The sequence below is a fragment of the Variovorax sp. JS1663 genome (assembly GCF_002157355.1).
Classification (GTDB): Bacteria; Pseudomonadota; Gammaproteobacteria; order Burkholderiales; family Burkholderiaceae_C; genus Variovorax.
Genome location: NZ_LYMK01000018.1, coordinates 1 through 54,250 on the forward strand (window position 1 = coordinate 1; position 54,250 = coordinate 54,250).

Here is a 54,250-nt window from a genome sequence, read left to right on the forward strand (position 1 = left end):
GGCCAGCGCTGCGTGCCCCCACCCCAACCCTCCCCCTCTGGGGGAGGGTTGGGGTGGGGGCACGCAGCGCTGGCCACTGCCCCATCGTTCCACTTGTACCCCTGCTCAGGCATGTCGGACAGCAGCATCTCCACCACCATCCGCTGGCTCTTCAGCGCGCGCTCGCTGGTCGCCTGGACCTCCATGCCGGCCGTCACGCTGCGGCAGCAACTCGGCGCCAGGGTGCGCTCGCCGTTGATCTCTACCACGCAGGAGCGGCAGTTGCCGTCGGGCCGCAGGCCATCCTTGTAGCAAAGCCGGGGGATCTCGACACCGTGCCGCTCGGCGGCCCGCAGGATGCTCTCGCCCTCGAAGGCCTGGACCGCGCGCCCGTCGAGCGTGAACTCGACCGTCTGCGGCACCAGTTCGGCGAGCTTGGCCGGCGCGTTCATTGGATCTCCTCGGGAAAGTACTTCTGGATGCAACGGATCGGATTGGGCGCGGCCTGCCCCAGCCCGCAGATCGAGGCGTCGCCCATGACCTGCGCCAGGTCTTCCAGCGTGGCCTGGTCCCACACCGGCGCCTCCATCAGCGCCGCCGCCTTGGCCGTGCCCACGCGGCAGGGCGTGCACTGGCCGCAGCTCTCGTGCTCGAAGAAGCGCATCACGTTGCGCGCGGCGTCGCGTGCGCGGTCATGCCGGCTCAGCACCATCACCGCGGCCGAGCCGATGAAGCAGCCGTGGGGCTGCAGAGTGTCGAAGTCCAGCGGGATGTCGCCCATGCGCGCCGGGAGGATGCCGCCCGAGGCGCCGCCGGGGAGGTAGGCGTAGAGCTCGTGCCCTTCCAGCATGCCGCCGCAGTATTCGTCGATCAGCTCCCGCACCGTGATGCCGGCCGGCGCGAGCTTGACGCCCGGTTTCTTCACTCGCCCGCTCACGCTGAAGCTGCGCAGGCCCTTGCGGCCGTGCCGGCCGAAGCCGCTGAACCACTGCGGGCCGCGCAGGACGATGTCGCGCACCCAGTAGAGCGTCTCGAAGTTGTGCTCCAGCGTGGGCCGGCCGAACAGGCCGACCTGGGCGATGTAGGGCGGACGCATGCGCGGCTCGCCGCGCTTGCCCTCGATGCTCTCGATCATCGCGGACTCCTCGCCGCAGATGTAGGCACCGGCGCCGCGCCGCAGCTCGATGCGCGGCAGCGCGCAGGGCGGATCGGCCTTCAGCTTCGCGAGCTCGGCTTCGAGCAGCGCGCGGCAGTCGTGGTATTCGTCCCGCAGGTAGATGTAGCAGGCCTCGGTGCCGACCACCTGGGCCGCGATCAGCAGGCCCTCGAGGAAGCGGTGCGGATCGCGCTCGAGGTAGGTGCGGTCCTTGAAGGTGCCGGGCTCGCCCTCGTCGATGTTCACCGCCATCAGGCGCGGGGCCGGCTGCTCACGCACGATGCGCCACTTGCGCCCGGCCGGGAAGCCCGCGCCGCCGAGGCCGCGCAGGCCGGAGTCCTCCATCGCGCGGATCACCTCGTCGGCATCGTGCTCGCCGTTGACCACGGCGGCCGCGAGCGCATAGCCGCCGTTGGCGCGGTAGGTGGCGTAGTCGGTGTACGGGGGCAGGACCTCGATGGCCTCAGGCGACGGGGAGACGCTGCGTTCGGCCAGGGCCGCCGGATCGAAGTCCGCGATGACGCGCACCGGCGCTTCGGCCTCCAGCGCCTGCATCACCTTGTCCGCATCGGCCAGCGGCACGGCACGCTGGTGCACAGCGACCGCCGGCGCCTGCTCGCAGCGGCCGATGCAGGGGGCGGCGATCACGCGCACGTCCTCGCGGCCCGCCACACCCAGCAGCGCCGGCAGCCGGGCCAGCAGGTTCTGCGCGCCGGCCAGCTCGCAGGCCAGGCCATCGCACACGCGCACCGTGAGGCCGGGCGCCTGCGCGTCGCCGCGCAGGATCTCGAAGTGGTGGTAGAAGGTCGCGACCTCGTAGACCTCGGCCATCGGGATGTTCGTCAGGGAGGCCAGGGCGACCAGGTGGCGCTCGTGCAAGCCACGGTACGCGTCATTGAGCTTGTGCAGGTGCTCGATCAGCAGGTCGCGCGGCCAGCCCTCTTCAGGCCGCGGGCCGAGGAGCACGCCCACCTCCTGCAACGCCAGCGCCTCCGGCTGGCGACCCTTGAGCTTGCTTTTGCGGCGGATGCGCTCACGCAGTTGGTCGGGAGTGGCGAGCGGGATCGCCTCGATGTTCGGAGAATTCATTGCCTGGGCCGTGGGGACGGACTGGGTGTACTTGCCGGACTGTGGCGCGCTTGGCCACTTTCGGCAAATTGAATCAGGATATCGAGCGATTCAAAAAAGAAATGAGGCGGCCCACACGGCTGCCGGTCAGGGGCGCAGCGCCCCGCTGTGCGCCGCGACTTCCTGCTGCCATTCGGGGCTCTGGATCAGCGCCAGCGCTGCCTCCAGCGCCCGCGAGGGCCGCACCGCCGTCTGCGTCATGAAGCCGATCGGCGTGCGCACTTCCGGCGCCACCAGCGGCAGCGCCTCCAGCTGGCCATGGCTGCGGATCGCATCGACCATGGCGCCGGGGAGCACGGCGCACACGCTCCCGGCGCCCACGCTGAGGGCCAGGGTCAGCACCGAATTGGTCTCGATCGCGGGTGTCACCGTCACGCCCGCCGTCGTGAAGGCCTGGTCGATGATGGAGCGGTTGTGCATCTCCGGCGTCAGCAGGCACAGCGGCAGCCGGCCCGCCTCGGCCCAGCCGATCGGCTCGCCGATCCGAAGCGCCTGGGCCTGCGCGCAGCGGCGCACCAGGAAGTAGTGCTCGATGCTCTGCGGCCAGGCGGTGAGCTTGACCTCGCGCACGTGCATGCGCTCGGTGTAGCCGAGCGCGATGTCCAGCGAGAGGCTCTCCAGCCCGGTCTCGAGCTCGAGCGAGCTCATCGACAGCACGCTCGGCGAGATGCCCGGATGAAGCGCCTGCAGCCGCCCGGCGAAGCGCGTGAGGATCGGGATCGCGGTGGGCACGGCCGCCATGCGCAGGTGGCCGCGCGGGCGGTCGGCCTCGCTCTTGAGCAGTTGCTGCAGCACCTCGTTCTCGTGCAGCATGCGGTGCGCCGCGGCCAGCACCGCCTCGCCCTCGTGCGTAAGACCGGCGTAGGCGCGGCCGCGCTTGGCGATCACCACGCCGAACTCTTCTTCCAGCGCGCGCAGCGCATTGGAAAGGGCCGGCTGCGTGATGTGGCAGGCCTGCGCGGCGCGGCCGAAATGGCGGTGCTCGCTCAACGCGACGAGGTAGCGCATCGAGGCGAGCAGGTTCATCGGATCAGGTGTTCTTGCTGACGGTGATGGTGGGGAACCTGGCGGAGAAATCCTTCGCCTTCTCGGCGATGCCCACGGCCACGCGGCGCGCGACCGCCTTGTAGATGCCGGCGACCTCGCCGTCGGGATCGGCCACCACCGTCGGCTTGCCGCTGTCGGCCTGCAGCCGGATGTTGATGTCCAGCGGCAGCGCGCCGAGGTATTCCATGTCGTACTGCGCCGCCATCTTCTTGCCGCCTTCGGCGCCGAAGATGTGCTCCACGTGGCCGCAGTTGGAGCACACGTGCACCGCCATGTTCTCGACGATGCCGAGGATGGGCACGCCCACCTTCTCGAACATCTTGATGCCCTTCCTGGCGTCGAGCAGCGCGATGTCCTGCGGCGTGGTCACGATCACCGCGCCGGTCATCGGCACGCGCTGCGAGAGCGTGAGCTGGATGTCGCCGGTGCCGGGCGGCATGTCGACGATCAGGTAGTCCAGGTCCTTCCAGTTGGTCTGGCGCAGCAGCTGCTCCAGCGCCTGGGTGGCCATGGGGCCGCGCCAGATCATGGCCTCGTCCTGGTCGACCAGGAAGCCGATGGACATCACCTGCACGCCGTGGTTCTCCAGCGGCTCCATGGTCTTGCCGTCCTCGCTCTCGGGACGGCGCGAGATGCCCAGCATCATCGGCTGGCTGGGGCCGTAGATGTCGGCGTCCAGCAGGCCCACCCGGGCGCCCTCGGCGGCCAGCGCGAGCGCGAGGTTGGCGGCGGTGGTGCTCTTGCCCACGCCGCCCTTGCCGGAAGCCACGGCGATGATGTTCTTGACGTTGGGCATCAGCTGCACGCCGCGCTGCACGGCATGGCTGATGACCTTGGTCGTGATGTTGGCCGAGACGTTGTCGACGCCCGGCACGGTCTTCGCGGCCGCCACCAGCGCCTTGCGCAGCGCCGGGGCCTGGCTCTTCGCGGGATAGCCGAGCTCGATGTCGAAGGACACCTCGCCTTCATGGATCTGCAGGTTCTTCAGCGCCTTGGTGCTGACGAAGTCTTTGCCGGTGTTCGGGTCGAGGACGGTCTTGAGCGCTTCGGTGAGCGCCTGGGGATTGGCTGGCATGTGGGGTGCTCCTGATGGCGGGTAGTCTAGTGCGGTGCGGAAGCCGGGCCCGCAAGCTGCGGCTTGACCCCACGCGGACCTCAGCGCCGCCGTCCGTTGCCCAGGCGCTGGCCGAAGAACCAGGGCCTGAGCTTGGTTGCCACGATGCCGCGCGCGTCCGGATGCCGGGGGTTCACGAGGATGTTGAACTCCTCGGGAACGATCACCGACGGGACCAGCAGCAGCGCCGAGCCGAGGCCGGAGAGCCACTTCTGGCCCGCATCCACCGAGACCCCGCCTTCGGGGATGGCGCTCCAGCCCACGGGCAGCGCCTGCGGCGGCCGCTCCTCGCGCGCGGCCCAGACCTTGTCGGGCACGTCGACGGCCACCAGAAAGCGGTTCAGGGGAAAACCGGCCAGGTCGAGGTGCACGACTGCTTCCAGGCACGCGAGCGCTGCCGAGCTGGCGCAATAGACCACGGGGGTTCCCATGAGTTCGCCGGGCCGCCGTCCTCCGAGCGCACCCGCCGGGCGGGCCAGCCACCGGGCCACCCATTCGGCGGCCTTGAACCCCGTGGGGTCGCCGGATTCCTCGATGATGGCTTGCGCCTGCCCCACCAGCCTGGCCATGCCCAGCACGCGCGAGCCCGGCTCTAGAGAACCTTGAACCCGTGGGTCCCGTCCCGCCCCAGTTGAGCGATCAGCCCGAATTCCCAATCCAGGTAGGCCTGCATCGCCTCGGCCGGGGCATCGGTGCCTTCGTACGGCCGGCGGTAGCGACCCGTGGCCGGCGTGGCGGGCTGCGCGGCCAGCGTGGCACCGCGCTCGCTGTACGCCAACGCCGGCTGCGGGGCGAGCACGTAGACCTCCCAGCCCATCTGCGCCAGCCAGGAAGCCGTCATCGGCGCGCGAACGCCATCGTCGTCCGCCAGCACGATGCGGGCGCCACGCACCGGCACGCTGTGATCGGTCTCCTGCACCAGCTGGCCGCCGGGCACGTTCGCGAAGCGGGGCAGGTGGCCGGCTTCGTATTCCTCGGGCGTGCGCACGTCGAAGCGGTAGACGGTGCGGCCCGGCGCTTCGAGCGCATCGATCGCCTCGGCTTCGATCCAGCGCACGCCGGCGCGGCGCGCCACCGCCTCGGCCGCCGTGCGGGCCTCCGCGCGATGCGCTTCGCCCACCTCGGGCGCACGGCGCGAGGCGCCATGGTCCAGCACCTGCCCGGCCAACTTCCAGCCGATGGTCCCGTTGCGCAGCGCCGCCACCGGGTTCGGAATGCCGGCGTTCACCAGCGACTGGGTGCCGATGATGCTGCGCGTGCGGCCGGCACAGTTGACGATGACGCGCGTGGCCGGATCGGGCGCCAGCTCGCGCACCCGCAGCGCCAGCTCGGCCCCGGGCACACTGGTCGCGCCGGGGATGCTCATGGTTTGGTATTCGTCGAAGCGGCGCGCGTCCAGCACGACCACGTCGGCCTTCGAGTCGATCAGCGCCTTCACTTCCTCGGCCGGCAGGGACGGCGTGTGGCGCTCGTGCTCGACCAGCTCGCCGAAGGCCTTGCTCGGCACGTTGACGTCGCGGAACAGCTCGCCGCCGGCCTGGCGCCATCCCTCCAGCCCGCCGTCGAGCAGGTGCACGCGCGTGTAGCCCAGCGTCGCGAGGCGTTCAGTCGCGAGCGGCGCCAGGTCGGCGCCCTCGTGTTCGCCGTAGACCACGATCAGCGTGTCGCGCCGAGGGATCCGCCGCCAGGCGTCGAGTTCGATGCGCGCCAGCGGCAGGTTGGCGGCCCACAGCGGATGGGCCTGGGCAAAGGGGTGTTCCTCGCGCACATCGACGAGGGCGATCTCGTCGCCCGCGAGCAAGTGGGCGCGGACATCGGCAAAGGAGAGCTTGGCGGTCATGAAGGGCGCAGTTCGGCGGATCGGTCCCAGAGATCGGGCAGTTGCGTATTCGAATAGCCGGACACGAAAGGCTTGCGCCCGCCGCCCGGCGGATAAGTATGACGCCGCACCGCGCCGATGTTGGCGCCGTAGACGTGGATGCTGATGGAGACGCGGTCGTCGTAGGCGTTGCGCACGCGGTGCACGTCGCCGATGGCGGGCGACACCGCCTCCACCTCGCCCGGGGCAAGCCACAGGGCCTCGCCTTCGGGATGCAGGGCGCCGTCGCGCTCGCGGTAAGCCTGGCTGTATTCGGCGCCGCGCAGCATGCCGATCAGGCCCCACACGGTGTGGTCATGCACCGGCGTCGCCTGGGCCGGTCCCCAGACGAAGCTGACGACCGAAAAGCGCTCGGTCGAATCGGCATGCAGCAGGAACTGCTGGTAGCGCTCGGGATGCGGCTGCGCATACGCGTCGGGCAGCCAGCCGTCGCGCGCCACAAGCCGGCGCAACAGCGCGCCGCCCTCCGACAGGATGCGCGGCTCGTCGGGACGGGTGTCGAGCAAATGGCCGAAATCGACCACGAACTCGCGCAGCGGCGCCCACCCGCTCACGCGGCAGCCCTCCACGCCTGCGCGTCGGTGATCGCGCGCACATCCACCCGCACCGGCAGGATGCCGTCACGCGCCGAGCGATCGGCCACGGTTTGCAGCGCGGCGATGTCGGCCTCGTTGACCGGCCGCCCCGCCACCGCGGCGCGGCCGGTGATGGTGCGCGCCGTCTCCAGCGGCAGCCGCGTGAGCTCGGCATAGACCTTGGCGTAGGCCTCGGCATTGGCCTGGGCCCATTCGCCGGCACGGCCCAGGCGCTGCAGGAAATCGGCGATCGCCGCGCGCTTGCCGGCATCGGCCAGCGCCGGCTCGCTGGCGGTGATGAAGGCGAGCGCGGTGTTGATGCCGCGGCCGTCGCGCAGGATGCGTGCGCCCTGCTGCAGCGCGATGGCGTAGTAGGGGTCGAAGATGGCCCAGGCATCGATCTGGCGCGAGGCGAAGGCCGCCGCGGCATCGGTGGGCAGCACGAAGCGGACGTTGACCTCCTCGCGCTTCAGGCCGGCCTCTTCGAGCGCGCCATAGAGCTGGTACTGGGAGATGCTGCCGCGCGCCGAGGACACGACCATGCTCTGACCGCGCAGGTCTGCCACGCGGCGCAGCGGCGAATCGGGCTGCACCACGATCCCCAGCGACTCGGGCTTGCCGACGCGGGTGGCGACGATCTTCAGCGGCGTCTTGCCGACCGCGGCGGCCAGCACCGGCAGGTCGCCGGCGATCGCGGTGTCCACCGCCGCGCTGCGCTGCGCCTCGAAGAGCGGCGCCGCGCCCTGGAAATTGGCCCAGCGGCAGGCGAAGGGCGCACCCTCGAGGGCGCGCGAAGCCTCGAACAGCGCGCGCAGGCCGCCAGCCTGGTCGCCGAGCACCAGCGAGGTGTTCGGCGGCACCCGGCCCTGCGCCGGCGCGAGTCCGCTCATGAAGCCTCCAAGCGCCAGGGCCGCGCCCTGTTTCAGGCACAGACGGCGCCCGTTCATGCCGAACGCCCCAGCGCAGCCTTGCCCGCGGCCACCAGGATCGCATCGTTCTGCGGCGTGTGGATGCGGCTGCACAGCACGTCGCGGTAATGCCGCTCCAGCGGGTTCTGCCGCGCGAGGCCATGGTTGCCGGTGAGCTGCAGCGCCAGCTCGACCGCGCGGATCGCGTTCGAGGTCACGCTGTACTTCAGCAGGCCGCTGTCGCTCGCGGCCGGCGCGTGGCCCGCGTCGACCTGGGCGGCCGCATCGTCGAGCAGCACGCGATTGCCGCGCAGCAGCGCCTCGATCTCGCCCAGATGCTCCTGCACGCGCGGCAGGGCCGCGAGCGAACTGCCCAGCGAGCTCGGCGCGCGCCGGTTCAGGAAGCCCAGCAGCCAGTCGCGTGCGGCCCGCGCCACCGCGTCGTAGAGCGTGCCCAGCAGCACCACCGTCCAGGCCTGCTGGGTGGCATGGGCATCGATGTCGGTCTGGCTGCCGGCATCGGGCGCCCAGTCGGCCGGCGCGCGCAGGTCCACCGCATGGTCCAGCGGGATCGCGACGTCCTCGAACAGCACCTCGTGGCTGCCCGAGGCGCGCAGCCCCAGGTGGTCCCAGCTCGCCACCACGCGGATGCCGGCCGCGCTGCGCGGCACGAGGAAGAAGCCCGTGCGGGGAACGGCCTCATCGGTGCGGGCCCATACGGCCAGCCACGTCAGCCCCTCGATGCCGGTGGTGTAGACCTTGTGGCCGTCGATCTTCCACTGCTGGCCCTCGCGCCGCGCGACCGTGGCCGGCAGGCCGCCGCGCGCGGGCGAGCCCAGCGCGGGCTCCACGCGCAAGGCGTTGATGAGGGCGCCCTCGCGCACCGCGTCGCGCAGCACGCGATCGCGCAGCGGCACCGGCCAGCGGCAGTCGATGCGGCCGATCGCATGCTGCTGCAGCCAGCTCATGGTGAGGATCAGCGCGGTGGCAGGCTCGCCCCAGGCCACCGCTGCGAGCACGCGCCGCGCAGCCGCCAGCGAGGCGCCGCCGCCGCCATGCGAGCGCGGTGCGACCAGGCCGATCAGCCCCTGTGCCTGCAACTCGATGAAGTTCTCTCGCGGAAAGGCGCCGCTCCTGTCATGGTCGGCGGCGCCCTGGGCGAAGAGATGCGCGAGGCGCGCCAGGAGCGCGGCATCGGAAGCGGGGTCGGCCGGCAGGCGGCGCAGGGCGTGCGAACTCATGGGCCGGCACCTTACGACCCGCCACGCACGCGCGGAAGGACGGATCCCGCATATCCAAACTCGCATTCCTGCGTTCGCAAGCGCCGCGCCGCGCATTACGGTCGGACCCTCTCCTCATTTCCCCATTGCAGGAAAGCCATCCATGAGCGACAGCGACATCGAATTCATCGGCATGATCCAGGGCCAGAAGGTCTCGGAGATCCATCCCGCACGCGGCCCGGCGATCGACCGCGACTACGTGCGCGCCTTCGCGCAGGCGCACGAGGCCGCCGGCTTCGACCGCGTGCTGGTGCCGCACCACTCGGTCAGCCCCGACGCCACGCTGACCGTGGCCTACGCGGCCTCGGTCACCGAGCACATCCACTTCATGCTGGCGCACCGCCCGGGCTTCGTCGCACCGACGCTGGCGGCGCGCCAGTTCGCCTCGCTCGACCAGTTCAGCGGCGGGCGCCTGGGCGTGCACTACATCTCCGGCGGGTCGGACGACGAGCAGAAGCGCGACGGCGACTGGCTGGACCACGACCAGCGCTATGCGCGCACCGACGAATACCTGGAGGTGCTGCGCAAGGTCTGGACCCACGACAAGCCTTTTGACCACGAGGGCCCGCACTACCGCTTCCAGGGCGCCTTCTCGGAGGTCAAGCCGCTGCAGACGCAGAACGGGCGGCCGCACGTGCCGGTGTATTTCGGCGGCGCCTCCGAGGCGGCGATCCCGGTGGCCGGCAAGCATGCCGATGTCTACGCGCTGTGGGGCGAATCGCTGGAGCAGGCGCGCGAGCTCACCGGCCGCGTGCGCGCCGAGGCGGCGAAGCACGGGCGCAGCGTCCGCTTCTCGGTCTCGTTCCGCCCCATCCTGGCCGACACCGAGGAGAAGGCCTGGGCACGCGCCGACGCCATCCTGGCCGAGACCAGGCGCCTGCGCGTGGTGCAGGGCTACAGCCGCGGCGGCCCGCTGCAGAGCGAAGGCGCGCGGCGCCTGCTGGCCGCCGCAGAGAAAGGCACGCGCCTCGACAAGCGCCTGTGGACCGCGATCGCGCAGGAGACCGGCGGGCGCTCCAACAGCACCGCGCTGGTCGGCACGCCCGAGCAGGTGGCCGATGCGCTGCTGGACTACCACGCGCTGGGCGTGACCACCTTCCTGATCCGCGGCTTCGATCCCCTCGAGGACGCGATCGACTATGGCCGCGAGCTGATCCCGCGCACGCGCGAACTCGTTGCGCAGCAAGTCGCCGCGCAACGCAAGAAGGCCGCCTGACCGCATCGATGCACCCCCATGCCAGGAAGAAACACCGCATGAGTGCCGTTCTCGACCTCGATCGGCCGCACAGCCGGCTGCCGCTGAATCCGCAACCGAAGCAGAAGTTCTGGATCGACCCGCCCGCGCCGCGCACCAGCATCGGGGCGGAGCGCCGCCATCGCCAGGAGCGCCTGGCCGGCGCCTTCCGCCTGTTCGCACGCTTCGGCTTCGCGCAGGGCCTGGCAGGCCACATCACGGCGCGCGACCCGGAGCTGACCGACCATTTCTGGGTCAACCCGCTGGGCGTGCACTTCTCGCGCATCAAGGTCTCGGACCTGCTGCTGGTCAATGCCCGGGGCGAGACCGTGGTCGGCGACCGGCCGCTCAACAAGGCGGCCTTCGCCATCCACGCCGCAATCCACGAGCACAACCCGAGGATCATCGCCGCGGCGCACACGCACTCGACCTACGGCAAGGCCTGGTCCACGCTGGGCCGCCCGCTCGATGCGCTGACCCAGGACGCCTGCGTGTTCCACGAAGACCACGCCCTCTTCGATGACTTCACCGGCATGGTGGTGGACGAGAGCGAGGGCCTGCGCATCGCCCGTTCGCTCGGCGACCGCAAGGGCGCAATCCTCAAGAATCACGGCATCCTGACCGCCGGCCCCACGGTCGAAGCCGCGGCCTGGTGGTACATCGCGCTCGACAACGCCTGCCACACGCAGTTGCTGGCCGAGGCGGCCGGCAAGCCGCGGCCGATCGACGCAGCGACCGCGCGCCATACCCACGGCCAGATCGGCGGACCCGAGGGCGCGCTGCATGCCTTCGAGAGCCTGTACGAAGGCTTGGTGGAGGCCGAGCCCGAACTGCTTCTTTAACTCGCGACGTCCACCATGAACCCATCCTCTTCTTCGCGCCGCCGCGTGCTGCGCGCCGGCAGCGCCGCGGCCGTGGTCGCTGCCGGCGGCCTGCTCGCCTCGCGCGCCTGGTCGCAGCCGCGCAAGCTCAGCTTCGCCTGGAACGCGACCGCCTTCTGCCTCTCGCCCGTCGTGGTGGCGCAGGAACGCGGCTTCTTCGAGCGCAACGGCCTGCAGGTCGATCTGGTCAACTACACCGGCTCCACCGACCAGTTGCTGGAATCGCTCGCCACCGCCAAGGCGGATGCGGCGGTGGGCATGATTCACCGCTGGCTCAAGCCGCTGGAGTCGGGCTTCGACGTCAAGATCGTCGGCAGCTCGCATGGCGGCTGCGTGCGCCTCGTGGGCGTCAAGGAAGCGGGCGTCACCGACCTGCAGAAGCTCAACGGCAAGACCATCGGCGTCTCCGACATCGCGAGCCCGGGCAAGAACTTCTTTTCGATCCTGCTCAAGAAGAATGGCATCGACGCCGATCGCGACGTGGCCTGGCGCCAGTACCCGGCCGACCTGCTGGACATCGCAGTCAACAAGGGCGAGATCCAGGCGATCGCCGACGGCGACCCCACGCTCTACCTGATCGAGAAGCGCAACAAGGGGCGCTACCAGGAACTCGCCACCAACCTTTCCGGCGAGTACAAGGACAAGGTCTGCTGCATCGTCGGCGCCCGCGGCGAGCTGGTACGCAAGGAGAAGCCGGTCGTCGCGGCGCTGGTGCGCGCCATCGTCCAGGCCTCGGACTTCGTGGCCGAGAACCCGAACGAATCGGCCAAGCTGTTTGCCAAGTACTCGCCCAAGGTGGCGGTCGAGGACCTGCAGGCGCTGCTGGGAACGCTGACGCACGGACATCACCCTGTGGGCAGGAACCTGCGCGACGAGGTGGAGTTCTACGCGCGCGATTTCCGCTCCGTCGGCGTGCTCAAGCAGAACACCGACCCGGCGCGGCTGGCGAACCACGTGTCGGTGGATGTGCTCTCATGACGACCGCCGCTGAACAGGCCCTGGCCGCGCCGCTCGGCCAGGCGGCGGCTTCGCCATCCCAGGTGCCCGGCAATGCCTGGCGCACCGGTATCGCTGCCTCGGGCGCCTGGTTGGTGCTGGGCGCGATCACGCTGGCCTGGCCCAACCGGGAGATCGGCTTCAGCGACTGGAACTTCACCACCGAATTCGGCGGCGCGGCGATCGTGGCGGCCCTGCTCCTGCTCGCGATCGCGCTGCTCGGCGCCCGCGCCGGGCGCATCGGCCGGGGCCTGCGCACGGCCGGCCAGTGGCTGGTCGCAGCACCGTTGCTGCTCGCGCTGTGGGAGGTGGCCACAGCCAAGCTGGGCCTGTTGCCGCCGCCCTTCTTTGCGCCGCCGCAGAGCCTGATCGACGTGGTGCACGAGGACTGGCAGCGGCTCGGCCTGTCGACCGCGCATTCGGCGCGCCTGCTGGCGCACGGCTTCGTGCTCGGTGCGCTGGCCGGTTTCGCGACCGGCGTGTGGATCGGCTGGTCGCGGGTCGCGGGCTACTGGGTCCATCCGCTGCTGCGCTTCCTGGGCCCGGTGCCGGCCTCGGCGCTGCTGCCGCTGGCCTTCTTCTTCGCGCCCTCGAGCTATGCGGCAGCGGTGTTCCTGATCGGACTGGCGACCTTCTTTCCGGTGGCGGTGCTGAGCTGGTCGGGCGTGGCTTCGGTCAACAAGAACTACTACGACGTTGCACGCACGCTGGGCGCGCCCGAATGGTTCCTGGTCCTGCGCGTGGCGGTGCCGGCGGCGCTCCCGCAGGTTTTCGTCGGGCTCTTCATGGGGCTCGGCGCTTCTTTTTCCGTGCTGGTCACGGCCGAAATGATGGGCGTGAAGGCCGGCCTGGGCTGGTACCTGCAATGGGCCCAGGGCTGGGCTGCCTACGCCAACATGTACGCCGCCTTGCTGGTGATGGCCGGGCTGTGCTCGGGGCTGATCACGCTGCTGTTCACGGTGCGCGACCGCGCGCTGTCGTGGCAGAAGGGGACGCTCAAGTGGTAAGCACGGCAACGACGGCGGCGGCCGGCGCGCACATCGAGGTGTGCAACGTCGGCCACTGGTTCCGCCAGCCCACCGGCGTGCTCCAGGTACTCGACGGCATCGACCTGCGCGTGCAGCCGGGCGAGTTCGTCGCGCTGCTGGGGCCCAGCGGCTGCGGCAAGTCGACGCTGCTGCGGCTGGTGGCAGGCCTGGAGCCGGCCACCACCGGCAGCATCACGCAGGACGGCGAGCGCATCGCGCGGCCCGATCCCTCGCGCATCGTCGTGTTCCAGGACCCCACCCTCTACCCATGGCGCAACGTGTGGGACAACGTGGCGCTCGGCCTGCAGGCGCGCGGCCTGCTGAAGTCACAGCGCTCGCGCGTGGACGATGCGCTCCGATTGGTGGGCCTGGCCGAGTTCGCGAAGAACTTTCCGCACCAGCTCTCCGGCGGCATGGCACAGCGCGTGGCGCTGGCGCGCGCCCTGGTCAACGATCCGCGGCTGCTGGTGCTCGACGAGCCGCTGGGCAAACTCGATTCGCTCACGCGCATCGCGATGCAGAGCGAACTGGTCAACCTCTGGCAGCGCGCGGGCTTCTCGGCGCTGCTGGTCACGCACGACGTCGAGGAAGCGCTCTTCCTCGCCCAGCGCGTGATCGTGCTGAGCGACCGGCCGGCGCGCATCAAGGCGCAGATCACGGTCGACCTGCCCTATCCGCGGCACCGGGGCGACCCGCGCCTGGCCGCGCTGCGGCACGAGGCGCTGCGGCATCTGGGGCTCGATGAGAGCTGGTGAGCTTGCTCCCCGACACACCGTGGCTGAACGCATTGATCGGCTTGCTGCAGGCGGCGCAACTGGGCCTGTTGCGGCTGCTGGCCTGGCTGGGCCTGGCGGCGACGAGCCATGGCCAGCCTGCCTGGCCCTGGGCGCTGCGCCTGTCGGGCGAGAACCTGCTGATCGACCTGGGCCAGGCGCGGCGTGCGGCGCTCACGCTGGGCGTGCTGTGCGCCGCGCTGATCGTGCTGCTGCTGGCACTGCTCTGGCGCCGCCGCCGGCTGCTGTTGATTGCCTGCGTGCCGCTGCTGCTTGCACTGGCACCCTGGCCCGATGCGCAGGTGCTGCTGGTGCCGGCGCATCCCACCAGCTTCCACCACTCGCCCAGCGGCTTCACCGCGGCCTCGATTGCGCGAGGCCAGGCACTTTATGCGTCGCATTGCGTCAGCTGCCATGGCGCCGACGGGCGCGGCCGGGGACCGCTCGCGGCTGCGCAGGCGGTGTGGCCGCCGAGCTTCGGTGGCCCCCTGCTGTGGAATCGCGCCGACGGCGATCTGCTGTGGCGCGTGCTCCATGGCATGCAGAACCGCCGCGGCATGCCCACCATGCCGGCCTTCCGCGACCGGCTGGACGAACGGGACGCCTGGGCCTTGATCGATTTCATGAAGGCCCTGGGCGCAGGCCAGAGCCTGCTGGCCACGGGCCTGTGGGCACGGCCCATCGGGCTGCCCGATGTGACCGTGCGCTGCGAGGACCGGCCCCCGCGCGGGCTTGCCAGCTGGCGCGGTCAACGGCTGCGCATCGTCGCGGCCGGCGCGACGGCGGCGCCGCTCGAGGACCCGCGCTTGGTCACGGTGCGACTGCGGCCGCCCGGCGAAACGCCGGGCTCGCCGCCGGCCGGGTGCACCGCCGATGCCGAAGCCTGGCAAGCCTTCGCCCTGATCGCCGGCACCGAGCAATTGGCCGGCGTGCAATTGCTGGCCGATCGCGAAGGCTGGCTGCGCGCACGCAACGCGCCAGGCCAGGCCGGCTGGTCCGAGGAGGACTTGCTGTGCCGCGCCGAGGCATCGCCCGGCAAGCCGGCGGCGGCGGTCGACGGGCTGAGCGCGCTGATCGCCCGGATGGACGCGGAGCCGGTGCGCTTCGTCAAGGGCGGCTTCGTGCACTGAGCCCAGCTTTCTTTCCACACATCCCAGGGACTTTTCCATGACCTCTTCATCCCGACGCGTCTTCGTCACCCGCACACTCGCCGGCGCCGCCAGCCTGGCGCTGCCGGCCGTCGCGCTGCATGCGCAATCGCGCCCCCTGCTCAAGGCCGGCGACCAGAAGGGCGGCCTGCGCGCGCTGCTCGAGGCAGCGGGCGGACTCGAAGGCCTGGGCTACGACATTCAGTGGTCCGAGTTCCCGGCTGCCGCGCCGCTGGCCGAGGCGCTCAACGCGCAGGCGGTGGACTCGGGCCCCATCGGCGACGCACCGCTGATCTTCGCGCTGGCCGCCGGCACGCGCGTCAAGGCCATTGGCGCCAACCGTTCCGACTCCTACGGCACCGCGGTGCTGGTGCGGCCCGACTCGACACTGAAGAGCGCGGCCGACCTGAAGGGCAGGAGCGTGGCCACCAACCGCGGCTCGATCGGCCACTACATCACGCTCAAGGCGATCACCGCGGCCGGCCTCCAGCCCGAGGACGTGAATCTGCGCTTCCTGGCACCGGCGGATGCCAAGCTCGCGCTGACGCAGGGCTCGGTCGATGCCTGGGCCACGTGGGAGCCCTACACCGCGCTGGCCGAGACCAGCGGCCACGCCCGCGTGCTGGCCAGCGGGCGCGGGCTGCTGCCCGGGCTGAGCTATCTCGCGGCCACCGATGCGGCCATCGCCGCCAAGCGGCCGGTGCTGCAGGACTTCCTGCAGCGGGTCGTGCGGGCGCAGCGCTGGTCCTACCGCAACGTCGACGCCTTCTCGGCCACGCTGGCACGCATCATCGGCATCCCGGCCGATGCCGCGAAGCTGCAGTTCGAGCGGCGGCAGCAGAAGTGGGTGGCGATCGATCACAAGGTGGTCGCCGACCAGCAGGGCACCGCGGACTTCTACCGGCAGGTCGGGCTCATCAAGCAGCCGCTGGACGTGCGCGCGACCTTCGACCTGGGCTTCTCCGCACAAGGCTGAACGGAGCGGCAAAGATGACTTGATTATTTGGAATCAACAATTCGGTCGTTCCGTCATCTGTCGCTGCTGGGGACAATGGCCTGCCACGCCCCTTGCGGGCGCCGTCTCCCGTTGCAGCATATGAATTTCCAACAACTGCGCTCGGTGCGCGAAGCCGTGCGCTGCGGCTTCAACCTCACCGAGGTTGCCCACACCCTTCACACCTCCCAGCCCGGCGTGAGCCGGCAGATCCGCGAGCTCGAGGAAGAGCTGGGCATCGAACTCTTCGTGCGCGCCGGCAAGCGCCTTACCGGCCTGACCGAGCCCGGCGGCCACGTGCTGCCGATCATCGAGCGCATGCTGCAGGAGAGCAGCAACCTGCGGCACGCCGGCCAGGAATTCGTGGCGCGGCAGACCGGCCGCCTGTCGGTGGCCGCCACGCACACGCAGGCGCGCTATGCGCTGCCGGTGGCGGTGCAGGAGTTCCGCGGCCGCTTCCCCAACGTCAGCCTGCACCTGCACCAGGGCTCGCCCAAGCAGGTCGCGCAGATGCTGCTGGACGGCGAGGCCGACGTCGGCATCGCCACCGAAGCGCTCGGCGACTATGCGCAGCTCGTCGCCCTGCCCTGCTACCGCTGGACGCATTCGGTCGTCGTGCCGCCGGGGCATGCCCTGCTCGACGGCCCGCTCTCGCTGGAGGCGCTGGCGGAGCATCCGCTGATCACCTACGACAACGGCTTCACCGGCCGCACCCGCATCGACCGCGCCTTCGAGGACCAGGGCCTCGCGCCCCAGATCGTGCTGACCGCGATGGACGCCGACGTGATCAAGACCTACGTGCAGCTGGGCATGGGCGTGGGCGTGGTGGCCGGTATCGCCTTCGAGGCCGAGCGCGACACGCACCTGCGCGCTCTGGACGCCGGGCCGCTCTTCGGCATCAACCAGACCCGGCTGGCAGTGCGCCGCGGCAGCTACCTGCGCGGCTATGTGCATGCCTTCATCGAGTCCTTCGCGCCGTCGCTGACGCGCGAGGTGGTGGAGGAGGCACTGGCGTCCGACGCGGTGGTGCGCGACGAGGCCTGAGCCTCTTCAGCCGGCGCCTTCGATGCCCAGCTCGCTGCAGATGCGCGCCGTCAGCGCCTTGAGGGCCGCGACCTCGGACTCGAGCCGGGCCACGTTGAGCTTCAGCGCAGCCACCTCGCCAAGCGAAGCCTCGGCCGGTGCTGCGCTCGGCGTACCGGCTGCCTCGAACACCTGCTCCACGGGCGCTCCGGACAGCAGGTGCATCCAGCGGCTTTCGCGCGCGCCCGGCAGGCGCGCGAGCTTCACCACCAGCGCACCGGCCGGCCGCTCGGCCAGCTCGTCGAGGAAGGCCTCGACCGAGGAGATGTCGGCGAAGTTGTGCATGCGCTCGCTGGCGATGCGCAGCTCGCCGGCGGTCTGCGGTCCGCGCAGCATGAGCACGGTCAGCAGGATGGTCGACTGCGAGGGCACTCGCAGCACCCGCTCGACGTTGTGCTCGTAGCGCGCGACGCGGCTCCCGCTCGATTCCATGACCAGGCTGTAGCCCTTGAGGCTGTCGAGGGCGGCCTGCACCTCGGCGTCGGACAGCTCCATCAGGGGATTGCGGCTGGTCTTCTGGTTGCAGCCGGCCACCAGCGCGTTGAGGCTGAGCGGATAGCTGTCGGGCACGGTGCGCTGCTTCTCGGCCAGGACGCCGAGCACGCGGGTTTCGACGGCGGAGAGGGTGGGCACGGTAGGCGTCATGGCGGCAGGCTCGCGGAAGGGCGTCAAAGTGTAAAGGCCGGGCGCCGCCTAAAATGCCCCTCCCGCCGCTCGCATGGGCCGCGGCTCCCGCAGCTCCCCCAGAAAGCGCCTTCTCGATGCCTCAGCGCAAGCTCTTCGTCACCACCGCCCTGCCGTACGCCAACGGCAAGTTCCACATCGGCCACATCATGGAGTACATCCAGGCCGACATCTGGGTGCGGTTCCAGCGAATGCAGGACGCCGAGGTGAACTTCGTCTGCGCGGACGACGCGCACGGCGCGGCCATCACCATCGCGGCAGACAAGGCCGGCGTGACGCCGCAGCAGTTCGTGGCCGACATCGCCGCGGGCCGCAAGCCGTACCTGGACGGCTTTCACATCGCCTTCGACAACTGGCACTCCACGGACGCGCCGGAAAACCACGAGCTGGCGCGCCAGATCTACCTCGACCTCAAGAAGGCGGGCCTGATCGAGACGCGCCCGGTCGAGCAGTTCTACGACCCCGAGAAGGGCATGTTCCTGGCCGACCGCTTCATCAAGGGCGAGTGCCCCAACTGCCATGCCAGGGACCAGTACGGGGACAACTGCGAGGTGTGCGGCGCCGTGTATGCGCCCACCGAGCTGATCGCCCCCTACTCGGCGCTGTCCGGCGCCAGGCCCGAGCTGCGCAGCTCCGACCACTTCTTCTTCAAGCTGTCCGATCCGCGCTGCGAGGCCTTCCTCAAGGAATGGACCACCACCCCCGGGCACGTGCAGCCCGAGGTGCAGAACAAGATCCGCGAGTGGCTGGTCAAGAAGGAAGACGGCACCGGCGGCCTGGGCGACTGGGACATCAGCCGCGACGCGCCCTACTTCGGCATCGAGATCCCTGACGCGCCGGGCAAGTACTTCTACGTCTGGCTCGATGCGCCGGTCGGCTACCTCGCGTCGCTGAAAAACCTCCTGGACAAGACCTGCGTGGAGGCCGCCGGCGCCGGCATCTCCTACACCGAGTACATGGCCCAGCCGGACCTGGAGCAGGTGCACTTCATCGGCAAGGACATCATCACCTTCCACACGCTGTTCTGGCCGGCCATGCTGCACTTCTCGGGCCGCAAGGCACCCGACGCCATCTACGTGCACGGCCACCTCACGGTGAACAACGAGAAGATGAGCAAGAGCCGCGGCACCGGCATCGACCCGCTCCGGTTCCTCGACCTCGGCCTGAATCCAGAGCACCTGCGCTACTACCTGGCGGCCAAGCTCAACGGACGCAACGAGGACATCGACTTCAATCCCGAGGACTTCGTCGCCCGCGTCAACAGCGACCTGGTGGGCAAGTACATCAACATCGCCAGCCGCGCGGCGGGCTTCATCACCAAGCGCTTCGGCGGCAAGCTGGGCACGCCCAGCGCCGACGGTGCCGCGCTGCTGGCCAGCCTGCGGGCGGGGGCGCAGGGCATCGCGCCGCTCTACGACAGCCGCGACTTCGCGCGCGCGCTGCGCGACGTCATGCAGCTGGCCGACAAGGTCAACGAGTACGTCGACCAGAACAAGCCGTGGGAACTCGCCAGGCAGCCCGACCAGCTCGAGCGGCTGCACGACGTGTGCACCACCTGCATCGAGGCTTTCCGCCTGCTCACGCTCTACCTCAAGCCGGTGCTTCCGGCGCTGGCGGTGCAGGTCGAGGCCTTCCTCGGCTGCGAGGCGCTGCAGTGGGGCGAGGCCGATCGCCTGCTGGGCGCCGGCCACGCCATTGCCGACTACAAGCACCTCATGCAGCGCGCGGACCCCAAGCTGCTCGACCAGCTCTTCGAGCCCACGGTCCAGGCCGCCGAGGAGGAGGCCGACGCGGTGCCCGCGCCGGGCGGCGAGCCGCTGGCCGACACCATCGGCATCGAGGACTTCGCCAAGGTCGACCTGCGCATCGCGAAGATCGTGGCCTGCGAGAAGGTCGATGGATCGACCAAGCTGCTGCGCCTCACACTGGACGCGGGCGAGGGCAGGACGCGCAACGTGTTCTCCGGCATCGCCAGCGCCTATCAACCCGAGCAGCTGGTCGGCAAGCTCACCGTGCTGGTGGCCAACCTGGCACCGCGCAAGATGAAGTTCGGCGTCTCCGAGGGCATGGTGCTGGCCGCCAGCCATGCGGACGAGAAGGCACAGCCGGGCATTCACGTGCTCGAGCCCTGGCCTGGCGCGACGCCGGGGATGCGGGTACGCTGACGCGCTCACCGAGGATCTGCCCATGAAACGCATCGCCCTGCTGGCCCTCGCCGCGCTCCTGCTGTCCGGCTGCGCCGTCGTCACGGTGGCCAGCACGGCCGTGAGCGTGACCGCCGGCGCGGTGGGCCTGGCGGCCGATGCGGCCATCGGCACCGCGCGCATCACCGGCAAGGCGGTGGGCGCAGCGGCCGACGCGGTGCTGCCCAGCGACGAATAGCGCCAGCTGCCCGACAGGCGAGGCCACAATGGCGGCATGAGCTCGCCTTTGCCGATCGCCCGCTTCCGCCCCCGACTCGTCGACGCGCTGGCAGGCTACGACAGGCAACGTTTTCTCAAGGACCTCGGCGCCGGCGCCACGGTGGGCATCGTGGCGCTGCCGCTGGCGATGGCTTTTGCGATCGCATCCGGCCTCAAGCCCGAGGCCGGCATCTGGACCGCGATCATCGCCGGCTTCCTGATCGCGGCCCTGGGCGGGTCGGCCGTGCAGATCGGCGGGCCGGCCGGCGCCTTCATCGTGATCGTCTACGGCATCGTCGAGCGCTACGGTGTGGCCAACCTCCTGATCGCCACGGCCTGCGCCGGCCTGCTGCTGTTCCTGATGGGGCTGTTCCGGCTGGGCACGCTGGTGCGCTACGTGCCGGTGTCGATCGTGATCGGCTTCACCAACGGCATCGCGGTGCTGATCCTCATCTCGCAGATCAAGGACTGGCTCGGCCTCGCCATCCCGAAGATGCCGGCCGACATGTTCTCGCAGCTGCACACGCTGGTCACCAGCCTGGACAGCTTCAACCCCTACGCCTTCGGACTCGGCCTGGCCTGCCTGCTGGGGCTGTTCGCCTGGCCCACGCTGCTGCACGACAAGACCCGCTTCGGCTACGCGGTGCGGCTGGTGCTGGGCCGCGTGACCGAGTTGCGCGCCGTGCGTGCCGGCTCACGCGTGCCGGGGCCGATCGTCGCGCTGGTCACGCTCACGCTGGTGTCCTGGGGCTTCGGCCTGCCGGTCGAGACCATCGGGACGCGGTTCGGCGGCATCCCTGACGGCCTGCCGGCCTTCGCGCTGCCGGACTTCTCGTGGGAGACCGTCAAACAGCTGGTGACGCCCACCCTCACCATCGCACTGCTGGGCGCGATCGAGTCGCTGCTGTGCGCTCGGGTGGCCGACCAGGTCAGCGGCCTGCCGCGCCACGACCCGAACCAGGAGCTGATGGCACAGGGCGTGGCCAACCTGGTCACGCCCTTCTTCGGCGGCATGCCGGCCACCGGCACCATCGCGCGCACGGTGACCAACGTGCGCGCAGGCGCTAACTCGCCCGTCGCCGGCATCGTGCACGCGTTGATGCTGATGCTGGTCGTGCTGGCGGCGGCGCCCCTCGCGCAGCACGTGCCGCTGGCGGTGCTGGCCGGCATCCTGGTCTTCGTGGCCTTGAACATGGGCGAGTGGCGCGAGTTCTCGCCCTACATGCTGCGCCGTTTCAGCCGGCACTACCGGCTGCTGATGCTGGGCACCTTCTTCCTCACGGTGGTGTTCGACCTCACGGTCGCGGTGCAGGCCGGCATCGTGCTGGCCTGCGCCCTCTTCGTGCGGCGCATGAGCCAGCTCTTCAGCGTCGAGATGGTGTCGCTGGAGCCGCCGCAGCTCACCTTCAGGCTCTACGGCGCCCTCTTCTTCGGCGCTGCCGCCAAGCTGGACCCGACGGTGCAGGCGATCGAGCGCGCGCCGCGCGGCATGGTGGTGGTGCTGGACGCCATGCACCTGATCTCGCTCGACGCCACCGGCCTGGACGCGCTGCGCCAGGTACACAAGGCGGTGCTGGCGCGTGGCGGGCAGCTGCGCATCGAGTCGCTGCAGCCGCAGCCGATGGAGGCGATCGTGCGCTCGGGCTTCGCGGACGAGATCGCGGCCGGTCGGCCGGCGGAGGCGGCCTAGGGTGCCTCGGTGCTGCGATCGGGCGAGGAACCCGCGCTCACCACGCGCTGGTCGTCATTGAGGGTGGCGACGAACACCATCGGCGCATTGGGCGGCTGCATCCAGCGCCACTCCCACGCAGTCTCGTTCTTCAGCGGATAGGGCGTGCGCCGCGCCGGCTTGCCCAGCAGCTTGCGCAGGTCTTCCATGGCCATCCCTGGCTGGACTCTGGCGAAGTTCTCGGGTGTGAGAACCTGGCGCAGCGCGGCCATCTTCCCGTCGGGGCCGATGGTGATCATGTAGTTCTTCTGGCCTTGCGGCTGGCGGTTGTATTCGAAGACCCGGCCGGCCGGCGAGTCCCAGATGTTCTCCGGCTCACCGAAGCGCGCGCGCACGTCGGCTTCGGTCGCGACGCCTTCCTCCAGTTCGCTGATGCGCTTCGGATCGCAGGCCGCGAGGCTAAGAACGATGGCCAGCAAGGCCATGCCAGGGACACCGCGGAACCGGCTTTGCCGGGCCGCTGGTGTCGCCCTCGGTGAGGGGGTTGGCGGAGCGACACGAAGTGCGCGAAGCCTGGGGGAGAGCCACATCACTGCGCGAAGCAGTACATCAGGCCGCCGCCGCCGGTGGTCTTCAGCGCATCCAGGCTGCATCCCCTGGTGGCATGGGAGGAATTCCACGACTTCGCCGGCGCGCTCTCGTCGAGCCCGGTCCGGTCATGGTGCCCCACGATGGCCGAGCCCTCGCCGCTCTTGGTCCAGTTGCCGCAGGTGTTGTCCTTGCCGTCGCTGATGGCGCGGCCGTCGGGCGTGGAGCCGGTCAGGATGTCGTGCAGGTTCACCGCGTCACCGCGGCCGCTGATGATCTCGCCCTTCTCGGTCAGCGCGGTCTGCTTGGTGAGCTTGTTGTTGGGGCCGTGCAGGTCGTCCACGCTGCTGGCGACCTGATCGCCCTTGGCATTGACCCAGGGGCCCTTGCCGATGCGGTCGCGCGCATTCACCGCCGGGCTGCCGGCCATGGCGCTGTTGCTGAGGTAGGCGCGCCAGGTCTTGCCGCCGGCGCCGACCTTGGAAGCAAGGCTCTGGCAATAGCCGTCGGCACCCGCGAGGCCGCCGAAATCCGCCCCCTTGCCCGGATTGGCGCTGGTCAGGAAGAAGCTCATCCTGCCCTGCGACGAGCCGGTCATGCTGCCGCAGGCGGCCAGGGCAGCAACGGCTGCGGCGGCCGAGACGAGGTACAACGAATAGCGACGCATGGGCAGGTCCTTTTGTGGTTGGGGGTCCCACGCTAGCGCGGGGTGCCGCCCTCAACAAGGAGGAATTCACGGGTACCAGGATGCGGGATCCCGCCCCGGTAAAATTCGGCACCGCCAAAGGTTCACACCATGTCTCTCTTCGCCCGCGACCATTACACCTCCGAGATCACGAACTTCATCGAAGAGATGAAGCAGAAGAAGCCGACGCTCGAAGCCGAGCAGCGCGCCGGCCGCGGGCTGCTGTGGGACAAGCACCTCGACCGCGGCGCACAGGACGAATACCGCCAGGCCCGGGTGCAGCAGCAGGCCTACGTCTACCAGACCAAAGTGAAATAAGTGCCGATCCGGCCCGTCACGACCCATCGGGATGCGGGCCCGGCCGCCGAGGCCGGTGTCGCCGACCCCGGGATCGTCGTGGACGAGGACGCGCCGCCGATCGGTCCGATGCCCGAGGTGGTCGACCAGGTCGCGCTGGCCCGACTCTATGGCGAACCGCTGTTCGCGCTGCCCAACGACCTGTACATCCCGCCCGAGGCGCTGCAGGTCTTCCTGGAGGCTTTCGAGGGGCCGCTCGACCTGCTGCTCTACCTGATCCGCAAGCAGAACTTCAACATCCTCGACATCCCGATGGCGGGATTGACGCGCCAGTACCTCGCCTACGTCGATCAGGTGCGCCAGACCAATCTCGAGCTCGCGGCCGAGTACCTGCTCATGGCCGCGATGCTGATCGAGATCAAGTCGCGCATGCTGCTGCCGCCCAAGAAGACGGCCGACGGCGAGGAGGTCGAGGATCCACGCGCGGAGCTGGTGCGGCGCCTGCTCGAATACGAGCAGGCCAAGCTGCAGGCCGCGGCCATCAGCAACCTGCCGCAGGCCGGGCGCGATTTCTGGCGATCGCAGGTCTACATCGAGCAGTCGCTCAAGCCGCGCTTCCCGGACGTGAACGTGGTCGACCTGCGCGAGGCCTGGGCCGACATCCTCAAGCGCGCCAAGCTCGTGCAGCATCACAAGATCTCGCGCGAGGAGCTCAGCGTGCGCGAGCACATGAGCATCGTGCTGCGCCATTTGCAGGGCCGTCAGTTCGTCGAGTTCGAGAAGCTCTTCGATACCAGCCGCGGCGCGCCGGTGATGGTGGTCACCTTCATCGCCATGCTGGAGCTGGCGAAGGAGACGCTGATCGAGATCACTCAGGCTGAGGCCTTCGCGCCCATCTACGTTCGCTTGGCTTATTCCCCAGCATGATGCTTCCCCGACCGGGATGATCGATTTGATGCACGATTTCGATGTTCTGATCGTCGGCAGCGGGCTGGCCGGCCTCAGCGCTGCGCTGCACCTCGCGCCCACCCACCGCGTGGCGGTGATCACCAAGCGCTCGTTGTCCGACGGGGCCAGCCAGTGGGCGCAGGGCGGCATCGCCGCCGTGCTCGGCGAGGAGGACAGCCTCGAATCCCACGTGGACGACACCCTGGTGGCCGGCGCCGGCCTGTGCGACCTGGCAGCCACCCGCTTCGTGGTGGCGCACGCGCCTGGCGCCATCGCCTGGCTGCGCGAACTGGGCGTGCCCTTCTCGCTGGAGAACGGCGAGCTGCACCTCACGCGGGAGGGCGGCCACAGCCAGCGCCGCATCGTGCATGCGACCGACGCCACCGGCGCCGCCGTGCAGCGCACGCTGATCGAGACGGTGCGGCGCACGCCGAACATCACGCTGTTCGAGCAGCACACGCTGGTGGACGTGATCACCGGCCGCAAGCTGGGCCTGAAGGACCCGGCCTGCCTGGGCCTCTACGCGCTCGACGAAGTGACCGACGAGGTGCTGACCTTCCGCGCCCCCCACACCATCCTGGCCACGGGCGGCGCGGGCAAGGTCTACCTCTACACCACCAACCCCGATACGGCCACCGGCGACGGAATCGCCGCGGCCTGGCGCGCAGGCTGCCGGGTGGCGAACATGGAATTCATCCAGTTCCACCCGACCTGCCTGTACCACCCGCATGCCAAGTCCTTCCTGATCAGCGAGGCGGTGCGGGGCGAAGGCGGGCTGCTCAAGCTGCCCGCCTCGGCCGGCGGCAAGCGCTTCATGCCGGCGCACGACGAGCGCGCCGAGCTGGCACCGCGCGACGTGGTGGCGCGCGCCATCGACTACGAGATGAAGCGGCACGGGCTGGACTGCGTGCACCTGGACATCTCGCACCAGAGCCCGGCTTTCCTGCGCGAGCATTTCCCCAACATCCTGGCGCGCTGCGCCGAGCTGGGGATCGACATCACGCGCGAGCCGATCCCGGTGGTGCCGGCCGCGCACTACACCTGCGGCGGCGTGCTCACGGACCTGGCCGGACGCACCGACGTGCCGGGCCTCTACGCGATCGGCGAGACGGCCTGCACGGGGTTGCACGGCGCCAATCGGCTGGCCAGCAACTCGCTGCTCGAGTGCATGGTGTTCGCGCGCGCGGCCGCGCAGGCGATCGCCGAGGCGCCGCGGCACGAGCCCGCCGCGCTGCCGGCCTGGGACGACAGCCGCGTCACCGATGCGGACGAGACGGTGGTCATCTCCCACAACTGGGACGAATTGCGCCGCTTCATGTGGGACTACGTGGGCATCGTGCGCACCAACAAGCGCCTGGAACGCGCGGCCCACCGCATCGCGCTGCTGGAGCGCGAGATCCAGGAGTTCTACGCGCACTTCCACGTGAGCCGCGACCTGCTGGAGCTGCGCAACCTGGTGCAGGTGGCGGAGCTGATCGTGCGCTCGGCCCAGGCCCGGCGCGAGAGCCGCGGGCTGCACTTCAGCCGCGACTACCCGGCGCTGGCCGCGCCCGCGGCGCCGACGATCCTGGTGCCGCCGCCCGTCTGAAACCGGGTACAAAGTACCGGGCAGGGATTTTTCTTCTGCGGGTTCTCCACTAGGATTCGGCGAACTTTCGTGGCCTGCACCGTACCGGCGGTGCAGCGCAGCCTTTTCCTCTCCCCAGATTCCCGCCATCCCATGTTCCGCACCCTGCTCAAGTCCAAGATCCACCGCGCCCTCGTCACCGACTGCGAGCTGCATTACGAAGGCTCCTGCGCCATCGACGAAGACCTTCTGGATGCCGCCAACCTGGCGGAGAACGAGCAGATCCACGTCTGGAACATCAACAACGGCGAGCGCTTCGTGACCTACGCGATCCGCGGCCAGCGCGGCAGCGGCATCATCTCGCTCAACGGCTCGGCCGCGCGCCGCGCTTCTGTGGGCGACCTGGTCATCATCGCCGCCTTCGGCCTGGTCCCGGAAGACCAGGTGCGCGGCTACCGGCCGAAGCTGGTGTTCGTCGACGACGCCAACCGCATCAAGGAAGAGCGCGCGCACATCCCGGTGCAGGCCGCCGAGCGCGACGCCGTCACGGCCTGATCGAGCCAGCGCGCGGCGCCTGGCGCCCCATCGCGGCCTGCGGACCGCTCCCCGGAGAAAGCCACACCCATGTCCTCCTCACCGGCCGCCAGCGCGGCCACGCCCTACGGCACCCTGCCGCCGGCCTCGCCGCCCGCCCAACGCAAGCCGCTGAGCCTGCCGCGCCTGGCCGACATGCATGCGCGCGGCGAGAAGATCACCATGCTCACCGCCTATGACGCAACCTTCGCCGCCATGGCCGACGCGGCCGGGGTCGAATGCCTCCTGGTCGGCGACTCGCTGGGCATGGTCTGCCAAGGCCTGCACAGCACCGTGGGTGTGACGCTGGAGACGATGCGCTACCACACCGAGAGCGTGTTCCGCGGCCTGCACCGCGTGCAGGCCACGGCCTGGCTGATCGCCGACCTGCCCTTCGGCAGCTACCAGGAATCGCGCGAGCAGGCGCTGCGCAGCGCGTCGGTGCTGATGCAGGCGGGCGCGCACATGGTCAAGCTCGAGGGCGGAGGCTGGACCACCGAGACCGTGCGATTCCTGGTGGAGCGCGGCATCCCCGTGTGCGCCCACCTGGGCCTGACACCGCAGACCGTGCATGCCCTGGGCGGCTACCGCGTGCAGGGCAAGGGCGACGCCGCCGCCGCGCTGCTGCGGCAGCAGGCCCTGGCACTGCAGGATGCGGGCGCCGCGATGATGGTGCTGGAGATGGTCCCGGCCGCGCTCGCCGCCGAACTCACCGGCGAGCTGAAGCACTGCGCCACCATCGGCATCGGCGCCGGCCGCGGCACCGCCGGCCAGGTGCTGGTGCTGCACGACATGCTGGGCATGAACCTCGGCCGGATGCCGAAGTTCGTGCGCAACTTCATGCAGGATGCCGGCGGCATCGCGCAGGCCATGGCGGCCTATGCGCGCGCGGTCAAGGACGGCAGCTTTCCCGACGATCGTCTCCACGCCTGGTAGGACCGCGCATGCACATCGCCCGCACCATCCCCGAACTGCGCGACATCCTGGGCCGGCACCGGCGCCCGGCCTTCGTGCCCACCATGGGAAATCTGCACGATGGCCACCTGGCGCTGCTGCGCGAAGCGAAGCCGCTGGGCGATGTCACGGTCGCCAGCATCTTCGTCAACCGCCTCCAGTTCTTGCCGCACGAGGACTTCGACACCTACCCGCGCACCTGGGACAGCGACTGCGAGAAGCTGCGCTCGGTCGGCTGCGACGTGCTCTTCGCGCCCGATGAGAAGGCACTCTATCCCGAGCCGCAGACCTGCAAGGTCCACCCCGACCCGGCGCTGGCCGACATCCTCGAAGGGCATTTCCGCCCCGGCTTCTTCGTAGGCGTCTGCACGGTGGTGATGAAGCTCTTCACCTGTGTGCAGCCCCGCTTCGCGATGTTCGGCAAGAAGGACTACCAGCAGCTCATGATGATCCGCCACATGGTGCGCCAGTTCGCACTGCCGATCGAGGTGGTGGGCAGCGAGACGCGGCGCGCGGAAGACGGCCTGGCACTGTCCTCCCGCAACGGCTACCTCAGCGAGGCCGAGCGCGTCGAGGCGGTGCAGCTTTCGAAGACGCTGCAGGCCATGGCACAGGCGGTGCGCGACGGCGAACGCGACCTGGCCGCCATCGAGTCGCGCGCCACGCGCGTTCTGGAGGCGCGCGGCTGGAACCCCGACTACCTGGTGCTGCGCCGCCGTAGCGACCTGCAGCCGCCGGCCCCCGGTGAGCCGCTGGTGGCACTGGCCGCAGCCCGGCTGGGCACCACGCGACTGATCGACAACCTGGAAATCGACGCCTGAGTCAGGCCGAGGCGCCGTCGAGCACGGCGTCGATCCAGCCGCGCAAGCTGTTCACGAAGGCGAGGCCCTGCACGCGGGGCAGGTCTTCCACGCGCACCACCGCCTCGGCGAGGCGGCCCTCACGCAGGCTGCGCTCGCGCCCGATGCCGCCGAGCAGGCCGCAGGCCAGCGGCGGCGTCACCCAGCGGCCGCCGAGCCGCAGCGCCACGTTGCCGCGCGTGCATTCGGTGATCTCGCCGCGGCGGTTCCACAGCAGGGTGTCGAAGATGCCGGGCCGCGTGGGCGCGAAGGCCTCGTAGTGCGCGCGGCGGGTCGTCTTGAAGCGCACGAACTCGCTGTCGGCGGCGTCGAAGGGCCGGCCCGCCAGTTGCAGGCGCACCAGGGCCGGCGCGGCTTCCTGCGCATGCGCCGCGGCGTGCACGCGGCCGGCGGCGTCGAGCAGCAAGCGCACGCGCCAGGCGCCGCGCGGATGGGCCTCGCGCAGGTCTTCAAGCGCCCGCGCCATGGCGTCGCCGGGCCAGGGGTGGCCGAAGTGGCGCGCGGCGGCTTCCATGCGCGCCAGGTGGGCCGGCGCGTCACGCAGGCGGCCTTCGTCCAGCGACAGCGTTTCCAGCAGTTCGAAGGGCATGCTGGCACGGTCGAGGAAGGCACGCTTGTGCCGCCATTCCTGCCACTCGCCCTCGGCCCGCGCATCGGCGGTGATGCCGCTGCCGATGCCGCAGCGGGCCGCGCTGCCGCGCAGGGTGACGGTGCGGATCGGCACGTTGAAGGTGGCGGCGCCGCCCGGCTGGACGACGCCGACGGCACCGCAGTAGATGCCCCGCGGTTCGGGCTCCAGGGCCCGGATCATGCGCATCGCGCTGACCTTGGGTGCGCCCGTCACGGAGCCGCAGGGGAAGAGCGCCGCGAACACGTCGGCCAGCGTGCAGCCGGAGCGGGTGCGCGCCTCGATGTCGGAGGTCATCTGCCACACGGTGGGCAGCGCCTCGGCATGGAAAAGGCGCGGCACGCGCAACGAATGGGGCTCGGCGACGCGCGACATGTCGTTGCGCAGCAGGTCCACGATCATGACGTTCTCGGCGCGCTCCTTGGCCGACGCGAGAAGGCGTGCGGCGGCGGCAGCGTCCTCATCGGCACTCGCACCGCGTGCGGCCGTGCCCTTCATGGGACGCGCCAGCAGGCGGCCCTCGCGCCAGTCGAAGAACAGCTCCGGCGACACCGAAAGTACCTGCTCGCCGCCGGCGTCGATCCAGGCCGCATAGCCCCCCGGCTGCGCCCGCTGCAGCGCGGCGAACAGGGCCCTGGCCTGCAGCCCGCGATCCGCATCCGGCCCGCCGTCGAGGGTGCCTCGCAAGGGCGCCGTGTAGTTGGCCTGGTAGAGCTCGCCATCGGCGATGGCACGCTGCAGCCGCGCCAGGGCCTGGTCGAAGCCGGCGCGCGCGAGCCCCTCCTCCCAGTGCACGGTGGGTGCGGCGCCGACATCGTCTTGCGGCCAGGGCTGCACGGCCTCGTGCACGCCGAACCAGGCGAGCGGCCCATCCGCCTCGTGCAACGCCAGCGCGGGATTGAAGGCCAGCGCCGCCTCGTAGCGCAGGTAGCCCACGCACCACAGCCCCTGAAGCGCGCGCACCTGCACGGCCTCCAGCAACGGCCACACCTGCGCCGGCGTGTGGGCCGCCAGGATTTCTCGCGGCGCGCCGAAGGCGTGCCGCAGGCGTGGGCGGCCCGCGTCGGCCGGGAATGAGAAGTCGATGAGCGCCGATATGGCGGCCATCAGGCCGCGCCGATGCCGGCCACCAGGCTGCCGGGCGGCAAGCCCTTCTTGAGCCCCGCCGTGAAGTCCAGCATGCGGTCGATCGGCAGGCGGGCGCGCAGTCCCAGCGCGGGATCGACATGGACCTCGCCGCCCCCGGTCTCCAGCGCGTGCGCCAGCCCGGCCAGCCCGTTCATCGCCATCCAGGGGCAATGCGCGCAGCTTTTGCAGGTGGCACCGTTGCCCGCCGTGGGGGCCTCGATGAAGGTCTTGCCGGGATTGAGCGTGCGCAGCTTGTGGAGCAGGCCGGTGTCGGTGGCGACGATGAACTCGCGCGCATCCATGCGCTCGGCGGCGGCGAGGATGCCGGAGGTGGAGCCCACCGCATCGGCCAGCGCGATCACCGAGGCCGGCGATTCGGGATGCACCAGCACCTTGGCGCCGGGATGGGCTTCGATCAGCAGTTCCAGCTCGAGCGACTTGAACTCGTCGTGCACGATGCAGGCGCCTTCCCAGCTCAGCATGTCGGCGCCGGTCTCGCGCCGGATGTAGTCGCCCAGGTGCCGGTCGGGCGCCCAGAGGATCTTGCGGCCCTGGGCCTTGAGTGCGCGCACCACGTCGAGCGCGCAGCTGGAGGTGACCAGCCAGTCGGCGCGGGCCTTCACCGCGGCGCTGGTGTTGGCGTAGACCACCACGGTGCGATCGGGATGCTGGTCGCAGAAGGCGGTGAATTCATCGGCCGGGCAGCCCAGGTCCAGCGAGCAGGTGGCGTCCAGGTCGGGCATCAGCACGCGCTTGTCCGGCGACAGGATCTTGGCCGTCTCGCCCATGAAGCGCACGCCCGAGACCACCAGCGTGCGGGCAGGATGGTCGCGGCCGAAGCGCGCCATTTCCAGGGAGTCGCTGACGAGGCCACCGGTTTCCTCGGCCAGGTCCTGCAGGTCGGGGTGCACGTAGTAGTGCGACACCATCACCGCGTCGCGCTCGCGCAGCAGGCGGCGGATGCGCTGTTTCAGCGTGTCGCGCTCAGCAGCCGTTGGCTCGGCGGGCACACGGGCCCAGGCATGGCGGGTGTCGCACAAGCTGCCGGAAACCGGCGGCAGCACCGGCTGCTCGTAGTCGACGCTGATCACGGCGGATGTCATGTCAGGCTTCCTGGAAACGCATCGAGAAATCGATAGCCTTGATGTCTTTGGTCAGCGCGCCGACCGAGATGCGATCCACACCGGTATCGGCCAGTGCGCGCAAGCCGTCGAGTGTGACGCCGCCCGAGATCTCGAGCACGGCGCGGGTCTCTCCGGCGGCCTCGTTGAGGCGCACGGCCTCGCGCAGGGTGGGCAGGTCCATGTTGTCCAGCAGGATCATGCGGGCGCCGTGGGCCAGCGCCTCGTCGAGCTGAGCCAGGGTCTCGACCTCGATCTCGACGAATTTGGCGCCTGGCGCCGCGCGTCCGGCGGCCCGCAAGGCGGCGCCGACGCCACCGGCGGCGGCGATGTGGTTCTCCTTGATCAGGATGGCGTCGTAGAGGCCGATGCGGTGGTTGGTGCCGCCGCCGGCGCGCACCGCGTACTTCTGCGCCAGGCGCAGGCCGGGGAGAGTCTTGCGGGTGTCGACGATCGCGGCGCGCGTGCCGCGTACCGCCTCGACGTAGCGGGCCGTCTTGGTGGCCACCGCGCTGAGCAGTTGCAGGAAGTTGAGCGCAGTGCGCTCGGCGGTCAGCAGGGCCCGGGCATCTCCGGCAATCTCCAGCACCACCTGGTCGGCGGCGGAGCGAGCGCCTTCGGCGCCATGCCACGTGATGACGGCCTGCGGGTCCGTCTGCCGCACCACGGCCTCTGCCCAGGGCGAGCCGCAGAGAACGGCTTCTTCACGCAGCAGCACCCGGGCGGTGGCGCGGCGGCCGGTAGGCACCAGGGCCGCGGTGAGGTCGCCGTCGCCGGCGTCTTCGCGCAGGGCGCGCTGCGCATCGGCAGCGGCCAGCTCGGCCACCCGGGCCGGCGAGAAGTCGAAGAAGTTATCGTCCATGTTTGGGTGTTTGCTCATCGATCTGGTTGAGACGTACCGGCCGGCGCAGCCAGGCCCGTTCGGGGAGAGCGTCATTCCGCGCCCGGCTCGCGGCCCATCAGCTCGGCCACTGCCTCGGCCGGCCGCACGCGGCCATCGAGCAGGGCCACCACGCTCTCAGCGATGGGCATCTGCACGCCCAGGTGGCGCGCGCGCTGCACCACGGTGCGCGCGCAGTACACGCCCTCGGCCACGTGGCCGAGCGACTCCACCGCCTGCTCCAGCGTCTTCCCTTCGGCGAGCAGCAGCCCCACCTTGCGGTTGCGCGACAGGTCGCCGGTGGCGGTGAGTACCAGGTCGCCCAGGCCCGACAGGCCCATGAAGGTGTCGGCCCGCGCGCCCAGGGCCACGCCCAGGCGCGTCATCTCGGCCAGCCCGCGCGTGATCAGTGCGGCCCGCGCGTTCAGGCCGAGGGCGAGGCCGTCGGCCAGCCCGGTGGCGATCGCAAGCACGTTCTTGACGGCGCCGCCGACCTCGACGCCGACGATGTCATCGTTCGCATAGACGCGAAGGCTCGGACCGTGGAAGGCATCGACCAGCGCCTCACGCAGGCCGGCATCGGCGCTGGCGGCAACCAGCGCGGTGGGCCGGCCCTGGGCGACCTCCTGCGCGAAGCTGGGGCCGCTCAGCACGCCAGCCGCCAGGCCGGGAGCGACCTGCGCCTGGATTTCGTGGGCCAGCAGACCATCAGCGCCGCCCTGGCCGGGCTCGACGCCCTTGCAGAGCCAGGCGACGGGGCAGGAAACGCCACGCAGTTCCAGCAGCAGGCCGCGCAGGCCCGCCATGGGCGTGGCGATGATCGCCAGGTCGACGCCGCCCACCGCGACCGAGGCCTCCCCGGCACGCATCAACACAGAGGGCGGCAGTTCGACGCCGGGCAGGTAGCGGGCGTTCTCGCGGTGGAGCGCCATGGCTTGCGACTGGGCGTCGTCCCGAGCCCAGAGGCTGACCGCGTGGCGGCCAGCCGCATTGATCGCCAGTGCCGTTCCCCAGGCGCCGGCACCGAGCACGCAGATCTTCATCGGCGGCGGTTGCGCTGTGCGCAGGCGATGCTTACTGGGTGATGATCGGCGAGGCCTGGCCGGCGGCCTGGGCCTGCTGCTGCTCGAACATGGCCTGGAAGTTGATCTCGGCCAGGTGCACCGGCGGGAAGCCGCCGCGCTGGATCACGTCGGCGACATTGCCGCGCAGGTAGGGGTAGACGATCTGCGGGCAGGCGATGCCGAGGATGGGGCCCATCTGGTCCTCGGGCAGATTGCGGATCTCGAAAATGCCGGCCTGCTTGGCCTCGACCAGGAACACGGTACGGTCCTGGATCTTGGTCTGGACGGTGGCGGAGACAGTGATCTCGAAGATGCCGTCGGCCACGGGCTGGGCATCGACGCCGAGCTGGATGTCCACGGTGGGCTGCTCCTGCTCCAGCAGGATGGCCGGCGAGTTCGGCTGTTCGAGCGACAGGTCCTTCAGGTAGACGCGCTGGATCTGGAAGACGGGATCTTGGGCTTGCTGGTCGGCCATGGCTGGACTTTCTGGGGTCAAAACAATGCCCGCCGGGGGGAGGAGTGTCCCGACGGCGGGCTTGGGATGGGGAGTTGAGCGGGCGATTATCGCCCGGCGGCTTCAGGCGCCCTGCAGGAGCGGCTCCAGGCCACCGCGCCCGTCGAGGGCGATCAGGTCGTCGCAGCCACCGACGTGGGTGTCGCCGATGAAGATCTGCGGGACGGTGCGCCGCTGGGTGATGTTCATCATGGTGATCCTGGCCTGCGGATCGGTGTCGACGCGGATTTCCTCGATCTGCTCGACGCCCTTGGATTTGAGGATCTGCTTCGCGCGAATGCAGTAGGGGCAGACCGCGGTGGTGTACATCTTGACGGGTTGTTGCTTGCTCATGTCCGGAAGTTCAGGCCTTTTCAACCGGCAGGTTAGCCTCTTTCCAGGATTTCAGCCCACCGGCCACCGCTTGGGCCTTTTCGTAGCCGAGTTTCTTCGCGATGGCCACGGCGCGCTGGGCACGTGCCCCGCTGGCGCACACCAGGAGCAGCGGCACCGTCTTGTTCTTGACCGTGGTGGCGAGCTTTTCCTCGAGCTGGTTGAGCGGAAGGTTCTTGGCGCCGGTCATGTGACCGGTGGCGAATTCCTCCGGCTCGCGCACGTCGACGACCACGGCACGCTCCCGGTTGATCAGTTGCACCGCACCCTGCGCCGTCAGCGATCCGGTGTTGGCGCCCCGCACCAGCGGCCAGGCCAGCATGGCGCCGGAGCTGAGCGCGATCAGGATCAGCATCCAGTTGTCGACGATGAATTTCACGGTGTTCCTCGGTTGGGCAAACCGGAGATTTTAGAATGCTGGGTTTTGGCAAGCGTTCCCAAAGGCCCTCCCCCATGCACAAACTGGTACTGATCCGCCATGGCGAATCGACCTGGAATCTCGAAAACCGCTTCACCGGCTGGACCGACGTCGACCTGACGCCCACCGGCGTCGAGCAGGCCAAGCAGGCCGGCCGGCTGCTGAAGGCCGAGGGGTACGACTTCGACGTGGCCTACACCAGCGTGCTCAAGCGCGCCACCCGCACGCTGTGGCACACGCTCGACGAGCTGGACCGCACCTGGCTGCCGGTGGTGCACTCGTGGCGCCTCAATGAGCGCCACTACGGCAGCCTGCAGGGCCTCAACAAGGCCGAGACGGCCAAGAAGTACGGCGACGAGCAGGTGCTGGTCTGGCGCCGCAGCTACAGCGTGCCGCCGCCGCCGCTGGAACCCAACGACCCGCGCAGCGAGCGCGGCGACCCACGCTATGCCAAGCTGGCACCGGAGCAGGTGCCGCTGACCGAATGCCTCAAGGACACGGTGGCGCGCGTGCTGCCCTTCTGGAACGAGTCGATGGCACCGGCCATTCGCGCCGGGCGCCGCCTGGTGGTGGCTGCGCACGGCAACTCGATCCGCGCACTGGTCAAGTACCTCGACGGCATCTCCGACGACGACATCGTGGGGCTCAACATCCCGAACGGCATCCCGCTGGTCTACGAACTCGACGACGAGCTCAAGCCGCTGCGCCACTACTACCTCGGCGATGCCGCCGCCGCCGAGAAGGCCGCTGCCGCGGTGGCGGCGCAGGGCAAAGGCTGAGCGCAAGCCAAATCGCAGCGACGCCCTCGGGTACGAGGAACCACGGCAGACAACTTGCTTCCAAGCTGTGTATATTGGCTTGACAGGCGACAAGGACATTACACATGGGCCAGAAACTCAAGATCACCGGCTGGGTCGCAGCCGGCGCCGTTGCCGGTGCTTTGACCACGGTCTCGTTGCAAACAGTTGCAAGAGGTTCATTGGCCCCCCTCCCGCTCGAAGAACTGCAGCAGCTCGCTGCCGTGTTCGGCATGGTGAAGAGCGACTACGTCGAGCCGGTGGATGAAAAGAAGCTCATCTCGGACGCGATCTCCGGCATGGTCGCCGGGCTCGACCCGCATTCGCAGTACTTCGACAAGAAGTCCTTCAAGGAATTCCGCGAGGGCACGACCGGCCGCTTCGTCGGCGTCGGCATCGAGATCTCGCAAGAGGACGGGCTGATCAAGGTGGTGTCGCCGATCGAGGGCTCGCCTGCCTTCCGCGCCGGCCTCAAGCCCAACGACATGATCACCCGAATCGACGACACGGCGGTGCGCGGGCTGTCGCTCAACGAGGCGGTCAAACGCATGCGCGGCGAGGCCAACACCAAGGTCTTGCTGACGATCTTCCGCAAGGATGAGAACCGCACCTTCCCCGTGACCATCACGCGTGAGGAGATCCGCACGCAATCGGTGCGCGGCAAGATGATCGAGCCTGGCTACGGCTGGATCCGCCTGTCGCAGTTCCAGGAACGCACGGTCGACGACTTCGTCAAGAAGGTCGAGGAAATCTACAAGCAGGATCCCAACCTCAAGGGCCTGGTGCTGGACCTGCGCAACGACCCAGGTGGCCTGCTCGACGCGGCAGTGGCCATCTCGGCCGCCTTCCTGCCCGAGAACGTCACCGTCGTGTCCACCGACGGTCAGCTGGCCGAGAGCAAGTCGGTCTACAAGGCCGCGCCGGAGTACTACCAGCGCCGCGCCGGCAGCGACCCGCTGCGCAACCTGCCGGCGGCGCTCAAGACGGTGCCGCTGGTGGTGCTGGTGAACGAAGGCTCCGCCTCCGCCAGCGAGATCGTGGCGGGCGCCCTGCAGGACCACAAGCGCGCCACCATCATGGGCAGCCAGACCTTCGGCAAGGGCTCGGTGCAGACGGTGCGCCCGCTCGGTCCCGATACCGGCCTGAAGATCACGACCGCGCGCTACTACACGCCCAGCGGCACCTCGATCCAGGCCAAGGGCATCGTGCCCAACGTGCTGGTCGATGAGAGCGCCGAGGGCAGCCCCTTCGCCGCGCTGCGCATGCGCGAGGCCGATCTCGAGAAGCACCTGGCGAGCGGCCAGGGCCCCGAGGCCAAGGACCCCGAACGCGAGAAGGCCCGCGACGAAGCCCGCAAGCGCCTGGAGGAAGAGGCCAAGAAGCCGCCGCAGGACCGCAAGGTGCCCGAGTTCGGCAACGAGAAGGACTTCCCGCTGGTGCAGGCGCTGAACCGGCTCAAGGGCCAGCCCGTGCTGGTGAGCAAGACGCAGGTCATCGTCGAGAACAAGGAAGAGAAGAAGGAAAACTGATCCCGGCCAGGCTCCCGGGCCTCCGGGAGCGCCGGCATCGGGCCCGCGCGGCGCATGGAAGACCAGGACCTGCTGCGCTACTCGCGCCACATCCTTCTCGAGGAATTCGGCATCGAGGGCCAGGCGCGGGTCAGCGCCGGCCACGCGCTGCTGATCGGCGCCGGCGGACTCGGCTCGCCGGTCGCGCTGTACCTGGCTGCGGCCGGGGTCGGCCGCATCACGCTGGTGGACGACGATGAGGTCGACCTCACCAACCTGCAGCGCCAGATCGCCCACAGCACCGCGCGTGTGGGCCAGGCCAAGGTCACATCGGCGGCCGCGGCGATGCGGGATATCAACCCGGAAATCCGCATCGACACCCATGTGCAGCGCGCCGACGAGGCCCTGCTGGACCGTCTCGTCCCGACGGCCGACGTGGTGGTCGATTGCAGCGACAACTTCGCCACCCGCCACGCAGTCAACCGGGCCTGCGTGGCCCATGCCAGGCCGCTGGTGGCCGGCGCGGCCATCCGCTTCGACGGCCAATTGAGCGTATACGACACGCGCGATGCCACGTCGCCCTGCTACGCCTGCCTGTTCCCACCCGATGCCGATTTCGAGGAGACGCGCTGTGCGGTGCTCGGGGTCTTCGCGCCCGTGGTCGGCACCATCGGCGTGCTGGAAGCCAACGAGGCGCTGAAGCTGCTGGCCGGTATCGGCCCATCGCTGGCTGGCAGCCTGCTGCTGTTCGATGGCCGCCGCAGTGCCTTCGACACGATGCGCGTGGCGCGCGATCTGGGCTGCAGCGTCTGTGGCCACCGGCCGGCCGCGGGCTGAGCCGGACGCGCCCTGCCCTATTGCTTCCTGGCCTTGGCCGCGCCCGCGGCGGCCTCGCGCGATGCCGGCCGCTTGGCCGTGGCCAGCACCTCCTGGCAGTCGGCATCGGCGCCAGGCCCCGTCTCGACGGTCGCTGCGAGGGCCAGCAGAGGGTTGATGGCGCCCAGCGCCACCGCCAAGGCACCGCGCGTCGCCAGCGGACCGGCCTCCACGCCCGCGGAGGGCGAGGCAAAGGTACCGCCGATGACCAGCGGCGTCCGCAGGGAAAGAATGCTCTTGTCCTTGGGCTGCGGCCGCACAACGAAGTTCAACGTCTCGTTCGAGAGGCTGGCCTGCCCGCTCACGTTGAAGACCGTGTCCTCCGTGTCCAGCACCACGCTGCGGCTGTTCATGGTTCCCTTGTCGACGTCGAAGGCCATCGCGGCACAGCGCAACGTCACGTTCCTGTCGCCCTCCAGCAGGAACTTGATGATCTCACCGCCGTCCAGGCCCATGAATTCCAGCAGCAGGTTGCTGAACTGGCCGCGCCCGGTGAGCGCCGCCACGTCGCCGGAGGCGTTACCCAGCCAGCTCGCAACCGAATTGCCGCGCCCGGACAGGTTCACCCGTCCGTCCAGCTTGCCGAAGCTGGTGCGCATGGTTTCGACCTTGGGAATCAGGCGGTTGAGTTGCATCGCCCGCACGTCCAGCGCCGCCCGGATATCGGCCGGGTTCTGGGCGCCGTCGATGCGGATGGCGCCGTGCAGCGAACCACCGGCCACGCCGAGCTCGAGCGGGTCGAGGGTCAGCACGCCATCGTTCAGCTTCACCTGCACGGAGCCCTTGTCCAGCGGCAGCTCGCGCACATTGCGGATCCGGTCTGCCGTGTACTTGACGTCGGCATTCATGGCCCGCAGGCGCTCGAAATCCAGCGTCGCGATGGGCAGCACCTTGCGGCCAGGATCCCGCCGGGCGCGCTTGACCTCCGTGATGGTCGGAGGCGGAGCGACGCCTTCGATGGCCTTGGCCGAGCGCTCGGTCGGCGGCAGGCCGATCAGGGGGCCGAGGTCGTCCATATCCATGACGCTCGAACGCAGTTGGCCCGAGAGATAGGGCAGCTTCGACGACTGGTCGAAGCGCATGTCGCCGCCAATGTCGGACAGCCCGAGCTTGCCCTTGATCCCGATGGCCTCCCACTGCTTCGCGCGCTTGCGCAACTCGCCGCTGAGCGCATACGGCGACGTCTGCGGCAGAGCGATACCCAGCAGGTTGTAGAGGTCGCCGAGGTTCTGGCCCTTGAGATCGAAGCGGGCATCGACGCCGTCCAGCGTCGCGAGCTCCGCCACCGCGCCGCTGGCCTTCAAGCGGGTGCGGCCTGCAGTGGCATCGATCTCGACGGGGAAAGGCGGTTGCCCGGCAGACTCGATCTGCAGCACGTTGCCGGTTCGGCCCTGGGCAGTGAGCGGCTGCCGCTGGTAGCGGCCCTTGATGCGATAGGACAAGGGCATGTCGCCCCGTGCGGTGTCGAAGCTGAAATCCGCGTGCAGATCGACGCCATGGAAGGCCGCAAGGAAGTCGAGCGAGCCGTTGTCGACCTGGAGCAGGCCGATGACCGGCGCGGTCCCGGCGTCCGCGGTGTTCTTGCCCAGCGCCCAGGTCCGCCGGCCGTCCTCCTCCATTTGCAAGCCCAGCGCGGGCGACGCCAGGGCGAGGCGTGGGATCACGACCCGGTGCGACAGCAGCGGCCACAAGCGCAACTCGAATTCGGCGCGCTCGGCCCTGACCAGGTAAGGGTCGCGGGCCCAGGAGGGATTGGCGAATTCGACGCCGTCGAGCTTGATGGTGGCCCCGCGCCAACCCAGGTCGACGTCGAGCCGGCGCGTGATCTCGAACTTGCGCCCGGTCCGTTCGCTGACGTAGCGATTGACCGGCTCACGCAGCAGATCCCAGGGGAAGAGCGCCAGTACCAGCAGCAGCGCCGCAAGCAGCCCCAACACGACCGCGCCGACCCGCACGAGGAGCGACGGGAGTGATTTCGGGGCAGACGCGTTGGTCACGGCACGGTGGTCTTTCGGTCCGGAGTCGCAGTGATGGACGCGGGCGAGGCCAGGAAGCACATCGCAGTCGCACCGACCGCCGCCGCGGTGGTAGCAGCCTCGGCCAGCTTCAGTTCGGCATTCGCGGGCTCGCCGATGACCACGACCGCCGCAGCGGCCAGGGTCAACACGCTGATGGCCCCGTAGTTCCACATCATCTTCATCGCGGCACCTTCCGTGATGGGCACGGCTGCGGCAGGACGCCATGCAGCCAAAGTATGTGATGAGCCTAAGGGCGACGATTGCAGGAATGGGTCGGCGCCGGACCGCAGCCGATGTCGGGCGCCGCCTACGGGCCGTCAGACCACAGAATTCGTAAGAACAAACCTACAGCCGCGGGCCGCCGAACACTGCATCATTCACGTCTGCCTCCCATAGCATTTACGACCATAGCTTTCATGTCGGCCATCCGCTAAGGTTCGCAAAGCCTCCATCGCCTGACAGAGACGCGCGGTTCTCCATGGACCCCAGATTGAAAACCTACATCGTCGAAGACAACGTCACGATCCGAGAGAACCTCGTCGGCACTCTGGAAGAACTCACGTGCATTTCGGCCGTCGGTTTCGCGGAAACCGAATCGGAAGCCGTCCGCTGGCTGGCCGAAAACAACGACCAATGGGAACTGGCGATCGTGGACCTGTTCCTCAAGCAGGGGAGTGGGCTTGGCGTGCTGCAGGCTCTCAGCACGCGCCGGCCCGAGCAGAAGATCGTGGTGCTCAGCAACTACGCCACGCCCGACATCCGCAAGCGCTGCGCACAGTTCGGCGTCGATGCGGTCTTCGACAAGTCCAACGAGATCGATGCGCTGATCGACTTCTGCATCAAGCAGTCCTCGATGCAGCGGCAGACCTCCGGCTCGGGTTGACGCTGCGCACCCCGCTTGCGCCAATGGGCGCGCCCGGCATCCGGCGTTCCGAGCGGCGCGGGAGCACTGCCCGCCTCTCAATCGATCAGCTTGTTCTTCAGCGCGTAGTAGGTGAGATCGCTGTTGGAGGAGAGGTTCATCTTTTCCATCAGCCGCGTGCGGTAAGTGCTCACCGTCTTGACCGAGAGCGACAAGGTCTTGGCGATGTCCCCGGCCGTTTCGCCCTTGGCGAGCTTGAGGAAGACCTGGAACTCGCGCTCCGACAGTTGCTCGTGGGGCGCTGCGTCGTCCTTGCGGTCGAGTTGGCGGGCCAGCAGTTCGGCCACGGCGGGTGTGATGTAGCGCCGGCCCAGCGAGATGGTGCGGATCGCGTTCACGATCTCCATCGGCTCGCATTCCTTGTTGAGATAGCCGCTCGCGCCCTGCCGGATCAGGTTCATCGCGTAGTGCTCCTCGGGATAGCCACTGAGGATCAGGATGCCGACATCCGGCGCCTTGGCGCGGATCATCGCGAGCGCATCGATGCCGCTCTGGCCGGGCATCGAGAGGTCCATCACCAGGACGTCCAGCTCCGTGGTGCGGACGAGTTCGATCGCCTCGCGCCCGCTGGCCGCCTCCCCCACCACGCGCAGGTCGACATGCTCCGAGAAGAACTGGCGCAGTCCGGACCGCACGATGGCATGGTCGTCCACAATTCCGATTTTGATCATCTGGTACCTTCTTTGTCCTGTCGCGGCCTTTTGCGTCGCAGCAAACCGCTCCCTGGTTCACGACGATTATTCCCCAATTCGATCTGCTCGCATCCTGCGGAGACCCCATGCGCTGGTTAGCTTTCCCGAAGATGGCCGCCGGCCTCGCCCTCGCGATGCTCGCCGCGCTCACGCTGGTGGGCATCAACGAGGCCAGCTACCGGCAGTCCACCAAGGCGCTGACGGAGGTCGGCGAGGCCCAGCGCGTGCGGCTCGCGCTCAACACGCTGCTGCAGAGCATCGTCGATGCAGAAACGGGTCAGCGGGGCTATCTGTTGACCGGTGAAGCCCGTTATCGCGAGCCCTACGACATCGCGGTCAAGCAGGTGGACGGCCAGTTGGCCGCGCTGCAGTTGCTCTACGCGCATCGTCCGGCGGAGGCGGCGCGCCTGGCGCAGCTGTCCAAGCACGTCTCGCGCAAGCTCGCCGAGATCGACATGAGCGTGCGGCTGCGTCAGGAGGGCAACGACGACGCCTGGAAGTTCGTGATCACGACCGACGTCGGCCGCGAGGAAATGGAGGCCATCCGGCAGCAGGCCGGCGAGCTCATCTCGATGAGCAACGAGGCCCTGATGCGAGGCCAGGTGCAGATCTCGAAGTCGCTGCGCTTCGCCCGCATCGGGATCGCGCTGGTCGCGCTGGCCGGCCTGCTGGCCTTCTACCTGTACCTGCGCCAGACACATGCGCTGCGCTCCGCGGGCGAGCGCCAGCAGGAGGCGCTGCAGCGGGAGCGCAACGCGCTCGAGGATGAAGTCCGCGAGCGCACCGCCACGCTGGCGGAACTCGCCACCCACCTGCAGGACGTGCGGGAAAGCGAACGCGGCTTCCTGGCCCGCGAGCTGCATGACGAGCTGGGCTCCCTGCTTACCGCGGCCAAGCTCGACGTGGCCCGGCTGAAGTCACGGCTGGCCGAATCGCCGGACGCGATCCAGCGGCTGCAGCACTTGAACGACCTGCTCAACAGCGGCATCGCGCTGAAGCGCCGCATCATCGAGGACCTCCGGCCCTCGTCGCTGGCCAATCTCGGGCTGATCGCGTCGCTGGAGATCCTGGGCCGCGAGTTCGCCGAGCGCTCGGGCGTCGAGATCGAGATGGTGCTCGAGCCGGTGGCGCTCGACGAGGCCAACCAGCTCACGGTCTACCGCATGGTGCAGGAGAGCCTGACCAACATCGGCAAGTATGCGCAGGCGAGCGAGGCCAGCATCGTGATGAAGAACTACGGCAATCACGCGGTGGTGGAAGTGAACGACAACGGCAAGGGCTTCGACGCCCGTGCCGCGCGTGCCTCCTCGCATGGCCTGGCGGGCATGCGGCACCGCGTGGAGGCAGCCGGCGGCAGGCTGACCATCTCGTCTGCGCCCGGCGAGGGCACGCGCCTGAGCGCCACCCTGCCCGCCACCGCTAACACCCCGGCCCTCGAGCGCCAGCCGGCTTGAGCGGCATGGCGCCGGGCGCGAGGCGCGATTCGGCCCTCTCCTACGCCCCCAGCCCTCGGCTGCTGACAGGGTCCGGCAAGGACGTCACTTAACGTCGACCCATGCTCTTGGCGGTGCGCGAAGAGTCGAGTCCACAACAACGAGACATGCTCGAAAAGGAGTCCAACATGTTGTACTACGCGGTCGTGTTCCTGGTCATCGCCCTGGTCGCCGCCCTGTTCGGCTTCGGCGGCATCGCGGCCAGTGCCGTTGGCATCGCCAAGATTCTCTTCGTCATCTTCATCGTGCTGGCGCTCGCCAGTTTCATCGCGGGCTTGATGCGACGATGACAGCATCGTTACGATGAGCAGGCTCTCGCCACTTTTTTCCGGAAGGACTTTTCATGAGCACGATCAAGACCCCCTCGCAGCTGGCCGAAGAGGCGCGCCAGACCGCCAACGACGCCATCGACACCACGCGCGCCTACGCCCAGAACGCGGTGAACGCCGCCGGCGAGAAGGTCCGTGACCTGCGCCGCGATGCGGAGCCCACCGTCGAACAACTCGCTGCCCGCGTGCAGCAGGCTGTTCAGCGCGGGCTCGATGCCGCCTCGACCACCAGTGCCCGCGCGCAGCGCCGCCTGGAGGCCGCGGCCGATGTGACCGGCCGCTACATCGCGGACCAGCCTGTGCGTTCGGTGCTCCTGGCCGCCGCTGCCGGTGCGGCCATCACGGCGCTGATCGTGCTCGCCAGCCGCCGCAGTCGGGACGACTATTGAACTGAGCTCCCGGTCTCGCCTGCAGCACCATGCTCCATCCCATTTTCTCTACGGTGCTCAGGCACCCGGAGTTGTTCGCTGCCCACGCCGCCAACTATTCGGCGCTGCTTCGCCTGGAGGCGGCAGAGGCGAGCAAGGGGCTGATCGCCAGGGCCGTCGCGGGCGCGCTGGCGGCGGTGAGTGCGATGCTGGCCCTCGGGCTGGCCGGTGCTGCCGTGATGCTGGGTGTGCTACATGGCAGCTTTCATTGGGTGTTGGTGATCGTGCCCGGCGTCGCCATCGTCATCGCGGCAGCGGCCGGCTATGTTGCGGCACGCCCCGCCGAATTCCACGGATTCGACGATCTGAGGGCGCAGGTGGAGGCAGATTTGCGGGCGCTCCACATGGCAGGAGACGAACGTGGCAGATGAGCGCCTTGCCCTGACGCCCCAACAGCGGTTGACCATCTCCAGGCGCGCCATCGTCGACCAGTTGCAGGGTCCCCGGCGAGACTCCGACGAAGCCGTCGAAGCTGCGCAGTCCCGCCTCGGGCGAGGCGCCACGGCCTTCGAAGGCGTCCAATGGCTCCAAGTGACCCGGCAACTGGCGCAGCGTTGGTGGCGCCGCCACCCTGCGAACGCGGCCGGTCAGCTAGCGCGCCCGCTGCTGGAGCGCTATGCCCGCGAGCAGCCCACCCGGTTGATGGCAGCGGCCGCCGGTGCCGGCGCCCTGGTGGTGCTCGTCAAGCCGTGGCGCCTCCTGTCGGTCACCGCGGTGCTCGCGGCCCTGCTCAAGACTTCGGACGTGGCCGACCTGGTGACCACGCTGATGCACAAGACGCCCCATCCCGCACGAAAGGATTCCCCATGACGACCGCAGTGGCCCAAGACAAGTCCCGTGAACGCCTGGTGCTGGACCAGGCTGCCATCGAGGAGGCGGCCTCCCAAAGCCTCGACGATGGCGCCGTCACGCCCGGCTATGGCCCCTGGCGCGACGACATCGTCCAGTTGCTCAATGACGCCCTGGCCACCGAGCTGGTCTGCGTCCTGCGCTACAAGCGGCACTACTTCACCGCCAGCGGTGTGTCCTCGCCGGCGATCGCGGACGAATTCCTGGTGCATGCCAATGAAGAGGCCGCGCATGCGGACAAGATTGCGGAGCGCATCGTGCAGTTGGGCGGCGAACCGGACTTCAACCCGAACACCCTGCATGACCGCAGCCATGCCAGCTACGACGAATCCACGGAGCTGCAGGCCATGGTGCGCGCGAACCTCATCGCCGAGCGCATCGCCATCGAAACCTACCGCCAGATGATCGCGCTCATCGGCGACAAGGACCCGACGACGCGGCGCATGCTCGAGGAAATCCTCACCGATGAGGAAGAGCATGCGGACGAGTTGAAGGACTGGCTCGGCCATTGACGGCCGGCCAGGCACTCCCCGCCGGCCCGCGGAGCGATCGTGGCAGCCAGGCTCAGGCGCTGACGATCCAGCCTTCCAGCGGGTCCATCGCCGCCGGCAGGCCCCAGCCGGGCCCGATGCTGTCGCGGCGGGCGGCCGCCCATGCCGCCTGGACCAGGCAGAGCGCCGCATCTAGACAATCGCCCTGCGCATCAGCCATCAGGCGTTGACGCTCGACATCTTCCAAGACAAGGCGCAGGCCCAGACGCGCAGAGCCTCGCTCCAGCGCGGCCAGCAGTTCGGCGCGCGCGGCGCCGCGTTCGCTGGTCTGCCGAGTGGCATCATCGCTTTTATAGCTGCGGCGGCCGATCAGCTCGCGCGCCAGCAGGCCCGGATAGCCCTCGACTGCGATACGGGTGGCGGCAGCGCCGGCAGGCGCATGCAGTCCGGGCAGGGCCGCACCGGCGGCCACCAGGCGCGGCACGCCGGCATGCAGCATGAAGGCGACGGGCGGGTTGACCCATTTCATCGAGGGACTGCAGCCCGCGGGCCCATCCGTGGCGCGATGGGCGAACTTCACGCCCGCCGGCCGCCCCGCACAGAAGGCTGCAAAGGCCTCACGGATGTGCGCACGATCGAGGCCGGCATAGTGCGCGATCAGCGCGGCCCATTCTGTCGGCCAACCGAGTTGCTCGACCAGCTCGCGCGGCAGGCCGAAGGGGAAGTCGAAGGCACCGATCCAGGCCGGCGCGCCGGCCAGCCATTGGCGCCACGTGTCGAGGGAACAGAAGCTTTCGATCCGCTGGAGGGCGACGCCGCCCTCGACCACCTGCCCGACCGCCACGACGATGGGCTTGCGGACGCTGGGCGCGCTGGAGAAATCGCAGCCCAGCAGCAGGGCGGGCACCGCAGCGGACGTCAGTGGCGGCCAACGATGGCGGCAGTGGCCATCAGCTCTTCCAGCAGCGCGAGCGAAACCTTGCCCGAGACCGAATAGGGGTCGAGCTCCGGCTTCTCGGAATACTTGAGCAGGGTCGAGACGTTCAGCTTGGACAGGTTGACCTGGCCCATGGTCCAGCCCCCGAAGCGGCGCTCCGAGATTTCCTCGTAGTGGAGCAGCACCACGTCCTTGTGGCGCGCGTCGCGCTGGATGTGGCCATAGAGCTCGCTGATCGCCATCCGCCCGCCCTCGATGGCCTGCAGGAACACGCCGCCGCCATAGCAGAGGATGCCGGTGATGCCGCAGGCGGTGTTGTGCGTTCGCGATTGGGCGAGGATGGCTTCGATCGCGCCGGCACTGGTGTCGACGGCGCGGCTGGCATAGAGCAGACGTACCAGCATGGTTCAGCCCCGGCGCGGAATCAGCGCGAGAAATTCGCGCCGCAGGTTGGAGTCCTTGAGGAAGACGCCGCGCATCACCGAATTGATCATCTTGCTGTCCATCTCCTTGACGCCACGCCACTGCATGCAGAAGTGTTCGGCCTCCACCACCAGCGCCAGGCCATCGGGCTGCGTCCGCTCCTGGATCAGGTCGGCCAGTTGCACCACGGCTTCTTCCTGGATCTGGGGCCGGCTCATCACCCACTCGGCCAGGCGCGCGTACTTGGACAGGCCGATCACGTTCGTCTTCTCGTTGGGCATCACGCCGATCCACAGCTTGCCGATGATGGGGCAGAAGTGGTGCGAGCAGGCGCTGCGCACGGTGATGGGGCCGACGATCATGAGTTCGTTCAGGTGCTCGGCATTCGGAAATTCGGTGAGCGAGGGCGGGGTCACGTAGCGCCCCTTGAACACCTCGTTCACGTACATCTTGGCGACGCGGCGCGCGGTGTTCTCGGTGTTGTGGTCGTTCTCGAGGTCGATCACCAGGCTCTCGAGCACGTCCTTCATCTTGACCTCGACCTCGTCGAGCAGCCGCTCGAGCTCGCCGGGCCGGATGAACTCCGCGATGTTGTCGTTCGCGTTGAAGCGCTGGCGGGCAGCGAGCAGGCGCTCGCGGATCTTGACGGAGACAGGCGTGCCCTCGTCCCCGGCGTCCGGCTCGGTACGCTCGGCGGTGTCGATTTTTCTCAGCATCCGCGCATCCTAACAGTGAATGAGGAGCCAGCGAATGACCCTGCAGCGCGCATCCTGCCTGATTTCAAAGCTATTGTTTTGATAGCACAAAGTCCGCGACCAGCGGCAGGTGGTCGGACATACGGGCCCAGATCCGCCCACGCGGAACGGTGCTGGCGACCGCCTCGACCCGGCGCCCGTAGATGAAATCGAGCTGGGTCACCGGCAGGCGCGACGGGTAGGTCAGCGTGCGCGGCCCCCGCAGGTCGCTGGTGTCGCGCAGGCCCATGGCGTTCATCGCGTGGCGCATGCGGGCGCCCCAGTCGTTGAAATCACCGGCGACCACCAGCGCCTCGCCCGGCGGGATCTCGCGCTCGATGAATGCCCGCAACGCCGCCACCTGACGCACCCGGCTGCCGCGGATCAGGCCCAGATGCACCACGATGGCATGCACCGGCTGGCCCTCGATCTCGATCACCACGTGCAGCAGACCGCGCTGCTCGAAACGATGGTCGGAAATATCCTGGTGCGTCTTGCGCAGCACCGGCCAGCGCGTCAGCAGCGCGTTGCCATGCTCGCCATGCCTGGTGATGGCGTTGGTCTCGTAGACCGCCGTGTAGCCTTCCGGCGCCAGGAAGTCGGCCTGCGGCATCTCGGGCCAGTGCAGGAAGCGGGCGGCGGCCTGGCGATTCATCTTGCGCACTTCCTGGAGGCAGACGATGTCGGCATCGAGCTGCTCGATGGCATGGCCCAGGTTGTGGATCTCGAGCCGCCGAGCCGGGCCGATCCCCTGCACACCCTTGTGGATGTTGTAGGTCGCGACGCGGAGGTTGCTGGTCGGCGGGTTCATTGCGCAAATTTTGGCAGCAGCAGGATCGCTTCCGCGTTCGAGGGGGAAAAGCACGCGTCCGCTGCTTCATGGTAGGGCAGCCAGCGCCAGGCCGTGTGTTCGCGCGGGTCCAACGTCGGCGTCAGGCGCTCGGGCACGCACAGGCCGAACAGGTGCTCGGTGTTGTGCGTAACGCCGGGCGCATAGCGCGAGCGCCAGCGCGGGTAGATCTCGTAGACGTTCTGCAAGCCCCAGTCACGCAAGCTTTGCGCCAGCGCGCTGCCCTTGGCGCAGTCGATGCCAGTCTCCTCGGCGACCTCGCGCGCCGCGGTCAGGGCCAGCGGCTCGTCGGGATGGTCCTTGCTGCCGGTGACGGACTGCCAGAAGTCATCGGCATCGGCGCGCTGGATCAGCAGCACCTCCAGCGCCGGCGTGTGGATCACGACCAGCACCGATTCGGGGATCTTGAAGCCGCGGGCCATGCTCAGATTCCGCTGATGACCGCGTCGATCGACGCGACGAGTTCGCTCGCATGAGAACGCAGGCTGCCATGGGCGCTTCCCAGATCACGGGTGCGAAAGGGAGCCGCCATCTGAGGCAGGGCCACGAAAGATTCGCCCTCCCATTGAACGACGGGGCACAGCCGACGGGGCGACACAGCCGGTGTGTGCTTGCGCGACGCAAGTGGAATCACCAGTCGCGTCGAGAGGCTCGCCAGCAGATCGCTCTGGATGTCGACGCACCACGGAATGTCTTCTCGCTGCGACTTGACCGGGTTGGCATACACATCGAACTGCGCCATGCCTGCTCACCAGGGCCGAAGCGTCTCACCAAAGACACCGACCTTGTCGACCAGCTCGTTCTGCGCCGCAATCCAGTCCTTGTAAGTCTCGTTGAACTCGCGCTTGCGCTGGGCCATCGACTTCTTCTGCTCCAGCGCCTCCAGCTCCGCATAGCGGGCGGCCGAGACGATCACGCCCGCCACCCTGTCGTTCTTGATCACATGGACCGGCTCACGCTCGGCCTGCCCGAGGTAGTAGCCGAAGCGATTCTTGGCTTCCGTTGCATTGACCCGCATGACGTCCTCGATGATCGAAATTAGCCATTTTAGCTAACCACCTCACGTCTGCGAGCAAAAAAAAGGGCGCCCTGCCGGCGCCCCTTGGTTTCGGAGAGTCGAAGCGATCAGGCGCTTTGCGCAGGCTGCGGATTGCGCAGACGGATATGCAGTTCGCGCAGTTGCTTCTCGTCGACCGGGCTCGGCGCCTGGGTGAGCAGGTCCTGCGCACGCTGGGTCTTGGGGAAGGCGATCACGTCGCGAATCGACTCGGCACCGGTCATCAGCATCACCAGGCGGTCCAGGCCGATGGCGATGCCGCCGTGCGGCGGCGCGCCGTACTGCAGTGCATCCAGCAGGAAGCCGAACTTGTTCTGCGCATCCTCCGCGCTGATCTTGAGCGCACGGAACACCTTGCTCTGCACTTCCTCGCGGTGGATACGCACCGAGCCGCCGCCCATCTCGATGCCGTTGAGCACCATGTCGTAGGCCTTGGCGATGCACTTCTCGGGCGCGGTGTCCATGAGGTCTTCATGGCCGTCCTTCGGCGAGGTGAACGGGTGGTGCACGGCGGACCAGCGCTGGCCTTCCTCGTCGAACTCGAACATCGGGAAGTCCACCACCCACAGCGGGGCCCAGCGGTCCTCGAACAGGCCGTTCTTGCGGCCGAAGGCGCTGTGGCCGATCTTCACGCGCAGCGCGCCGATGGCGTCGTTGACGATCTTTTCCTTGTCGGCGCCGAAGAACAGGATGTCGCCGTTGCGCGCGCCGGTGCGGGCAACGATCTCGGCCAGCGAGGCGTCGTTGAGGTTCTTCACGATGGGGCTTTGCAGGCCTTCGCGGCCCTGGGCCGCATCGTTGACCTTGATGTAAGCCAGGCCCTTTGCGCCGTAGATCTTGACGAACTCGGTGTAGGCATCGATGTCGCCGCGCGACAGTCCGCCCTCGGCGCCGCCGCCGGGCACTCGCAGCGCGACCACGCGCCCGCCCACCATGCTCGCGGCCTGCGCGAAGACCTTGAACTCGACGTTGCGCATCACGTCCGTGAGCTCGGTGAACTCGAGCTTCACGCGCAGATCCGGCTTGTCGGAGCCGTACTTGAACATCGCGTCCGCATAACTCATCACCGGGAACGGCGGCAGCTCCACCTGGGCGGCGGCGCGGAAGACCTTGCGGATCATGCCCTCGAACATCTCGCGGATCTCCTCCTCGGCCATGAAGGAGGTCTCGATGTCGATCTGCGTGAACTCGGGCTGGCGGTCGGCGCGCAGGTCCTCGTCGCGGAAGCACTTGACGATCTGGTAGTAGCGGTCGTAGCCGGCCACCATCAGCAGCTGCTTGAAGAGCTGTGGCGACTGCGGCAGCGCGAAGAAGCTACCGTCGTGCACGCGGCTGGGCACCAGGTAGTCGCGCGCCCCCTCGGGCGTGGACTTGCCCAGCATCGGCGTCTCGATGTCGATGAAGCCGTTGTCGTCGAGGAACTTGCGCGCCTCCATCGTGACCTTGTAGCGCAGCATCATGTTGCGCTGCATGGCCGGGCGGCGCAGGTCCAGCACGCGGTGCGTCAGGCGGGTGGTCTCGGAGAGGTTGTCGTCGTCCAGTTGGAAGGGCGGCGTCACCGAGGGATTGATCACCTTCAGCTCGTGGCTGAGCACCTCGATCTTGCCGCTCTTGAGGTTCTCGTTGACCGTGCCTTCGGGACGGGCACGCACCAGGCCCGTGACCTGCACGCAGAACTCGTTGCGCAAGCCCTCGGCGGTGGCGAAGGTGGCGGCGCGGTCAGGATCGCACACCACCTGCACATAGCCCTCGCGATCGCGCAGGTCGATGAAGATCACGCCGCCGTGATCGCGCCGGCGGTTGACCCAGCCGCAAAGGGTGACGGTTTGGCCCAGCAGGGCTTCGGTCACGAGACCGCAATAGTGAGAACGCATGGCCATAGTCGATTTCCGGCGCCTTCGAGGCGCGTGTTTTATTTGCCTGTGATGATTGCGGAGCCGCCTGGAACGACCACGCCCATCGACACGATGTACTTGAGCGCGTCGTCCACGCTCATCCTGAGTTCGATGCAATCGCTGCGCTTGAGCATCACGAAGTAGCCGCCCGTGGGGTTGGGCGTCGTGGGCACGTAGACACTGAGGTAGTCCCCGCCGCCCAGCTGCGACAGCACCTCGCCGCCGGGCGCGCCGGTCACGAAGGCGATGGTCCAGACGCCGTCACGCGGCCACTGGACCAGCACCGCCGTGCGGAAGGCGTTGCCGTTCTCGGAGAACAGCGTGTCCGAGACCTGCTTGACGCTGGAGTAGATCGAGCGCACCACCGGGATGCGGCGCACCACGGCGTCGCCCCAACCCAACAGGCGCTTGCCGATGAAGTTGCTGGCGACGGCGCCGACCACCAGGAGGATCGCCAGCGTCAGCAGCACGCCCAGGCCGCGCACCCGGTGCTCGGAGAGCCATTTCTGCCAGTCCTCGGGCAGCAGCCACAGCGTCTGGTCCAGCGTACCGATGATCCAGTTCAGCACGCCGAGCGTGATGACCAGCGGCACGATGACCAGGAGGCCGGACAGCAACCATTTGCGCAGCGCGAGCATGGTGGCGGGATTCGCTCAGTCGCTCTTGGCGGCGGGCGCCGGTCCCGGTGCCGGTGACGGCGCGGGGGATGCGGCAGGCGCCGGTGCGGCCGGCGCATCTGCGCTGCCGCCGGAGGCCGTGGCGCCCTCGGCCGGCGCGCTCGTCCCGCTGGCCGCCTTGTCTGCGCCCTTCTTGCCGCCACCGTCGCGGAAATCGGTCACGTACCAGCCGGAGCCCTTGAGCTGGAAGCCGGCCGCCGTGACCTGCTTGCTGAACGCGCTCGCACCGCACTGCGGGCAGTCGGTCAGCGGCGCATCGGACAGTTTCTGCAGCACGTCCTTGGCAAAGCCGCAGGCGCTGCACTTGTAGGCGTAGATAGGCATGTGGAGGGGAGGAAAAGCGACTCGGCTGACGGCCGCTCGCAAAGCTTTCAATTATAAGGCTGCCACCAAGGGCTCCCCCTCCCCGCCAAGTCGTTCAGGAGGCGTTGTTCACATCTCCCAGTTGCTCCATCGCGCTTCGCGCGACCCGCAACGCATGAACCCGCGTCCGGGACCCGGTGAACACCGCGGAACCGGCTTTGCCGGGCCGCTGGTGTTGCCCCCGGTGAGGGGGTTGGCGGACCACGAAGTGGGGGAGCCTGGGGGAGAGCGTCATTCAGACTGGATCGACCGCCAGCGGCCGGTGCGGGGTTCGCCGGTTGGGCACCCACTGCGGCGCCAGCGAGCCGACGAACATGCCGAAGAAGGAGGCCAGCACGCCGGCGAGCTGGGCCGGGAACTGCTCGCCCCAGGGCATGGCCAGGAACAACAGCCAGACCCCGATGCCCAGCACCACCGACGCCACCGCGCCCTGCGTGCTGGCCCGCTGCCAGTAGAGACCGCAGACCAGCGGCACGAAGGCGCCCACCAGCGGCACCTGGTAGGCGCCCGAGACCAGCTCGTAGATCGAGGTGCCCTGCATACGGATCGCGTACGCGAGCACGGCGGCGCTGAACAGCAGCACCGTGATGCGCATGGTCAGCAGGTTCTCGCGGTCAGTGCCGGCCGGACGGAACTGGCGCCAGATGTTCTCGGTGAAGGTCACGCTGGGCGCCAGCAGGGTGGCCGAGGCGGTGGACTTGATGGCCGACAGCAGCGCTCCGAAGAAGAACACCTGCATGACGAAGGGCATCTTTTCCAGCACCAGCGTGGGCAACACCTTCTGCGGGTCGTCCTTGAGCAGGGTCTCCGTCTGCTCCGGCATGATGATCAGCGCGCTGGCCACCAGGAACATGGGCACGAAGGCGAACAGGATGTAGCAGATGCCCCCGATCACCGGCCCGCGGGTCGAGGCCTTCACGCTGTTGGCCGACATCACGCGCTGAAACACGTCCTGCTGCGGGATCGAGCCCAGCATCATCGTGATCGCCGCGGCGAAGAAGAAGACGATCTCCTTCCAGCTCGGCTCGGGCCAGAAGCGGAACAGGTCCTTGCTGGCCGCCAAGGCCACCACCTTGTCGGCACCGCCGGCCATGTTGCCGGCGAACATGGCGATCACGGCCAGGCCGAGCACGAGGATGATCATCTGGATGAAGTCGGTCACCGCCACCGACCACATGCCGCCGAACAGGGTGTAGGCCAGAATCGAGACCACGCCGATCACCATGCCGAGCGGGATGCTGATGACGCCGCCCGACAGCAGGTTGAACACCAGCCCCAGCGCCGTGACCTGGGCCGACACCCAGCCCAGGTAGCTCAGCATGATGATCAGCGAGCAGGCCACCTCGATGGCGCGGCCGTAGCGCTCGCGATAGTAGTCGCTGATGGTCAGCAGCGTCATCCGGTAGAGCTTGCCGGCGAAGAACAGGCCGACCAGGATCAGGCAGGTACCGGCGCCAAAGGGGTCCTCGACCACGCCGTTCAGGCCGCCGCCGATGAACTTGGCCGGGATGCCCAGCACCGTCTCGGAGCCGAACCAGGTGGCAAAGGTGGTGGTCACGATCATGTAGAGCGGCAGGTGGCGCCCGGCGATCGCGAAGTCGGTGGTGTTCTTGACGCGCCGGGCCGCATAGAGGCCGATGGCGATGGTGATCAGCAGATAGACGATGACCAGGGTCAACAGCACGGCGAAATCTCCTTCCTATTCAGAACAGACGCACGCGCACCAGCACCTGCATCGCGATCAACCCCAATACAAAACCTATGCCACCGTAGATGATGGCCTGCAGCAGCCGGTTGGTCCGCTTTTGAGCGGCCAGCAGCTCCATCAGTTCACGGCGGTGGTCGGCGGGCCGATTCTCCAGGAAATCGTGCATCAGCCGGGGCAGCTGCGGCAGCAGCTTGGCGTAGCGCGGCGCCTCGGCGCGCAGCTGCTCCAGCAGCTTGCGCGGACCGATCTGGTCGCTCATCCACTTTTCGAGGAAAGGCTTGGCGGTGTGCCACAGGTCCAGCTCCGGGTCGAGTTGGCGGCCCAGGCCCTCGATGTTGAGCAGGGTCTTCTGCAGCAGCACCAGCTGCGGCTGGATCTCGACATGGAAGCGGCGCGAGGTCTGGAACAGGCGCATCAGCACCATGCCGAGCGAGATTTCCTTGAGCGGGCGGTCGAAGTAGGGCTCGCAGACGGTGCGGATCGCGGCCTCGAGCTCGTCGACGCGGGTGGCGCCGGGAACCCAACCGCTTTCCAGGTGCAATTCGGCCACCCGCTTGTAGTCGCGCCGGAAGAAGGCGGCGAAGTTCTGCGCCAGGTATTCCTTGTCCGACTCGGTGAGCGTGCCGATGATGCCGAAGTCCAGCGAAA

General features: G+C 68.9%; 60 protein-coding genes and 1 pseudogene (1 of these 61 cut by a window edge). 27 read left to right on the top strand and 34 right to left on the bottom strand.

Annotation, left to right across the window (positions count from 1 at the left end; genetic code table 11):
- From A8M77_RS16380 to A8M77_RS16420, 9 genes and pseudogenes are all read right to left on the bottom strand, one after another.
- On the bottom strand, positions 1–431 hold a 431-nt coding region (locus tag A8M77_RS16380; RefSeq protein ID WP_143694632.1), incomplete at its 3' end, for a 2Fe-2S iron-sulfur cluster-binding protein.
- The gene (locus A8M77_RS16385) at positions 428–2,224 is read right to left on the bottom strand and encodes an NADH-ubiquinone oxidoreductase-F iron-sulfur binding region domain-containing protein (RefSeq protein WP_086922578.1); all 1,797 of its coding nucleotides are present in this window, start codon (positions 2,222–2,224) and stop codon (positions 428–430) included. The genes A8M77_RS16380 and A8M77_RS16385, both read right to left, overlap by 4 nt.
- Before the next feature lie 126 nt (positions 2,225–2,350).
- Complete coding sequence (locus A8M77_RS16390; protein ID WP_086922579.1) at positions 2,351–3,289, bottom strand: LysR substrate-binding domain-containing protein; 939 nt, start codon at positions 3,287–3,289, stop codon at positions 2,351–2,353.
- Between the two features lie 4 nt (positions 3,290–3,293).
- A complete protein-coding gene (apbC, locus tag A8M77_RS16395; protein ID WP_086922580.1) occupies positions 3,294–4,385 on the bottom strand; it encodes an iron-sulfur cluster carrier protein ApbC in 1,092 nt (363 codons plus the stop codon).
- Positions 4,386–4,465: 80 nt separating this feature from the next.
- Entirely contained in the window at positions 4,466–4,993 is a 528-nt protein-coding gene (locus A8M77_RS16400; RefSeq protein WP_086922685.1) for an RES domain-containing protein, read from the bottom strand.
- 161 nt (positions 4,994–5,154) lie between these two features.
- Positions 5,155–6,264: pseudogene (locus tag A8M77_RS16405) on the bottom strand (rhodanese-like domain-containing protein); the annotation flags it as partial.
- Positions 6,261–6,857, bottom strand: coding sequence for a cysteine dioxygenase (locus A8M77_RS16410; RefSeq protein WP_086922582.1), 597 nt, complete (start codon positions 6,855–6,857; stop codon positions 6,261–6,263). The gene A8M77_RS16410 and the pseudogene A8M77_RS16405, both read right to left, overlap by 4 nt.
- Positions 6,854–7,825: an ABC transporter substrate-binding protein gene (locus A8M77_RS16415; protein WP_086922583.1), complete on the bottom strand. Its 972-nt coding sequence runs from the start codon at positions 7,823–7,825 to the stop codon at positions 6,854–6,856. Before A8M77_RS16415 ends, A8M77_RS16410 begins: the two co-directional genes overlap by 4 nt.
- Complete coding sequence (locus A8M77_RS16420) at positions 7,822–9,027, bottom strand: acyl-CoA dehydrogenase family protein (protein ID WP_086922584.1); 1,206 nt, start codon at positions 9,025–9,027, stop codon at positions 7,822–7,824. Before A8M77_RS16420 ends, A8M77_RS16415 begins: the two co-directional genes overlap by 4 nt.
- Positions 9,028–9,169: 142 nt before the next feature.
- Here A8M77_RS16420 and A8M77_RS16425 point away from each other — a divergent pair, with 142 nt between their 5' ends.
- From A8M77_RS16425 to A8M77_RS16460, 8 genes are all read left to right on the top strand, one after another.
- Positions 9,170–10,282 (top strand): LLM class flavin-dependent oxidoreductase, encoded by a 1,113-nt coding sequence (locus A8M77_RS16425; RefSeq protein ID WP_086922585.1) that lies wholly within the window; start codon positions 9,170–9,172, stop codon positions 10,280–10,282.
- 38 nt (positions 10,283–10,320) lie between these two features.
- Positions 10,321–11,142 (top strand): class II aldolase/adducin family protein, encoded by an 822-nt coding sequence (locus A8M77_RS16430; RefSeq protein ID WP_086922586.1) that lies wholly within the window; start codon positions 10,321–10,323, stop codon positions 11,140–11,142.
- Positions 11,143–11,157: 15 nt separating this feature from the next.
- Entirely contained in the window at positions 11,158–12,159 is a 1,002-nt protein-coding gene (locus A8M77_RS16435) for an ABC transporter substrate-binding protein (protein WP_086922587.1), read from the top strand.
- Complete coding sequence (locus A8M77_RS16440) at positions 12,156–13,184, top strand: ABC transporter permease (RefSeq protein WP_086922588.1); 1,029 nt, start codon at positions 12,156–12,158, stop codon at positions 13,182–13,184. Before A8M77_RS16435 ends, A8M77_RS16440 begins: the two co-directional genes overlap by 4 nt.
- A complete protein-coding gene (locus A8M77_RS16445) occupies positions 13,178–13,960 on the top strand; it encodes an ABC transporter ATP-binding protein (RefSeq protein ID WP_086922589.1) in 783 nt (260 codons plus the stop codon). Before A8M77_RS16440 ends, A8M77_RS16445 begins: the two co-directional genes overlap by 7 nt.
- Entirely contained in the window at positions 13,957–15,108 is a 1,152-nt protein-coding gene (locus A8M77_RS16450; RefSeq protein ID WP_086922590.1) for a c-type cytochrome, read from the top strand. The genes A8M77_RS16445 and A8M77_RS16450 overlap by 4 nt, the downstream gene beginning before the upstream one ends.
- 37 nt (positions 15,109–15,145) lie before the next feature.
- The gene (locus A8M77_RS16455; protein WP_086922591.1) at positions 15,146–16,102 is read left to right on the top strand and encodes an ABC transporter substrate-binding protein; all 957 of its coding nucleotides are present in this window, start codon (positions 15,146–15,148) and stop codon (positions 16,100–16,102) included.
- A gap of 120 nt (positions 16,103–16,222) precedes the next feature.
- Positions 16,223–17,164: a CysB family HTH-type transcriptional regulator gene (locus tag A8M77_RS16460; protein ID WP_086922592.1), complete on the top strand. Its 942-nt coding sequence runs from the start codon at positions 16,223–16,225 to the stop codon at positions 17,162–17,164.
- Positions 17,165–17,170: 6 nt separating this feature from the next.
- On the opposite strand, the gene A8M77_RS16465 is transcribed toward A8M77_RS16460, so the two are convergent.
- Positions 17,171–17,848, bottom strand: a complete 678-nt coding sequence (locus tag A8M77_RS16465) for a YceH family protein (protein ID WP_086922686.1) — start codon at positions 17,846–17,848, stop codon at positions 17,171–17,173.
- Between the two features lie 116 nt (positions 17,849–17,964).
- On the opposite strand from A8M77_RS16465, the gene metG reads away from it, so the two are divergent.
- The 3 genes from metG to A8M77_RS16480 are packed head-to-tail and all read left to right on the top strand — an operon-like array spanning position 17,965 to position 21,979.
- The gene (gene metG / locus A8M77_RS16470; RefSeq protein ID WP_086922593.1) at positions 17,965–20,052 is read left to right on the top strand and encodes a methionine--tRNA ligase; all 2,088 of its coding nucleotides are present in this window, start codon (positions 17,965–17,967) and stop codon (positions 20,050–20,052) included.
- A gap of 22 nt (positions 20,053–20,074) precedes the next feature.
- The gene (locus A8M77_RS16475) at positions 20,075–20,269 is read left to right on the top strand and encodes a lipoprotein (protein WP_086922594.1); all 195 of its coding nucleotides are present in this window, start codon (positions 20,075–20,077) and stop codon (positions 20,267–20,269) included.
- 36 nt (positions 20,270–20,305) lie between these two features.
- Complete coding sequence (locus A8M77_RS16480; protein WP_086922595.1) at positions 20,306–21,979, top strand: SulP family inorganic anion transporter; 1,674 nt, start codon at positions 20,306–20,308, stop codon at positions 21,977–21,979.
- On the opposite strand, the gene A8M77_RS16485 is transcribed toward A8M77_RS16480, so the two are convergent.
- Together A8M77_RS16485 and A8M77_RS16490 are read right to left on the bottom strand one after the other, a co-directional pair.
- The gene (locus A8M77_RS16485) at positions 21,976–22,443 is read right to left on the bottom strand and encodes an outer membrane protein assembly factor BamE (RefSeq protein ID WP_086922596.1); all 468 of its coding nucleotides are present in this window, start codon (positions 22,441–22,443) and stop codon (positions 21,976–21,978) included. The genes A8M77_RS16480 and A8M77_RS16485 overlap by 4 nt on opposite strands.
- A gap of 104 nt (positions 22,444–22,547) precedes the next feature.
- Entirely contained in the window at positions 22,548–23,213 is a 666-nt protein-coding gene (locus A8M77_RS16490) for a hypothetical protein (protein ID WP_086922597.1), read from the bottom strand.
- A gap of 129 nt (positions 23,214–23,342) precedes the next feature.
- On the opposite strand from A8M77_RS16490, the gene A8M77_RS16495 reads away from it, so the two are divergent.
- The 6 genes from A8M77_RS16495 to panC all read left to right on the top strand — a co-directional run bounded on the left by A8M77_RS16495 (position 23,343) and on the right by panC (position 28,391).
- Entirely contained in the window at positions 23,343–23,549 is a 207-nt protein-coding gene (locus A8M77_RS16495) for a DUF3460 family protein (protein WP_086922598.1), read from the top strand.
- Positions 23,550–23,657: 108 nt separating this feature from the next.
- On the top strand, positions 23,658–24,455 hold the full coding sequence (locus A8M77_RS16500; RefSeq protein ID WP_086922687.1) for a segregation and condensation protein A: 798 nt from the start codon (positions 23,658–23,660) through the stop codon (positions 24,453–24,455).
- Positions 24,456–24,483: 28 nt separating this feature from the next.
- Entirely contained in the window at positions 24,484–26,064 is a 1,581-nt protein-coding gene (gene nadB, locus A8M77_RS16505; protein WP_086922688.1) for an L-aspartate oxidase, read from the top strand.
- A 132-nt stretch (positions 26,065–26,196) separates the two neighbouring features.
- Positions 26,197–26,598 carry an aspartate 1-decarboxylase gene (gene panD / locus A8M77_RS16510; RefSeq protein WP_086922599.1) on the top strand — a complete coding sequence of 134 codons (402 nt, stop codon included), beginning with the start codon at positions 26,197–26,199 and terminating at the stop codon, positions 26,596–26,598.
- Positions 26,599–26,667: 69 nt separating this feature from the next.
- Positions 26,668–27,552 carry a 3-methyl-2-oxobutanoate hydroxymethyltransferase gene (gene panB, locus A8M77_RS16515; RefSeq protein WP_086922600.1) on the top strand — a complete coding sequence of 295 codons (885 nt, stop codon included), beginning with the start codon at positions 26,668–26,670 and terminating at the stop codon, positions 27,550–27,552.
- Positions 27,553–27,560: 8 nt separating this feature from the next.
- Positions 27,561–28,391 (top strand): pantoate--beta-alanine ligase, encoded by an 831-nt coding sequence (gene panC, locus A8M77_RS16520; protein ID WP_086922601.1) that lies wholly within the window; start codon positions 27,561–27,563, stop codon positions 28,389–28,391.
- A gap of 1 nt (position 28,392) precedes the next feature.
- Here the strand turns inward: panC and A8M77_RS16525 are convergent, their stop codons facing one another.
- From A8M77_RS16525 to A8M77_RS16555, 7 genes are all read right to left on the bottom strand, one after another.
- Complete coding sequence (locus A8M77_RS16525; RefSeq protein WP_086922602.1) at positions 28,393–30,165, bottom strand: chorismate-binding protein; 1,773 nt, start codon at positions 30,163–30,165, stop codon at positions 28,393–28,395.
- Positions 30,165–31,289 (bottom strand): quinolinate synthase NadA, encoded by a 1,125-nt coding sequence (gene nadA / locus A8M77_RS16530; protein ID WP_086922603.1) that lies wholly within the window; start codon positions 31,287–31,289, stop codon positions 30,165–30,167. The genes A8M77_RS16525 and nadA overlap by 1 nt, the downstream gene beginning before the upstream one ends.
- 1 nt (position 31,290) lies before the next feature.
- On the bottom strand, positions 31,291–32,169 hold the full coding sequence (gene nadC, locus A8M77_RS16535) for a carboxylating nicotinate-nucleotide diphosphorylase (protein WP_086922604.1): 879 nt from the start codon (positions 32,167–32,169) through the stop codon (positions 31,291–31,293).
- Positions 32,170–32,240: 71 nt separating this feature from the next.
- Positions 32,241–33,230: an NAD(P)H-dependent glycerol-3-phosphate dehydrogenase gene (locus A8M77_RS16540; RefSeq protein ID WP_086922605.1), complete on the bottom strand. Its 990-nt coding sequence runs from the start codon at positions 33,228–33,230 to the stop codon at positions 32,241–32,243.
- 31 nt (positions 33,231–33,261) lie between these two features.
- Positions 33,262–33,726 (bottom strand): protein-export chaperone SecB, encoded by a 465-nt coding sequence (gene secB, locus A8M77_RS16545; RefSeq protein WP_086922606.1) that lies wholly within the window; start codon positions 33,724–33,726, stop codon positions 33,262–33,264.
- 102 nt (positions 33,727–33,828) lie between these two features.
- Entirely contained in the window at positions 33,829–34,098 is a 270-nt protein-coding gene (grxC, locus tag A8M77_RS16550; protein WP_086922607.1) for a glutaredoxin 3, read from the bottom strand.
- Between the two features lie 10 nt (positions 34,099–34,108).
- Positions 34,109–34,516 (bottom strand): rhodanese-like domain-containing protein, encoded by a 408-nt coding sequence (locus tag A8M77_RS16555; protein WP_086922608.1) that lies wholly within the window; start codon positions 34,514–34,516, stop codon positions 34,109–34,111.
- A gap of 74 nt (positions 34,517–34,590) precedes the next feature.
- Between A8M77_RS16555 and gpmA the strand changes: the two genes are divergently transcribed.
- From gpmA to A8M77_RS16570, 3 genes are all read left to right on the top strand, one after another.
- Entirely contained in the window at positions 34,591–35,334 is a 744-nt protein-coding gene (gene gpmA / locus A8M77_RS16560; protein ID WP_086922609.1) for a 2,3-diphosphoglycerate-dependent phosphoglycerate mutase, read from the top strand.
- A 104-nt stretch (positions 35,335–35,438) separates the two neighbouring features.
- Positions 35,439–36,881, top strand: a complete 1,443-nt coding sequence (locus tag A8M77_RS16565) for a S41 family peptidase (RefSeq protein WP_086922610.1) — start codon at positions 35,439–35,441, stop codon at positions 36,879–36,881.
- 54 nt (positions 36,882–36,935) lie between these two features.
- Complete coding sequence (locus tag A8M77_RS16570; protein ID WP_086922611.1) at positions 36,936–37,697, top strand: HesA/MoeB/ThiF family protein; 762 nt, start codon at positions 36,936–36,938, stop codon at positions 37,695–37,697.
- Between the two features lie 17 nt (positions 37,698–37,714).
- On the opposite strand, the gene A8M77_RS16575 is transcribed toward A8M77_RS16570, so the two are convergent.
- Entirely contained in the window at positions 37,715–39,673 is a 1,959-nt protein-coding gene (locus tag A8M77_RS16575; protein WP_238136847.1) for an AsmA family protein, read from the bottom strand.
- A gap of 56 nt (positions 39,674–39,729) precedes the next feature.
- Complete coding sequence (locus tag A8M77_RS36850) at positions 39,730–39,960, bottom strand: hypothetical protein (protein ID WP_238136848.1); 231 nt, start codon at positions 39,958–39,960, stop codon at positions 39,730–39,732.
- A gap of 272 nt (positions 39,961–40,232) precedes the next feature.
- Here A8M77_RS36850 and A8M77_RS16580 point away from each other — a divergent pair, with 272 nt between their 5' ends.
- Complete coding sequence (locus A8M77_RS16580; RefSeq protein WP_086922613.1) at positions 40,233–40,637, top strand: response regulator; 405 nt, start codon at positions 40,233–40,235, stop codon at positions 40,635–40,637.
- Between the two features lie 77 nt (positions 40,638–40,714).
- On the opposite strand, the gene A8M77_RS16585 is transcribed toward A8M77_RS16580, so the two are convergent.
- On the bottom strand, positions 40,715–41,347 hold the full coding sequence (locus tag A8M77_RS16585) for a response regulator (protein WP_077001077.1): 633 nt from the start codon (positions 41,345–41,347) through the stop codon (positions 40,715–40,717).
- Positions 41,348–41,454: 107 nt separating this feature from the next.
- Here A8M77_RS16585 and A8M77_RS16590 point away from each other — a divergent pair, with 107 nt between their 5' ends.
- The 6 genes from A8M77_RS16590 to A8M77_RS16615 all read left to right on the top strand — a co-directional run bounded on the left by A8M77_RS16590 (position 41,455) and on the right by A8M77_RS16615 (position 44,979).
- The gene (locus A8M77_RS16590) at positions 41,455–42,822 is read left to right on the top strand and encodes a CHASE3 domain-containing protein (protein WP_238136849.1); all 1,368 of its coding nucleotides are present in this window, start codon (positions 41,455–41,457) and stop codon (positions 42,820–42,822) included.
- A gap of 167 nt (positions 42,823–42,989) precedes the next feature.
- Entirely contained in the window at positions 42,990–43,151 is a 162-nt protein-coding gene (locus A8M77_RS16595) for a DUF1328 domain-containing protein (RefSeq protein ID WP_086922689.1), read from the top strand.
- A 53-nt stretch (positions 43,152–43,204) separates the two neighbouring features.
- On the top strand, positions 43,205–43,579 hold the full coding sequence (locus A8M77_RS16600; protein WP_086922615.1) for a hypothetical protein: 375 nt from the start codon (positions 43,205–43,207) through the stop codon (positions 43,577–43,579).
- Positions 43,580–43,608: 29 nt separating this feature from the next.
- On the top strand, positions 43,609–43,989 hold the full coding sequence (locus A8M77_RS16605; protein ID WP_086922616.1) for a hypothetical protein: 381 nt from the start codon (positions 43,609–43,611) through the stop codon (positions 43,987–43,989).
- Positions 43,979–44,428 carry a hypothetical protein gene (locus A8M77_RS16610; RefSeq protein WP_086922617.1) on the top strand — a complete coding sequence of 150 codons (450 nt, stop codon included), beginning with the start codon at positions 43,979–43,981 and terminating at the stop codon, positions 44,426–44,428. Before A8M77_RS16605 ends, A8M77_RS16610 begins: the two co-directional genes overlap by 11 nt.
- Positions 44,425–44,979: a ferritin-like domain-containing protein gene (locus A8M77_RS16615; RefSeq protein WP_086922618.1), complete on the top strand. Its 555-nt coding sequence runs from the start codon at positions 44,425–44,427 to the stop codon at positions 44,977–44,979. The genes A8M77_RS16610 and A8M77_RS16615 overlap by 4 nt, the downstream gene beginning before the upstream one ends.
- Positions 44,980–45,031: 52 nt before the next feature.
- On the opposite strand, the gene A8M77_RS16620 is transcribed toward A8M77_RS16615, so the two are convergent.
- From A8M77_RS16620 to ubiB, 12 genes are all read right to left on the bottom strand, one after another.
- A complete protein-coding gene (locus tag A8M77_RS16620) occupies positions 45,032–45,856 on the bottom strand; it encodes a DUF429 domain-containing protein (protein ID WP_086922690.1) in 825 nt (274 codons plus the stop codon).
- A gap of 20 nt (positions 45,857–45,876) precedes the next feature.
- Entirely contained in the window at positions 45,877–46,299 is a 423-nt protein-coding gene (locus A8M77_RS16625) for a BLUF domain-containing protein (RefSeq protein ID WP_086922619.1), read from the bottom strand.
- A 3-nt stretch (positions 46,300–46,302) separates the two neighbouring features.
- The gene (folE, locus tag A8M77_RS16630; RefSeq protein ID WP_086922620.1) at positions 46,303–47,034 is read right to left on the bottom strand and encodes a GTP cyclohydrolase I; all 732 of its coding nucleotides are present in this window, start codon (positions 47,032–47,034) and stop codon (positions 46,303–46,305) included.
- A gap of 70 nt (positions 47,035–47,104) precedes the next feature.
- A complete protein-coding gene (locus tag A8M77_RS16635; RefSeq protein WP_086922621.1) occupies positions 47,105–47,863 on the bottom strand; it encodes an endonuclease/exonuclease/phosphatase family protein in 759 nt (252 codons plus the stop codon).
- Positions 47,860–48,324 (bottom strand): dihydroneopterin triphosphate diphosphatase, encoded by a 465-nt coding sequence (gene nudB / locus A8M77_RS16640; RefSeq protein ID WP_086922622.1) that lies wholly within the window; start codon positions 48,322–48,324, stop codon positions 47,860–47,862. The genes A8M77_RS16635 and nudB overlap by 4 nt, the downstream gene beginning before the upstream one ends.
- Before the next feature lie 2 nt (positions 48,325–48,326).
- A complete protein-coding gene (locus A8M77_RS16645; protein ID WP_086922623.1) occupies positions 48,327–48,644 on the bottom strand; it encodes a CcdB family protein in 318 nt (105 codons plus the stop codon).
- Positions 48,645–48,650: 6 nt separating this feature from the next.
- The gene (locus A8M77_RS16650) at positions 48,651–48,920 is read right to left on the bottom strand and encodes a type II toxin-antitoxin system prevent-host-death family antitoxin (RefSeq protein WP_086922624.1); all 270 of its coding nucleotides are present in this window, start codon (positions 48,918–48,920) and stop codon (positions 48,651–48,653) included.
- A 107-nt stretch (positions 48,921–49,027) separates the two neighbouring features.
- Positions 49,028–50,839, bottom strand: coding sequence for an aspartate--tRNA ligase (gene aspS / locus A8M77_RS16655; protein ID WP_086922625.1), 1,812 nt, complete (start codon positions 50,837–50,839; stop codon positions 49,028–49,030).
- Between the two features lie 32 nt (positions 50,840–50,871).
- The gene (locus A8M77_RS16660; RefSeq protein ID WP_086922626.1) at positions 50,872–51,492 is read right to left on the bottom strand and encodes a DUF502 domain-containing protein; all 621 of its coding nucleotides are present in this window, start codon (positions 51,490–51,492) and stop codon (positions 50,872–50,874) included.
- 15 nt (positions 51,493–51,507) lie between these two features.
- Positions 51,508–51,855 (bottom strand): FmdB family zinc ribbon protein, encoded by a 348-nt coding sequence (locus A8M77_RS16665; RefSeq protein ID WP_086922627.1) that lies wholly within the window; start codon positions 51,853–51,855, stop codon positions 51,508–51,510.
- 274 nt (positions 51,856–52,129) lie between these two features.
- Positions 52,130–53,578, bottom strand: a complete 1,449-nt coding sequence (locus tag A8M77_RS16670; protein ID WP_086922628.1) for a sodium:solute symporter family protein — start codon at positions 53,576–53,578, stop codon at positions 52,130–52,132.
- A gap of 19 nt (positions 53,579–53,597) precedes the next feature.
- Positions 53,598–54,250, bottom strand: the 3' end of a protein-coding gene (ubiB, locus tag A8M77_RS16675; RefSeq protein ID WP_086922629.1) for a ubiquinone biosynthesis regulatory protein kinase UbiB. It continues 913 nt past the right edge of the window; 653 of the gene's 1,566 nt are visible here — the last part of the coding sequence; the start codon falls outside the window, past its right edge; its stop codon occupies positions 53,598–53,600.

Bases quoted from the DNA above. Each gene is read 5' to 3' on its own strand.
- A8M77_RS16385 (WP_086922578.1), bottom strand. From the start codon at position 2,224: ATGAATTCTCCGAACATCGAGGCGATCCCGCTCGCCACTCCCGACCAA.
- A8M77_RS16390 (WP_086922579.1), bottom strand. From the start codon at position 3,289: ATGAACCTGCTCGCCTCGATGCGCTACCTCGTCGCGTTGAGCGAGCAC.
- apbC (WP_086922580.1), bottom strand. From the start codon at position 4,385: ATGCCAGCCAATCCCCAGGCGCTCACCGAAGCGCTCAAGACCGTCCTC.
- A8M77_RS16400 (WP_086922685.1), bottom strand. From the start codon at position 4,993: ATGGCCAGGCTGGTGGGGCAGGCGCAAGCCATCATCGAGGAATCCGGC.
- A8M77_RS16415 (WP_086922583.1), bottom strand. From the start codon at position 7,825: ATGAACGGGCGCCGTCTGTGCCTGAAACAGGGCGCGGCCCTGGCGCTT.
- A8M77_RS16420 (WP_086922584.1), bottom strand. From the start codon at position 9,027: ATGAGTTCGCACGCCCTGCGCCGCCTGCCGGCCGACCCCGCTTCCGAT.
- A8M77_RS16425 (WP_086922585.1), top strand. From the start codon at position 9,170: ATGAGCGACAGCGACATCGAATTCATCGGCATGATCCAGGGCCAGAAG.
- A8M77_RS16430 (WP_086922586.1), top strand. From the start codon at position 10,321: ATGAGTGCCGTTCTCGACCTCGATCGGCCGCACAGCCGGCTGCCGCTG.
- A8M77_RS16435 (WP_086922587.1), top strand. From the start codon at position 11,158: ATGAACCCATCCTCTTCTTCGCGCCGCCGCGTGCTGCGCGCCGGCAGC.
- A8M77_RS16440 (WP_086922588.1), top strand. From the start codon at position 12,156: ATGACGACCGCCGCTGAACAGGCCCTGGCCGCGCCGCTCGGCCAGGCG.
- A8M77_RS16455 (WP_086922591.1), top strand. From the start codon at position 15,146: ATGACCTCTTCATCCCGACGCGTCTTCGTCACCCGCACACTCGCCGGC.
- A8M77_RS16460 (WP_086922592.1), top strand. From the start codon at position 16,223: ATGAATTTCCAACAACTGCGCTCGGTGCGCGAAGCCGTGCGCTGCGGC.
- A8M77_RS16465 (WP_086922686.1), bottom strand. From the start codon at position 17,848: ATGACGCCTACCGTGCCCACCCTCTCCGCCGTCGAAACCCGCGTGCTC.
- metG (WP_086922593.1), top strand. From the start codon at position 17,965: ATGCCTCAGCGCAAGCTCTTCGTCACCACCGCCCTGCCGTACGCCAAC.
- A8M77_RS16475 (WP_086922594.1), top strand. From the start codon at position 20,075: ATGAAACGCATCGCCCTGCTGGCCCTCGCCGCGCTCCTGCTGTCCGGC.
- A8M77_RS16480 (WP_086922595.1), top strand. From the start codon at position 20,306: ATGAGCTCGCCTTTGCCGATCGCCCGCTTCCGCCCCCGACTCGTCGAC.
- A8M77_RS16485 (WP_086922596.1), bottom strand. From the start codon at position 22,443: ATGGCCTTGCTGGCCATCGTTCTTAGCCTCGCGGCCTGCGATCCGAAG.
- A8M77_RS16490 (WP_086922597.1), bottom strand. From the start codon at position 23,213: ATGCGTCGCTATTCGTTGTACCTCGTCTCGGCCGCCGCAGCCGTTGCT.
- A8M77_RS16495 (WP_086922598.1), top strand. From the start codon at position 23,343: ATGTCTCTCTTCGCCCGCGACCATTACACCTCCGAGATCACGAACTTC.
- A8M77_RS16500 (WP_086922687.1), top strand. From the start codon at position 23,658: ATGCCCGAGGTGGTCGACCAGGTCGCGCTGGCCCGACTCTATGGCGAA.
- nadB (WP_086922688.1), top strand. From the start codon at position 24,484: ATGCACGATTTCGATGTTCTGATCGTCGGCAGCGGGCTGGCCGGCCTC.
- panD (WP_086922599.1), top strand. From the start codon at position 26,197: ATGTTCCGCACCCTGCTCAAGTCCAAGATCCACCGCGCCCTCGTCACC.
- panB (WP_086922600.1), top strand. From the start codon at position 26,668: ATGTCCTCCTCACCGGCCGCCAGCGCGGCCACGCCCTACGGCACCCTG.
- panC (WP_086922601.1), top strand. From the start codon at position 27,561: ATGCACATCGCCCGCACCATCCCCGAACTGCGCGACATCCTGGGCCGG.
- A8M77_RS16525 (WP_086922602.1), bottom strand. From the start codon at position 30,165: ATGGCCGCCATATCGGCGCTCATCGACTTCTCATTCCCGGCCGACGCG.
- nadA (WP_086922603.1), bottom strand. From the start codon at position 31,289: ATGACATCCGCCGTGATCAGCGTCGACTACGAGCAGCCGGTGCTGCCG.
- nadC (WP_086922604.1), bottom strand. From the start codon at position 32,169: ATGGACGATAACTTCTTCGACTTCTCGCCGGCCCGGGTGGCCGAGCTG.
- A8M77_RS16540 (WP_086922605.1), bottom strand. From the start codon at position 33,230: ATGAAGATCTGCGTGCTCGGTGCCGGCGCCTGGGGAACGGCACTGGCG.
- secB (WP_086922606.1), bottom strand. From the start codon at position 33,726: ATGGCCGACCAGCAAGCCCAAGATCCCGTCTTCCAGATCCAGCGCGTC.
- grxC (WP_086922607.1), bottom strand. From the start codon at position 34,098: ATGAGCAAGCAACAACCCGTCAAGATGTACACCACCGCGGTCTGCCCC.
- gpmA (WP_086922609.1), top strand. From the start codon at position 34,591: ATGCACAAACTGGTACTGATCCGCCATGGCGAATCGACCTGGAATCTC.
- A8M77_RS16565 (WP_086922610.1), top strand. From the start codon at position 35,439: ATGGGCCAGAAACTCAAGATCACCGGCTGGGTCGCAGCCGGCGCCGTT.
- A8M77_RS16570 (WP_086922611.1), top strand. From the start codon at position 36,936: ATGGAAGACCAGGACCTGCTGCGCTACTCGCGCCACATCCTTCTCGAG.
- A8M77_RS16580 (WP_086922613.1), top strand. From the start codon at position 40,233: ATGGACCCCAGATTGAAAACCTACATCGTCGAAGACAACGTCACGATC.
- A8M77_RS16585 (WP_077001077.1), bottom strand. From the start codon at position 41,347: ATGATCAAAATCGGAATTGTGGACGACCATGCCATCGTGCGGTCCGGA.
- A8M77_RS16590 (WP_238136849.1), top strand. From the start codon at position 41,455: ATGCGCTGGTTAGCTTTCCCGAAGATGGCCGCCGGCCTCGCCCTCGCG.
- A8M77_RS16595 (WP_086922689.1), top strand. From the start codon at position 42,990: ATGTTGTACTACGCGGTCGTGTTCCTGGTCATCGCCCTGGTCGCCGCC.
- A8M77_RS16600 (WP_086922615.1), top strand. From the start codon at position 43,205: ATGAGCACGATCAAGACCCCCTCGCAGCTGGCCGAAGAGGCGCGCCAG.
- A8M77_RS16605 (WP_086922616.1), top strand. From the start codon at position 43,609: ATGCTCCATCCCATTTTCTCTACGGTGCTCAGGCACCCGGAGTTGTTC.
- A8M77_RS16615 (WP_086922618.1), top strand. From the start codon at position 44,425: ATGACGACCGCAGTGGCCCAAGACAAGTCCCGTGAACGCCTGGTGCTG.
- A8M77_RS16625 (WP_086922619.1), bottom strand. From the start codon at position 46,299: ATGCTGGTACGTCTGCTCTATGCCAGCCGCGCCGTCGACACCAGTGCC.
- folE (WP_086922620.1), bottom strand. From the start codon at position 47,034: ATGCTGAGAAAAATCGACACCGCCGAGCGTACCGAGCCGGACGCCGGG.
- A8M77_RS16635 (WP_086922621.1), bottom strand. From the start codon at position 47,863: ATGAACCCGCCGACCAGCAACCTCCGCGTCGCGACCTACAACATCCAC.
- nudB (WP_086922622.1), bottom strand. From the start codon at position 48,324: ATGGCCCGCGGCTTCAAGATCCCCGAATCGGTGCTGGTCGTGATCCAC.
- A8M77_RS16645 (WP_086922623.1), bottom strand. From the start codon at position 48,644: ATGGCGCAGTTCGATGTGTATGCCAACCCGGTCAAGTCGCAGCGAGAA.
- A8M77_RS16650 (WP_086922624.1), bottom strand. From the start codon at position 48,920: ATGCGGGTCAATGCAACGGAAGCCAAGAATCGCTTCGGCTACTACCTC.
- aspS (WP_086922625.1), bottom strand. From the start codon at position 50,839: ATGGCCATGCGTTCTCACTATTGCGGTCTCGTGACCGAAGCCCTGCTG.
- A8M77_RS16660 (WP_086922626.1), bottom strand. From the start codon at position 51,492: ATGCTCGCGCTGCGCAAATGGTTGCTGTCCGGCCTCCTGGTCATCGTG.
- A8M77_RS16665 (WP_086922627.1), bottom strand. From the start codon at position 51,855: ATGCCTATCTACGCCTACAAGTGCAGCGCCTGCGGCTTTGCCAAGGAC.